Here is a 56,486-nt window from a genome sequence, read left to right as displayed (position 1 = left end):
CGATGGCGCGGGGCGGCACCACGATGGCGTTCTTGCGGGTGCCCAGATCGATGGTCATGCGCACGAACTGGCCGGGCAGCAGGACCCCGTTCTTGTTGTCGAAGATGGCGCGGGCGCGAATGGTGCCGGTGGCCGGGTCGACCCGGCTGTCGGAGAAGTTGAGCTTGCCCGCCTGGGGGTAGACGGAGCCGTCGGCCAGCCGGATGTGGGTACGCCAGTTGGTGGCGTCCTTGGCTTCAATCAACCCTTGCTTCACCGCATTATCGAAGTTGAGGCGATCCTGCTCCGAGTAGGAGAAGTTGACGTAGAGCGGGTCGAACTGGGTGATGGTGGTGAGCAGGCCGTTCTCGCCGCTGGTGGAGATGAGGCTCCCCTCGGACTGGGAGCTCTTGCTCGCCATGCCGTTGATGGGGGCGGTGACCTGGGTATAGCTGAGGTTGAGCTCCGCCTCTTTCACCTTGGCCTGGGCGGCCTGGTGACTGGCGACGGCGGCTTCGTAGTTGGCGATGGTGTCGTCATAGTCCTTGCGGCTCACCACCTGACGCTTGAACAGCGGGATGATGCGATCGCGGTCGGCGCGGGCCTTGTTGAGGCGCGCCTGCTCCTGGGCCAGGGTGCCCTTGGCCTGCTCCAGCGCCACCTTGTAGGGCTCGGGGTCGATCAGGAACAGTGCCTGACCGGCGGTGACCGGCTGCCCTTCGATGTAGGTGCGTTTGAGCAGGATGCCGCTCACCCGGGAGCGCACGTCAATTTCGCGAAAGCCGGCGGTTTCGCCCACCATCTCGGTGGTCAGCGGCACGTCGGTCAGTTTGACCTCGGCCACCACCACGGGCACCGCTGGCAGTGCCTGGGCACCGGCGGCGGGTTCATCACCACAGGCGGTCAGTGCGCTGGCCAGTGCCAGGGCGATACAGCCGCGCTTGAACATCTCTTCCCTGACGGATTGCACCTTCATCATCACACTCCTGTGGGATGGTGCACGATTGCCGCGCCCACCCTTTCTCTTCATGAACATGGTTAACTGCATGGTTACAAATTTAACTTATTGGATTACTGACAGTTTTTTAATGATAAAGCACGAATATTGAACCCAAGCTGCTCGGCAGTGAAAGTTGTTTGCATCTGGCGGCATGGGGGCGAGGGGCCAGCGACAGTCTGTGTCAGCCCGCAGGGCTCTTTCGGCGCGGTGTTGCCCGGATGCGAGGGCTCAGGGAGAAATTATAAGAAGGAAAAAACGGGGGAAGTGGGGGCTTGGTCACAGAGGGGGCGTCAAATGCCCCCTCAGTTGTCGTTATCAGGCGAAGCAGGCCCAGATGGGTGCGTGGTCGGAGGGCTTCTCGATGCCGCGCAGCTCGTAGTCGATGCCGGTCTCGGTCACCTTGTCCTTGAGGGCGTCGGAGGCCATGATGAGGTCGATGCGCAGGCCGCGGTTCTCGTCAAAGCCCTTGGAGCGGTAGTCGAACCAGGAGAAGCGCTCGCACTCGGTCGGGTTGGCGGCACGGAAGGTGTCGGTCAGGCCGAACCCTTTCAGACGCTCCATCCACTCGCGCTCGATGGGCAGGAAGGAGCACTTGCCGTCCCGCAGCCAGCGCTTGCGGTTCGCCTCGCCGATGCCGATGTCGAGATCGGTGGGGGAGATATTCATATCCCCGATCAGCACCAGCTGGTCACCCGGGGTGTGATTGGTCTCGAGGTAGTGCTGCAGATCCTCGTAGAACTTCTGCTTGGCCGGGAACTTGGTCTCGTGATCCTGGCTCTCACCCTGCGGGAAGTAGCCGTTCATCACCTTGATGAGGGAGCCGTCTTCGCGCTCGAAGGTGGCCATGATCATGCGGCGCTGGGCCTCTTCATCGTCGGTGGGGAAGCCTTTTTCCACCTTGACCGGCTTCTGCTTGCTCATGATGGCGACCCCGTAGTGGGCCTTCTGGCCGTGGAACTCGACGTGATAGCCCATGGCCTCCACATCGGCCAGCGGGAAGGCTTCGTCGTGTACCTTGATCTCCTGCAGGCCGATCACATCCGGCTGATGCTTGTCGATGATGGCTTGCAGCTGGTGCAGACGGGCGCGCAGGCCATTGATATTGAAAGAGATGATCTTCATGTCCGGGATGCTCATGTCATTTTTATAAGTGGCTATTGGACTAGGAATCGGCGGTGGATGCAAGTGAAGGCGAGCTGCCACCTCTGGGGTGGCACGCCCGTTGCGCCTGGGCTCAACGGGTCATCTTTTTGACAAACACCACCACAAACAGCGCCAGGGTAAAGCTGCCGGTGAAGGCCTCGAAGGCGGCGAAGATCCGCGACAGCCCCACCGGGGTGAAGTCCCCGTACCCTAGCGTGGTGAAGGTCACCACGCTGTAGTAGAGGCACTCCAGCAGGAAGATGGCGTTCTGCTCGAAAGGGGCGCCGGGCCGATAGACGAGGTGGTTGCCGTTGAAGCTCAGGCCAAAGAAGAAGTAGAAGAGGCTGCAGATGAAGATGAGCAGCAGGGAGAAGAGCACCACCCGCATGGGGGCCTCGCCGTAGCCGCAGAAGAGATCGACGATCCATGAGGTGAAGCGGCGGCCGGACCAGAATGGCAGCTGCAGCCGGCGCATGGTGAGCTCCTGCTGGATGTAGCGGCCGGACATGGTGAAGATGCCCTGGGCTTCCGAGGCCTTGCGCAGATCCCGGTAGGTCTCCTCGGCCTCCTTGAACCAGATCCGGGCCTGCGCCGGGTCCCGCTCGCGGCGCCCCTTTCTGTCCTGCATAAGCCGCTTGCCGGTATCCAGGTTGTCGAGGCGGGTGTTGTGCCAGCGGATGCCGAGCAGGTTGACGTCGTCGAGGGTGGCGCAGTGCAGGTTGGCATCGCTCAGATCCGCCTTCATCAGGCAGCCCCCCTTCATGCGCAAACCGTAGAGGTGAGCCCCCTGCAGATTGGCCCGGTAGAGGTTGCACTGCTCCAGCAGAAAGCCGTGCGGCGCGCCCTTCTTCACCAGATTGAGGCCGGCCAGGTTGGCGCGGGCCAGTTGCAGGCCGTGGCACAGGCCGCCCTGGTGGATGTAGTGTTCCAGCTCGCGGGCGGTGTGGGGATCCTGATGCTGGCCATGGGGATCATGCCAGCGGCACAGATCATGCTCCCCCGCCTCTTCGCTGCAGTGGCGGCCGTCCGCCACCAGATATCGACACATGGCCATCGCCCGTCTCCTCCCCTTGCCGAGTCAGTATCAGCATAGGCGAGCGGGGTCAGCTGAGCTGGGTAAACTCCTGACGCAGCTTGCGAAAACGGTCCTGCTGGGCCGGGTTGAGGGGGATGCCGTCCAGCACCTCCAGGGTCTCCTTGCACTCGGCGCCAAACTCCGGGCTCTTGCGATTCTTCTGCATCAGCTGCAGCAGCACCTGGATTTTGTTGAGGGCGGCGCCGGTGTTGGCCGGGGCCCGGCGCAGTGCCTCGCGAAAGTGGCCGAGCGCCTGTTCCAGCTCGCCACTCTGATAGGCCTTGATGCCCAGCTCGTTGAGCTGCTGGTAGCGCTGGCGGCGCTCCAGCACCGTCTTGTCGTCGCGGGTGGCCTGGATGCAGGTGGTGAGCAGCCGATCCTCGTCTTCGGCCAGCAGCGCCTGCAGGCTCTCGGCATATTCGAACTCGCCGAGCTGATAGAGGGCGAGTATGGTCTCGCCCAGCAGGCTGGGGGGCATGGTGGCCGGCTGATCGAGCCAGTTCTGGTTGGCGCGGTAGAGCATCTTCTTGCCCTTGAGCAGCTCCCCCAGGGCGATCTGTACCCGGGCCTGGCAGATCTGCTCGAACACCGGGTAGTTGAACTCCGCCATCATCAACGAATCGCGAATGCGCGACAGGGCCGAGTTGACCTGCTTTTGCAGGTTGGCGATGTGGTAGATGTCGTTGCTGTTGAGGGCGTAGAGGGTCAGCGCCTGGATATAGGCCCCCAGATAGTGGGGGGTGCGGTGGATCGAGTTGCGCGACAGATCGATGAGGGAGAGCAGCACGTCCTTGGCCTGGGCGTAGTCGTGGCGCAGCAGGCACACCTCCGCCAGCCGGCGGGAGAGCTGTACCGACTGGGGCGAGATGTCCACCGCCCGCTTGAGCTCCTGCTGGGCCTGCTCGTCATTGCCGAGCGCCAGCAGGGATTCCGCCAGCCAGAGGTGGGCTTCCACCATAAGCGGGGTATTCTTGAGGGTCGCCTGCAGGTGGCTCACCGCCTCCTCGTGCAGACCCAGGGTGTGGCACGCCTTGCCGAGGGTGAGGCGGGCCCAGCTGTTCTCCTGGCCGGCCAGCAGCTGGCGCATCAGGCTGCGGGCCTCCTTGGCCTGGCCCAGCTTGAGCTGGGTATCGGCCTGCAGACAGCGGCAGAAGTTGGCAAAGCGCGGCACCGCATCGGCCCGCTCGGCGCAGGCGGCGAGCAGGGTGGTCAGGTTCTCCTCGGCGAGGGCGCTGAACACGCTCTCCAGCGCCTGGCGACGGGCGAGGGCACGTTTGAGGCGAAACGAGAACTGCTCCTGGGAGAAGGGCTTCATCAGGTATTCGTCGGGCTCGGCCTCCAGCGCGCTCAGCACCATGGCGCGGGAGCTGTCGCCGCTCACCATGATCACCACGCTCTGGGGCGGGATGAGCTTCTGATCGCGCAGGCTCTCCAGCAGCTGGCGACCGTTCTCGCCAACCCCCAGCTCGTAATCGATGAGGTAGATGTCGAAGGACTCTTTCTGGCAGCGCCGTCTGGCCTCTTCGGCCGAGTTGACATAGGTGATGCGACTGATGCCGATGTTGATCAGCATCGCCTTCATCATCACCTGAAAGGAGCGCTGTTCGTTGACCAGCAGGATGCGCTTCGGTTTGGGTGGGGCTTTTTTCTCTGGCTCGGATTCCGGTGTCTGCATCTGTCTGGTCAGGGCGCTACGGGCGGATAACAGAAGTGTGCCACCAAAGCGCGCAGACAGGCAATTGAACATCCATGCCGCCGCCGTTTTTCCTCTGGCAAGGGGGCGCCGGGCCTGAAAAAAACCGCCGCGGCCCTTGATCATGGTCAAACGGGCGATGGATTGCACTGGCGGCGCCCACGCCGGTTTTTAGACTGAAAAGAGGCGGGCCGCGGGCCTGCCTTCGACCATCCAGTGACCACAAGGAGGAATCAAATGAGTTTGCTACCAGGCCGTACCAGTCTGTTTGATGACCTGTTTCACGACATGGCCTCCGGTTTCTACATCCGGCCCCTGCACGGGGATCCGCTGCCGAGCCAGATCAAGCTGGACCTCAAGGAGAGCGACGGCGGCTATCTGCTGCAGGCGGAGCTGCCCGGGGTGGCGAAGGAGGACATCCACGTGGATGTGCACGGCAAGCTGGTGACCCTGAAGGCGGAGATCCGCCAGCACGACAGCCAGAGCCAGGATGAGCGCACCCTGCGCAGCGAACGCTATTTCGGCAGCGTATCGCGCACCGTCGAACTGCCGGTGGAGGTGACGCCGGAGCAGGTGGTCGCCCGCTTCGACAACGGCATCCTCACCCTGCAACTGCCCAAGCAGGCGGTGACTCCGGCGCCCCACCGCATTCCCATCGAGTAGCGCCGGCTTGCACACCACGAGGCCCCGCAGTGCGGGGCCTCGCTCTTTATGGTGGTTGGGGAGCAGGCCGGGGAGAGGGCAGGGATGGCTGGCGGCGACCCCGGCTCGTTCCTGATCACAAGGCCACTCGCCGATCGGATCCGGTACAGCCCTCCGGGTGGATTTTTTCAGAAGGGGATTGTGCAAGTGGGTTTCTTTTGATACCACTGAATGATTTCCCTGCGGATCAGCCACCATTGCGCGACAAGGAGTTCCCATGCGCCTGCCACCCTTTCCCCCGCTGGTCTGGATCGTGATCCTGGGCACCTTCATGGTGCGCACCAGTTTCTTCATGGTCTGGCCCTTCCTCTCCATCCTGCTCTACCGGGAGTATGGCCTGTCAGCCTCCGGTATCGGGATGCTGCTGGGTGGCGCGGCGGTGCTCTCCTGCCTCATCGGCTTCTACGTCGGCTGGCTCTCCGACCGGCTCGGCCGGCGCACCATACTGCTGCTCGGCTGCGCCCTGTCGTGCGGTGCCTACCTGTTGCTCGGATTCGGCCACTCCCTCTGGCTCATCACCCTCGGGGTGTTTGGCTCGGGCCTCTCCTACGCCTTTATCGATACCCCGGGCAAGGCGCTGATGGGGGATCTGCTGCCCGAGAAGGCGCTGCGGGAGCTGGCTCTGCACCTGCGCTATTTCCTGCTCAACGTGGGGGCGGGGGTGGGGCCCCTCATCGGCATCATGGTGGGGCTGGGTGCGCGCCAGGAGACCTTCGTGGTGACGGCCGCCAGCTATGGCCTGCTCGGCATCGCCTTCCTGCTCGGCTTTCGTCGCGACTGCGCCAGCCGGCCGGATGCGGGTCTCTCCCTGGGGGCCATGCTCAGGGTGGTGGGGCGGGATCGCGCCTTCATGCTGTTCATCCTCGCCAACCTGCTGATGAATCTGGTCTACGCCCAGGTGGAGTCGCCGCTGATCCAGTACCTGACCCGCGCCGGCGCCCCCGAGGTGGAGACGCTGGTGGCCCTGCTGGTGGCCACCAATGCGCTCACCATCATCACCCTGCAGTTTCCGCTGCTGCACCTGACCCGGCGCTGGCGGGTGAGCCTGCGGCTGCAGTTCTCCATCCTGCTGATGGCATCGGCCCAGGTGATGTTCGCCCTGTCGAGCCCGGCCCTGCTGTGGCCCTGGCTGGTGGCGATGTTCTTGCTGAGCGTGGGGGAGGCGGTGCTGTTTCCGCTCTTCAACGTGCTGATCGACCAGATGGCGCCGGCCCACCTCAAGGGGAGCTACTTCGGCGCCAGCGCCCTGGCCGGGCTCGGTTGGGCGTTCTCGCCTATGGTGGGGGGCTGGTTCTTGCAAGTGTGGGGTGGCCCGGCCCTGTTCGCCGTGATGACCGCGATCTGCATGCTGGTGTTTGCCCTCTACGGGATGGGTCGCCGGGAGGCGCGTCCGTCGGCCGGGCCTGCCGGCTGCGAGGAGTAATACGCAAGCGCGTTGACGGCGCTCACTGGTTTGCTGTCGCCGAGGGGATGCGCCAATGCCTCACTGCATTCCCATCGAATCACGCCGGCTTGAAAACAACGAGGCCCCGCAGTGCGGGGCCTCTTTTTTATGGTGGCTGGGTTATGGCTGCCAGTTTATGGCCGTTTGGCCACCAGATAGGGGGCGAACTGGGGGGTATGGCTGGCGGCGAAGCCCTGCTCGGTCTTGACGATGAGGTAGACCGCGAGCCCATGCGCCCTGGCAAAGGCCATCGCCTGCTCCGGCCCCATCACCATGAGGGCGGTGTCGAGGGCGTCGGCCTCGAGCGCAGTCGGGGTGATGACGCTGGCGGAGACCAGCTTGTGGGTGATGGGCTGGCCGCTGGCGGGGTCGATGATGTGGGAGTAGCGCTGGCCGTCGAGCTCGTAGTAGTTGCGATAGCTGCCGGCGGTGCTGAGGGCCATGCCGTTGGGGATCACCACGTCCGAGAAGGCGCCGGGCTGATCGGACGGCTCGACGATGGCCACCCGCCAGGGCTTGCCCTTGGCGTTGTTGCCCTTGCTGCGCACGGCGCCGGCCACCTCGATGAGGTAGTTGTGCACCCCCTTTTGCTCGAGCAGGCCGGCAATCTCGTCGGAGGCCGCCCCCTCGCCCAGGGTGGAGAGATCGAGGTAGAGATCGGGAATGCCTTTGCCGAGCAGGAAGTGATCCCCCTCTGGGGTCAAGGTCAGCCGATCGATGCCCACCTTGTGGCGGGCGCTGGCGATCTGCTCGGCGCTGGGGCGCTTGATGGGACGTTTGTCCGGCCCGAATCCCCACAGGTTGACCAGCGGGCCCACGGTGACGTCGAGCTTGCCTTTGGTGAGATGGCCGGCATCGATGCCCTGCTGCACGATTTTGGCCATGGTGGCGGGAATGGCCATGGGCGGCTGGCCGCTGCCCTGATTGAAGCGGGAGATGAGGGAGTTCGGGTCGTAGGTGGAGATCTCGTGATTCATGCGTACCAGCAGGGCATCGACCTCCTGCTGCAGCGCAGGCTCCCCGCCCGGGAAGGGATCGCTCAGGGTCACCGCATAATAGGTGCCCATGGTCTTGCCCTGGATGCGGGTCTGGGTCGGGGCTGGCTGACAGGCGGTCAGCATCAGCAGCAGGGTCAACAACAGGCCGCGGGGGGCCGGGCGAGCAAGGAGTGACATGACGAATCTCTCTGGCTGAAACGGATGGCACGGGCCTTGGCCGCGTGCCGGGGTCGCCAGCTTAGCCAAGGGCGCAGCGGCGGGCGAGCGCCGGCTGGAGAAAAGGGCGGGAGATAATTAAACAAAGAGTGGTTAATGGGCGGCGCGGCCGGTTTGTCCAGTCAAATAATGGGAACAATCTGGTGACCTGACCCGCAGCTTTGCGCTAAAGGCATAGCCGAATGACGACAGTTGAGTAGAATAAGGTCGATTTTGACAGCATGTTTGCCAGCCATGGTGCGAGCCTGCAGGCAATTGTGTTGCCATCTATTGCCAATCAAAGGAGAGGATGATGAAAAAGGCGATTACCCTGCTGTTTCTGAGCACCCTGGCTGCCCCGGCTCTGGCCGATGAGTGCGCGTTGGTCATCGAAGGCAATGATGCCATGCAGTACAACCTCAAGGAGATGAGCGTACCGGCCACCTGCAAAGAGGTGACCGTGACCCTGAACCACACCGGCAAGATGCCGGTGACCGCCATGGGCCACAACTGGGCGCTGGCCAACACCGCCGACTATCAGGCCGTTGCCACCGCGGGCATGAGCGCCGGCGCCGAGAACAACTACCTGCCCAAGGATGATCCCCGCGTACTGGCCCACACCAAGCTGGTGGGCGGCGGCGAGAGCACCAGCGTCACCTTCAAGACCGACGGCCTGGCCGGCAAAGACCTCACCTTCTTCTGCTCCTTCCCCGGCCACTTCGCCATGATGAAGGGCACCTTCAAGGTCGGCTAAGCACGTTGTGCCGACTCAGAAGCCGGGCACTGCCCGGCTTTTTTGTGGCCGCTTGCCATGCCGTAGGAAACCCTGGCTCTGCGCCGGGGGTTGTGTGCCATTATATGATCCGGCGCGGGGTGAGTGGGGAGCATAGCGGGTAAGATAGGCCCCTTTCGGGCCTGATGGTCCGCGTGAGAGGAGTCGTTTGTCGTGAGAAACGCCATCAACTGGGTGGTCGGCTGTTGCCTGCTGCTGGTATGCGCCATTGCGCTGGCGGCAGAGCCGCCGGTGAAGAAGAGCCGCAACGGCATCTGCCATCCCAAGGGGGGTACCTACTACAGCCGCACCAAGCACTACACCCCCTATGACTCCATGCAGGCCTGCCTCGACAGCGGCGGCCGGGCGCCGAAACGCTGACCGGCGCCAGCCACCTACCTGGGCTGCAGGGTAAAGAAGGCGATGGCGCTCTTCTTCTGGCAGTCGAACTGGATGCTCTGCTCGCCGCTGATCAGCAGGGTCTCGTTGACCGCCATGGGCTGGCCCGCCGCCGTGAGCTGGCCGCTCAGCAGGTAGCAGAGATAGGTCTTGTCCGCCTCCAGGGTGAGGGTGAGCGGGAAGGGGAGGCTGAGCACCCGCACGTTGGCGCTGAGGCGGGCCGGATCATAGATGAGCCCCAGATCCGTCACCTCTTTTTTCAGCAGCTCGCAGTGGGTGTCGTCATCCCCGCTGAAGTGGGCCGCCTCGAAGGTGGCGTAGGGGTGGCCGTTGAGCACGAAGCCGGCCCCGCTGATGGGCAGCAGGATGCGCTGATAGCCGGGAAATTTCGAGAAGGGGCCGGCCTCCTTGATGGGCGCCGAGCTCAGCCGGTAGGCAAAATCGAGCTTGTCGAGGCTGGCGCCGGCAGGGGAGATGAGGATCTGGGCTGTGGTGCCCTGCTTGTTCTTCCAGGGCATCTTCAGCTGGTCGGACTCTTTTATCAGGGTGATCAATGGCGCCTCGGCGGGTGGTTAGCGGAGTGAATTGTGTGGCCCAGTGATACCATCCCGCCCGCCGACCCACAAGGCCGCGTCTGTTCGTCCCGCACTGCCCGCCCACTATTTCATCAGTTTCATCAGTCAGGCCAGCCATCGCCCTTGCGTTGGCTGCTTGCCCGTCGCGGCTGTATGAAACGCAACCACTTGTGCAGGGCGGCGAGAGGGCAAAACGGCAGGCTGTGATCCCGTCGCTGTTAAAGCGGCGGCGGCTCGCTACACTGGCGGTTCTGTTGCCCAAGGAGGCCCCATGACTCACAAGATCATTCTGGATACCGATCCCGGTATCGATGACGCCATGGCAATTCTGTTTGCCGAAGCCCATCCCGCCATCGAGCTGCTTGCCATCACCACGGTTTTTGGCAATGCCACCATCGAGAACGGCACTCACAACGCCCTCTGGCTCAAGCAGCAATACGGCATGAAGGCGGCTGTGGCGCAGGGGGCGGCCGCCCCGCTGCGACGCGAGCCGGTGGGCCCGACCACTGTGGTACACGGCCCGAGCGGGTTTGGCGACGTGACGGCGGGGGAGGTGACGCTCACTCCGGATCCCCGGCCGGCCTGGCAATACATAGTCGATACGGTGAAGGCCGCCCCCGGCGAGATCACCCTGGTCACCATAGGGCCGCTCACCAACCTGGCGCTGGCGCTGCAGGCGGCCCCCGAGATTGCCGGCCTGGTGAAGCAGGTGGTGGTGATGGGCGGCGCCTTCGGCGTCAACGGCCATCGCGGCAATGTGACCCCCTATGCCGAGGCCAACATCCACGACGATCCGGATGCCGCCGACCGGGTGTTCACCGCCCGCTGGCCTGTGGTGATCATCGGGCTGGACGTGACTCAGCAGAGTTTCTTCAGCAGCGCCTATCTGGACGCACTGCGCGACGAAGCGGGCGAGCCGGGCCGTTTCCTGTGGGATGTCAGCCGCTTCTACCTGCGCTTCTACTCCGAGCGGATCGGGCTCGACGGTTGCCACGTGCACGACCCGTCCGCCATCGCCTACGTGATCGATCCGACCCTGTTCACCCTGCGCGCGGGGCCGGTGCGGGTCATCAACGACGGCCCTGCCATCGGCCACACCCTGCAGAAATTTGACGGCAAGTCTCACCCCCACGACGAGTGGGCCGACCATCCTGCCCAGCAGGTCGGGGTGGCGGTGCGGGATCAGGCGCTGCTGGCGCTCTATCGGGAGACGCTGGTGGCCTGGGGTCGCAGCCGCTAGCGGGCTCGGCGAGCAGGGGGGCTTGCGGTCGGACTTGAGACGCGGCTGTGATCCGCGCCAAACAATCGGGGGCCAGTTGCGGCTTATACTGGCAGCAAACGTGTGAAGAAGGAGAAACAGGATGGCCTGGTTGTCGTTGCTGGTGGCGATCGCCCTGATCTGGTGGTTGATGAAGCTGGGGCGTGGCGCCCTGTTCGAGATCCGGCTTGCCCCCGGCAAGGTGCAGGTCAAGCGGGGCAAGGTGTCGCCCGCATTCATCGAGCATGCCAGACAGATCCTGCGTCACGAGACGGTGCGCGGGCGCATCCTGGGTCAGCGGGATGGTGATGGGGTCAAACTGGTCTTCTCCCGCTCCATTCCCGAGCCGGTGGCCCAGCGCTTTCGCAACATCTTCCCCTATGGTGATTACCGGCTGGGGGCAGTGCCGCTCTCCGGCTCCAAACCGCGCAAGGGGTGAGTCGTCACTCACATAGCAAACGGGCCTCCACTGGAGGCCCGTTTTTTTATGGCGGCGCTGGTTTATTCGTGCAGCGCGCGCTGGGCCTTGACCGTCTCCGGCTTGATGGCCACCCCTTCATTGCCCCAGGAGGCGCGCAGGGTGTTGACCAGCTCGGCGATCTGCTGGTCGTTGAGGGTCCAGCCGTAGCCCGGCATGTGGTAGCCGATGTGGCCCTGGGTGACCGGGGTCTCGGCGCCATGCAGCAGCACGTTGAGCAGGCTGGCCGGATCCTCGGCCAGCACGGTCTGGTTGCCGATCAGGGAGGGGATGACGTGGTCGTTGCCGCGCCCGTCGTTGCCGTGGCAGGTGGAGCAGTACATGGCGTAATCCGCCTTGCCGCCGGCACTGGCGTAGGCCCGGTTGCCCCTGGCGGCCGGTGCCTCGTCATCCAGCCCGGTCAGGTAGGTGGCGATGCTGGCCAGATCCGCGTCGCTGAAGTACTGGCTGCTGTGAGTGATCACTTCCGCCATGGGGCCGTTTACCGCCTGATGCTGGCTGCGGCCGGTTTTCAGCAGATCGATCAGCGCCTGCTTGTCGTAGCGGCTGCCGCGAATATCGGGGGCATACCAGCCATCCAGGGTGGCGCCGCTCAGGTAGAGGGGATCCGCCTCGGTCAGGGCCTTCTCCTGCATGCCGATCCCGCGCGGGGTGTGGCAGCTGCCGCAATGGCCCGCTCCCTGCACCAGATAGGCGCCGCGGTTCCACTCCTCGCTCTTGCCGGCGACCGGGGTGAAGCGGCCATCATCGTGATAGAGCCAGTTCCAGCCCCTGAGGGGCCAGCGCATGTTGAGCGGCCAGGGGATGTCGCTCGCCTTGTTGGCAATGGCCTGCGGCTGCACATCCTGCATCAGGTAGTGGTAGAGGGCGGTGAGATCCTCATCGCTCATCTTGGCGTATGCGGTGTAGGGCATGGCCGGGTAGAGGGGGTCGCCGCTGCGGGTGATCCCTTCGCGCATCACCTTGATGAACTCGGGCAGGCTGTAGTTGCCGATGCCGTGGGTCTTGTCAGGGGTGATGTTGGTGGCGTAGACGGTGCCGACCGGGGTTGGGAAACCCTTGCCGCCGGCGAGCGGCTTGCTCGCCTCGCTGGTGTGGCAGGCGGCGCAGTCCCCCAGCTTGGCCACGTATTCACCCGCCGACATGGCGGGGGCGGCTTGCAGGGCGAAGGTGGGCAGGGCCAGCAGCACGGTACTGGCAGTCAGGGAACGGATCATTTGGCACCTCCCTTGGTCAGGGCGACCAGCTCGTTGACGGCGCGCCACGCCTCGTCGATGGCGGCGTGGGCATAGGGGCTCCAGCCCGCGTCCGAGTTGGCGATGGTGATGTTGCCCACCGGCTGGCGGCCCTGCTCAATGAAGCGCTCCGACTGCTCCTCGTCGTCAAATAGGGAGTTGGCGATGTAGGAGTAGCCGTGGGACCAGCGGTTGACCGTGATGGCGAGGATATCCTGCTCATGGTTGAAGCCGGCCTCGCCCAGCATGGCCTGCAGCTGTTCGCGGATCATCTGCTCGTGCTGCTCGAACGGCATGCCGAGGAGCATGGCGCGCCCCTTGCGGGACTGTTCGCGGGCCGACAGGCCGCTGCCCGGCAGGGTCGGCACATAGACCATGTGCAGGCACATGGGCTGATCCGGGTTCTTGGGATGCTCGTAGCCGCCGAGGTCGACCGGGTAGTCGAGCTTGACCCGGCTGTAGGGGGCGGCCGGGGCATAGACCTCGTGCACGCCGAGTTTGACGAACGGCTGCCAGTTTCTGATCACTACCTTGGTGTAGACCAGCGGCGCCTTGACGTTCTGGCGCAGCGCCTCCTTCTGGGGCGCCGGCATCTCGGGCACCAGGTAGGGGATCATCATGTTGTAGCCGGCCATGATGCACTGTCTGCCCTGCACCCGGTGCAGCTTGCCCTCCTTGATGTAGGTGACGTCCACCCCCTGTTTGCCGTCCTTGAGCGGCACGTTTCTGGCCTGCAGCGCCGTGCTGCCGAGGCGCAACTGCACCTTGTGCTCGGGGCGGTCGAGCTGGCTGTAGTCGAACCTGGCCAGCACCACGTCCTGCATGGTGTGGCCCGGGGCCACCTGCGGGATGAGCTTGCGCACCATCAAGCGGGTGAGGCCGGCGTTGCCATCCGGGAAGTGGAAGATGTAGGGGTCGTCCAGCTCGGCCTGGGATTCTGCATCGAGCGGGGTGAGATCCATGCCGGCAAAGCCCGGCAGGGCGCACAGGCGGGCGTCGGCGCAGGAGGTGGCATCGATGCCGACCGCCTGGAAGTCGTCGGTACGCTGCTGGAAGAAGGTGATGGCCCGCTCGCTCAGCCCCACCTTGTCGCGCAGGAAGGTGGTGTAGCTGTTGCTCTCCATCCAGGCGTCTTTCTGTTCGCGGGTCATGCCGTGCAGGTAGTCGGTCTTCTCTTCGTGCAGCGCCAGCAGGGCGGCTTTGTCGGTGTCGTCGAACGGGAAGTCGCCGATGAACTCGGCCAGCGGCCGGCCGTTCAGGCGATCGCGCGGGATGTCGTCTGCCACGCTGTGGCCCGGGTCGCCGCTCACTATCTTGTTGACCCCGAAGTGCTTCTCGTCAAAGAAGACGCCGCGGCTCAGGCCCAGATCCGGGTAGAAGGTCTGCTGGAAGCCTTTGGCCAGCTCGTCGATGTTGACCTCGAGCGCCTTGAGCAGCCCCAGCGCCACCGGGCTGTAGACGGAGCGCGGCGATTGCAGGGATTCGCTGCCGCCGTAACCCAGCCGCAGACCATCCGGGGTGGTGAACTCGTTGCGCTTGGCGTGGCCGCCGAAGTCGTCGTGGTTGTCGAGCAGCAGGATCTTTTTGTCCGCCCCGAGCAGTTGCTGGTAGAAGCAGGCGGCGGAGAGGCCGCTGATGCCGGCGCCGACGATCACCAGATCGTACTCGCCCTCCAGCGGGAGGTGGGCGAAGTCATACTGCTTGCCGTCGCGGGCGATGCTGTGAGCCGGCTCGAAGGAGCCCGGGTGGTTGCCGCGCAGGCCGGTGAGAGCGGGCGGATAGACCAGCGTCTTCTCGGCCAGCGCCTTGCCGCCTTCGGCGGCCTGCAGCAGCTGGATGGGGGCGACGCCGGCCGCAATGGCAATGGCGACGCCGTTGAGAAAGTCTCTGCGTGTGATGCTCATGGCAATCCCTGTAAATGAAGAGTCGAATGAGAGATGGGATAGGGTTGAATTCGTGACTGACGAGTAACGAAGGGGCGCAACCTACCGCTATATCCCGATGGAGTCCATGGCTTTGATAATAACTTATTAAACAAAATGGGGGATCATGTGATGGCCATGGCGGTGAGATGGATGAAATATGCATGTTTGTGAGGCAAAGCCACATCAACACCAAGGAATTAATTGAAATTTAATTTGATTAATTGTGGTTAATTTCGAGTCTCACCTTTATTCGGCCATGGTCGACAAACAGGGCCTGATTATCGCCTGAATTTTCACCGCAAGGCCACCAAATGACACCCTTTATCCTTGTAAAATAAAAGGTTAAACGACGACATGGTCATTTAATCAACGCAGATTGAATGAAATTGAGCCAGCCGCTGATTAATTGAGAAGGGCCCGACATGGATAAATTCAGCGGCGTCAAGCCATTAACATGCGACACACAGAAATCGCAAACAGCACACAAGTGAAAGATTAATTTTTCATGTTGTTCACATCCCCCCCCGGTGAAATAGAATGCTGCGTTTTTCTTACCACTTTAGCCTTGCGAAGATGAGGACATTGCATGAGACCTTTTGATGTAAAGAGGGGCTTGGGCGCTTTGCTGTTGCTCGCGACTGCCGGCTTGCTGAGCGGCTGCGACATGGCGCTGATGAGCCCCAAGGGGCAAGTTGGTCTGGAGCAGAAGTCACTGATATTGACCGCACTCGGCTTGATGCTGATCGTGGTGGTGCCCGTGATCGTGATGGCAGTGGCGTTCGCTTACAAATACCGAGCGTCCAACACCAATGCCACCTATGCGCCTGACTGGGCCCACTCCAACAAGATTGAAGCGGTCGTCTGGACCGTACCCGTCATCATTATCGCCATCCTGGCGGTGATTACCTGGAAGACCTCCCACTCTCTGGATCCCTACAAACCGCTGGAATCCGAGGTGAAACCGATCCAGGTCGATGTCATCTCCCTTGACTGGAAATGGTTGTTTGTCTATCCGGAGCTGGGTATCGCCTCGGTCAACGAGCTGGCATTCCCGGTCAACACCCCGGTCAATTTCCGGGTGACCTCCGACACCGTGATGAACTCCTTCTTCATTCCCCAGCTGGGCGGCCAGATCTACGCCATGGCGGGCATGCAGACCAAGCTGCACCTGATCGCCAACGAGGCAGGCCAGTACAAGGGCATCTCGGGTGGCTACAGCGGCGCCGGTTTCTCCGGCATGAAGTTCAACGCCATCGCCACGCAGGATCAGGCCGGTTTCGACGCCTGGGTCGCCAAGGTGAAAGCCTCTTCCAAGGCGCTCAACACCATGGATGAGTTCAATGCCCTGGCCAAGAAGAGCGAGAACCACCCGGTGGAGTACTTCGCCAGCGCCGATCCCAAGCTGTTCGTCAACATCATCAACAAGTTCATGGGCGACATGAAGCACGGCGAACACGCCGCCATGCAACACGGCGAAAAGCAGGCCGCCATGCAGCATGATGCCTCCATGAGCCACGAAGGCATGGAGCATGACGCCTCCATGAGCCATGAAGGCATGGAGCACGGCGACGCCATGCACCATGAGGCCCAGGGCGAGCAGATGGACCACGCCGGTCACATGCCGGCCGACAAGACTGTGAAAGCGGGTACTAACTGATGTTTGGAAAATTAACACTCGATGCCATTCCGTACCATGAACCCATCATCATGGTCACGATCGCCGGCATCATTCTGGGTGGGCTGGGTATCGCCGGTCTCATCACCTATTTCGGCAAGTGGCAATATCTGTGGAAAGAGTGGCTGACCTCGGTCGACCACAAACGCCTCGGTATCATGTATCTCATCCTCGGCATGGTCATGCTGCTGCGCGGCTTTGCCGATGCGGTGATGATGCGTACCCAGCAGGTCATGGCCTCGGCTGGCGGCGAGGGCATACTGCCACCGCACCACTACGACCAGATCTTCACCGCCCACGGCGTCATCATGATCTTCTTCGTGGCCATGCCGCTGGTGATCGGTCTGATGAACATCGTGGTGCCGCTGCAGATCGGTGCCCGTGACGTCGCCTTCCCCTTCTTGAACAACCTGAGCTTCTGGTTCACCGCCGCCGCCGTGGTGCTGATCAACGTCTCCCTCGGGGTCGGTGAATTCGCCCAGACCGGCTGGCTGGCCTATCCGCCCTTGTCGGGGCTGGAGTTCAGTCCGGGGGTCGGGGTCGATTACTGGATCTGGAGTCTGCAGATCTCGGGTCTGGGGACCCTGCTGACCGGCGTGAACTTCTTCGCCACCATCATCAAGATGCGCGCCCCTGGCATGACCATGATGCGCCTGCCGGTGTTCACCTGGACCGCCCTGTGCGCCAACGTGCTGATCATCGCCTCCTTCCCGATCCTGACCGTCACCATCGCCCTGCTGACCGCAGACCGCTACCTGGGTACCCATTTCTTTACCAATGACATGGGTGGCAACATGATGATGTACATCAACTTGATCTGGGCCTGGGGTCACCCCGAGGTGTACATCCTGGTACTGCCGGTGTTCGGGATCTTCTCCGAAGTGGTGGCGACCTTCTGCAAGAAGAAGCTGTTCGGTTACACCTCGCTGGTGTGGGCGACCATCGCCATTACCGTGCTCTCCTTCATCGTCTGGCTGCACCACTTCTTCACCATGGGCTCGGGCGCCAACGTGAATGCCTTCTTCGGCATCACCACCATGATCATCTCCATCCCGACCGGGGTGAAGATCTTCAACTGGCTGTTCACCATGTACCGCGGTCGCATCGAGTTCACCTCGCCCATGCTGTGGACCGTAGGCTTCATCATCACCTTTACTGTGGGTGGCATGACCGGGGTACTGCTCTCCGTGCCGGCCGCCAACTTCGTGCTGCACAACAGCCTGTTCCTGATCGCCCACTTCCACAACGTCATCATCGGCGGCGTGGTGTTCGGCTGCTTCGCCGGTATCACCTACTGGTTCCCGAAAGCGTTCGGCTTCAAGCTGGATGACGTCTGGGGCAAGCGTGCCTTCTGGTGCTGGATCACCGGGTTCTTCGTGGCCTTCATGCCGCTCTACGTGCTGGGCTTCATGGGCATGACCCGTCGTGTCAGCCAGAACATCGATCCCGAGTTCCACGGCTGGCTGGTGGTGGCTGCCTGCGGTGCCGGTCTGATTGCGCTGGGCGTACTGTGCCAGGTGATCCAGATCGTGGTCAGCATCCGCGACCGCGAGAAGAACCGCGACCTGACCGGCGATCCCTGGGGTGGCCGTACCCTGGAGTGGTCCACTTCCTCGCCGCCCCCCTTCTACAACTTCGCCATCGAGCCGAAGATCAAAGGGCTGGATGCGTTCTGGGAAGCCAAGCAGGACGGTTCTGCCTATCAGCAGCCCAAGCACTATGACCCGATCCACATGCCGAAAAACTCCGGTGCCGGCGTCATCATCGCCGCCTTCAGCACCCTGTTCGGCTTTGCCATGATCTGGCACATCTGGTGGATGGCCATCGCCGGCTTCGTCGGCATGATCGCCACCTGGATCATCCACAGCTTCAATGACGACGTGGACTACTACGTGCAGGTTGACGAGATCGAGCGGATCGAGCGTCAGCATTTTGAAAATCTCAACAAGGTGGCTTAATTCCATGGCGACTGACGTTCTACATCACACTCACGGTGCCCATGAGGATGGGCACCATGATGCCGGCGCCAACAAGGTATTCGGCTTCTGGATCTACCTGATGAGTGACTGCATCCTGTTCGCGACCCTGTTCGCGACCTATGCGGTCCTGGTCAACGGCACCGCCGGCGGCCCGAGCGGCAAGGACATCTTCGAACTGCCGTTCGTGTTTGCCGAAACCATGCTGCTGCTGCTGAGCTCCATCACCTTTGGCTTTGGCATGCTGGCCATGAACAAGAACAAGGTGGCGGCGGTCAATACCTGGCTGTTCATCACCTTCCTGTTCGGTGCCGGCTTTATCGCGATGGAGATCTACGAGTTCCATCACCTGATTGCCGAGGGCTACGGTCCGGATCGCAGCGGTTTCCTCTCTGCCTTCTTCACCCTGGTGGGTACCCACGGTATCCACGTGACCAGCGGTCTTGTCTGGATCATCGTGATGATGGTGCTGGTCGCCAAGAAGGGGCTGACCGATCGCAACCGTACCCGTCTGATGTGCCTGAGCCTGTTCTGGCACTTCCTCGACGTGGTGTGGATCTGCGTCTTCACCGTGGTCTATCTGATGGGGGTCATGTAATGAGTCATTCCGTTGACAATCACGGCGCCAGCCACGGCAGCGCCAAGAGCTACCTGATCGGCTTCGTGCTGTCCCTGATCCTGACCGCAGTGCCGTTCTGGATGGTGATGGACGGTTCTGCCTCCCACACCACCGTGCTGGCCACCGTGGTCGGCATGGCGGTGGTGCAGATCTTCGTGCACCTGGTCTACTTCCTGCACATGAACACCTCGTCCGAGGAGCGCTGGAACCTGGTGGCACTGATCTTTACCGTGCTCATCATCGCCATCGTGGTCGTGGGTTCCCTGTGGATCATGTACAACCTCAACATCAACATGATGGTTCACTGAGCAGGTTGGCAATGATGATGAAGCAATACCTGCAAGTGACCAAGCCGGGCATCATCTTCGGTAACCTCATCTCGGTTATCGGAGGGTTCCTGCTGGCCTCCAAGGGGAGCCTGGATGTGCCCCTCTTCATCCTGACCATGGCTGGTGTATCACTGGTGGTCGCCTCCGGTTGCGTGTTCAACAACTACATCGACCGGGACATCGACTGCATCATGGAGCGCACCAAGAACCGTGCTCTGGTGAAGGGTCTGATCGCCCCCGGCGTATCGCTCTGGTACGCCACCGCGCTCGGCATTGCGGGCATTGCACTGCTCTACTTTGCGGCCAATCCGTTGGCCGCCTTGCTGGCGGTGCTGGGCTTCATTGTCTATGTGGGGGTCTACAGCCTCTACATGAAGCGTCACTCGGTCTACGGCACCCTGGTCGGCAGCCTCTCCGGCGCCGCGCCGCCGGTCATCGGCTACTGCGCGGTGAGCGGTCAGTTCGACTCAGGCGCGCTGATCCTGCTGGCGATCTTCAGCCTGTGGCAGATGCCGCACTCCTACGCGATCGCCATCTTCCGCTTCAAGGATTACCAGGCGGCCAACATCCCGGTGTTGCCGGTGGTGAAGGGGATATCGGTGGCCAAACACCACATCACCCTCTACATCCTGGCCTTCATGGTGCCAACCCTGATGCTATTCCTCGGTGGCTACGCCGGTTACAAGTATCTGGTGGTGGCCACCGCGGTCAGCGTCTGGTGGCTGGGGATGGCGCTGTCTGGCTACAAGGCTGCGGTGGATGACTCCCTCTGGGCGCGCAAGCTGTTCATGTTCTCCATCGTCACCATCACCTGCCTGAGCGTAATGATGTCGGTGGACTTCCAACCGGAGGCAGAGCCTGCGGTACTGGTGAGCATGCTGCCCTGAGTGGCCTTCCTGTCATGCTCAGTGTTGTGATGCGACGCGGGAAAATCAGTAGAATCCAGAGCCGGGAACCTTCCCGGCTCTGTTATTATGGGGCCGCCCCGTCGGGCACTTTTCCCCTCTGTCGGGTGTGGCATGGCATCTGTCGGCCACCCCTTGAGTCTTCCTTTTCCCTGATCTATCGAGGCCATCATGAATGATTTCACCATGACGAGGGGCGAGCGCCGTGCCACCTGGGCGCTCGGCTCCGTCTTCTCGTTGCGCATGCTCGGCATGTTTATGGTGTTGCCGGTGCTGACCACCTACGGCATGTCGCTGGCGGGTGCCTCCGAGGCGCTCATCGGCCTGGCCATCGGCATCTACGGCATGACCCAGGCGCTGTTCCAGATCCCGTTCGGCCTGCTCTCCGACAAGGTGGGCCGCAAGCCTCTCATCGTCGGCGGCCTGCTGATGTTTGCCCTCGGCAGCGTGATCGCGGCGTTGACCCACTCCATCTGGGGCGTGATCCTCGGTCGCGCCCTGCAGGGCAGCGGCGCCATCTCGGCTGCCGTGATGGCGCTCTTGTCGGATCTCACCCGCGAGCAGAACCGCACCAAGGCGATGGCCTTCATCGGGGTGAGCTTTGGCATCACCTTCGCCATCGCCATGGTGACCGGCCCCCTCATCACCCATGCGCTGGGGCTCAGTGGTCTCTTCTGGCTGATCGCCCTGCTGGCGCTGGCGGGCATCGCCGTCACCCTCTGGCTGGTGCCGACCCCGAGCGGTCATCTGCTCAATCGCGAGTCCGGCATGGTGAAGGGGGGGATGCGTACCGTGCTGACCAACCCGCGCCTGCTCAAGCTCAACTTCGGCATCCTCTGCGTGCACACCCTGCTGATGTCGAGCTTCGTGGCGCTGCCGCCGCTGCTGGAGCGCGCCGGCCTGCCCCGTGACAGCCAGTGGCAGGCTTATCTGGTCACCATGCTGATCGCCTTCGTCAGCGTGGTGCCGTTCATCATCTATGCCGAGAAGCGCAGAAAGATGAAGCGGGTGTTCCAGATTTGCGTGCTGGTGATGCTCATCGCCGAGCTGGTGCTCTGGCAAAGCGGCCTGCAGCTGTGGGGCCTGCTCGCCGGCCTGCAGATCTTCTTCATCGGTTTCAACGTGATGGAGGCGCTGCTGCCGTCCCTTATCAGCAAGGAGTCGCCCCCCGGTTACAAGGGCACCGCCATGGGGATCTACTCCACCAGCCAGTTCATCGGGGTGGCCATCGGCGGCAGCCTCGGCGGCCTGCTCTACAGCCTGGGTGGCGGCGCCCTGGTGTTTGGCGGCTGCGCCGCGCTGGCGCTGGTCTGGCTTGGGGTCAGCCTCACCATGGCCGAGCCCCCCTACGTGAGCAGCCTGCGCATCGTGCTGCCGGAAGGGGTGGAGGCTGACGCGGCGCTCGAGCAGAAGATCCGCGCCTGCGAGGGGGTGAGCGACGTACTACTGGCCGCTGCCGAGCGCTCCGTCTATGTGAAGGTGGACAGCAAGCGCCTGAGCCGGCGCGATCTGGAGTCGCTGGTCGCCGCCTGAGGGCGCCTGCCTGCATGAAAAAGCCCGCCAATCCGGCGGGCTTTTTATTGGGCTCCATTCAGCTGGATTGTGCCCAGCTGGGCTGTGCGCTCAGTCGGCCAGGCAACGCTGCTCGGCGGGCAGGCTCGCGGTATCCCCCAACAGCAGGGTGCTGAGGGCCGCCCGGGCGCAGCGGGAGCTGTTCAACTGACCATGCTGGTTGCTCTGCGTCACCTGCACCAGGCGCGCGGCGCTGCCAAAGGCGGCCTGCATCTGGCGGGCGCCGGCGAAGGGGGTATTGGGGTCGTACTCGGCGCCGAGCACCAGGGCCTTGGCATCATCCGGCAGCTTTATCTCGCCGGCGCCGTAGCTGGCGATGGGCTGGCGCGGATAAGGCCAGTCGGCGCAGGTGTTGAAGCTTTTGGCCAGCAGCAGGGCACCGGCCCCCTGGAAGGCGGCATCTTCCGGATCCAGCCCCTGCCAGCCATAGGGCTCGCTGTTGTCGGTGCAGTGGATGGCGCTGAAGAAGGGCATCTCCTGCAGTTCCTGATAGGGGTTGTCATCGTCCTGCCCGGCGAGGCGGGCCAGCAGGGGGCCGGCGTCGTCCTGCTGCCAGAAAGCGAGCTGATCGGCGCGCTGGCTGCCGCTGATGGCATCGCCCAGCACCGCCACCCAGCTGGCGCGGTCGAGCACATTGCCCTGATTGTCCACATAGCGGCCGTTGTCGCGTACCTGCCGGGTCACCGCCATGCTGCGCTGCAGCGCCTGATCCCCGAAGCGCCAGGCCAGGATGCGGTTGGCATTCTCGGCATCGCGGCGAAAGATGGCTGGGTAGCGGCTCTCGGCGGGAGACATCGGCGAGTCGACCACCAGATTGGCCACGTGGCTCGGGTAGCGGGCGGCATAGAGGGCGGCCAGACGAGTGCCGTAGGAGAAGGTGATGGGGGTGATCCGCTCGCGCCCCAGATGCTGGCGCAGGCGCTCCATGTCCTCGACCACGGCCCGCGAGCCCAGGTGCGGCGCATGCAGCCGCAACGGCTCGTCGCAGCGCTCGCGCAGGGTGGTGCCGAAGGCCTTGCCCTGATCCGCCCCGCTCTCGAGTGCCGGCAGGGCGCCCTTGTCCCGGCTGGCAAAGAGCTGGGCGAGCTGCGCCGGGGTCATGTCTGGCCGCACCCCCTGCTTGTCGGTCAGCAGGCAGCTGCGCAGCTCGTGGCCGAGGGCGCTGTAACCAGCCCCGCGGGGATCCAGGGTGACGATGTCGTAGTGCTCAAGGATGGCGGGGTTGGCGCTGCGCAGCAGGTCGAGCAGGAGGCCAAGATCCGGGGTGGCCGAGGTGGGGCCGCCCGGGTTGTAGAACAGGGTGCCGCGATAGTCGCCGCTGGCGCGATAGTGCAGATAGAAGATATCCAGGGTGTCGCCCTTGACCGTGCGGGTCTGCTGCTTGATCTGGGTGCGGCTGGGCTGGTTCGACCAGGAGGAGAAACGGCTGCTGTCGCCGGAGAAAAAGCCACTGCTGGAGCGCGAGGTGGAGCTTTTCTCCCACTTGCTCTCCTTGATCTGGACCCACTCCTTGTCGTAATCGAGCGGCACCGTCAGATAGTGGCAACTGACCTGACTGGCGGGAATGGCGATGCCGTCCTCCTGCCAGCCCCGGCGCAGCTGTTGGCAAACCTGGCCGGCGTCATAGCCGGCGCGAATATGGCGGGCCTGGAAGGGCTCATCTTTCTTTTCCAGATTGCAGCCTGCCAGCAATGCCGGTGCCAGCAGGGTCATGAGCAGCGTGTATTTCATTGTCTATTTCCATTTATCTAGCCTGAACCCAGAAATAGTACGGGGAGGGGCCGACCGGATGGCAGCCGGAAGTTGTATGGAAATATTGCAAGGTGTGTCGATTTACATATTTCTGGTGATATTTGGCGGCCTCATTGATCTATTTGAAAATAATGACCGGTAATGTGCACCGTTATTTTATGCGGGATCAATAACAGCGACGCAACCGGTCGGTGCTGGGCAGATGTTGGCGTTACGCGGGCGCGCGCCAGAACGGCTTGTCCCCCAGCACGGTGGCCCTGTGCATCACTCGCCGGGCCGGCAGATAGTCGGCGTTGGCGTAATGCTGGGTGACCCGGTTGTCCCAGATGGCGATGTCGTGCTCCCGCCAGCGCCAGCGCACCTGATACTCGGGCTTGGTGACATGGCGAAACAGGAAGGCGAGCAGCGCTTCGCTCTCTTGTGCCGGCAACTCGGGCAGGCGGGTGGTGAAGCCCTCATTGACGAACAGTGCCTGCCGGCCGCTCAAGGGGTGGGTGCGAACCACAGGGTGGCGCAGCGGCGGGTTGCGGGCCGCCGCCTCCTGCCAGCGCTGGTATTCGGCCGGGCTGGCGTTGTGACGATGGGCCGGGAACGACTTGGTGAAGTCGTGCTCGGCCTCCAGCCCTGCCAGCAACTGCTGCAGGCGGGGGGAGAGCCCCTCGAAGGCGGCGATGCCGCTGGCCCACAGGGTATCGCCCCCCACCGGCGGCAGCTGCTTGGCGGCCAGAATGGCCAGCGCCGGCGGCGTCTCGATGAAGGTGACGTCGGTGTGCCAGTTGTCGTTGTCCGGTGGGTTGTCGTCGTGGGTGTCGAGCACGATGATCTCCTCGGCCTCCGGCGCGTGGGGATAGACAGGGTGAATGTGCAGATCGCCGAAGCGGTTGGCCAGCGCCCGCTGCTGGCGGGGGTTGATGGGCTGATCCCGAAAGAACAGCACCTGATGGGTCAGCAGGGCTTGCTGCAACTGCGCGAACTGGCCCTCATCGAGCGGCCCGGCCAGGCTGATGCCGCTGATCTCGGCGCCGATGTGGGGGCCGAGGGGGGTGATATACAGGGAATTGCTCATAGTCCTTCTCCATGCCACGGCGTCAGGCGACGCTGCAGCGCACGTAAACCAAGTTCCAGAGTGAAGGCGATCAGGGCGATCACCAGAATGCCCGCCAGCACCACGTCGGTGGCGAGAAACTCGCCGGCGGCTTGCACCATGAAGCCCACACCGCGGGTGGCGGCGATGAGCTCGGCCGCCACCAGGGTGGACCAGCCGACCCCGAGCCCGATACGCAGCCCGGTGAGCATGTCCGGCAGGGCGCCGGGCACGATGACATACCAGAGCACCTGCCAGCGGTTGGCGCCGAGCGCCCGGGCGGCCCGCAGCCGCACCTGCCTGGCGCCCTGCACCCCCGCCAGGGTGGCCATGGCGACCGGCGCGAAGATGGCCAGATAGATGAGCAGTACCTTCGATGTCTCGCCGATGCCGAACCAGATCACCATCAGCGGCAGGTAGGCAAGGGGGGGCACCGGTCGGTAGAGCTCGATCAGCGGGTCGAGCATGCCGCGCAGGGTGGGGCTGAGCCCCATGGCCAGACCCACCGTCACGCCGCACAGGGTGGCTGCCGCGAGGGCGATGAGGATGCGCTGCAAACTGGCGGCGAGGTGTTGCCAGAGGGTGGCGTCCATGAAGCCCTGCGGCCCGGCGAGGGTGAGCAGCTGTTGCAGCACCTGGGCGGGTGGCGGCAGGAACAGCGGGCTTATCAGCTCGAGCCTGGCCACCAGCCACCAGAGCGCCAGCAGGGCACCCAGAGTCAGCAGACTTATCCCAAGCCGGCGTGGCAGCGGCCAGCGCAGGCGTATCCGGCGGGCAGGGTCGAGCGGGCGGGAGAGGGTTAGGCTCATACAAACACCTCCCGCTCGGCAAAGACCCGCTCCAGCACATACTCGCGCCGGGCGATGAAGGCGGGATCCGACTTGATGCTACGGCAGGGCTCGCCGGCGGCGAAGCGGCGGCCAAAATCCAGGGTGAGCCGCTCCATGACTCTCCCAGGCGCCGGGGAGAGCAGCACCAGCTCGGTGGCCATGAACACCGCCTCCTCGATATCGTGGGTGATGAGCAGCACCTGCCGGCGCTGCTCGTGCCACAGGCGCAGCAGCAGGGTCTGCATCTGCTCGCGGGTAAAGGCGTCGAGGGCGCCGAAGGGTTCGTCGAGCAGTAGCAGTTGCGGCTGGGTGGCCAGCGCCCGGGCGATGCCGACCCGCTGGCGTTGGCCGCCGGAGAGCTGCCAGACCGGCTTGGCGTGGGCTTCTTCCAGCCCCACCTTGCGCAGCATGGCCAGCGCGCTGGCCTCGCGTTCGCGGCGCGGCACGCCGGCCAGCTGCAGGCCGAAGGCGACGTTGTCCAGCACGTTGCGCCAGGGCAGCAGCCCCTCGTTCTGAAAAACCACCCCCCGCTCGGCGCCGGGGCCGCGCACCGGCCGCCCCTGCAGGCTGATGGTGCCCTGCTGGGCGCTCTGAAAACCGGCGATGAGGTTGAGCAAGGTGGTCTTGCCGCAGCCGGAGGGGCCGAGCACCACCATCAGCTCGCCCGCATCCAGGGTCAGGTTGATGTTGTCGAGGACTCTGCGCCCGGCGTAATCGGCGCAAAGGTGGGTGAGCTGCAGCATGCATGCCTCCTTGTTTTGCGGGGTTAGCGGGCGTGAGCCTTGACGAAGCGGTCGGTCACGTAGTCGCGATAATCGCTGCCGGCGCTCTGTACCTTGCCTTGCTCCTTGAGAAAGCGGCTGGTGTCCACCAGGGTCTGGTTCACCAGATCCCCCAGCTCGGCACCCTGCTGGCTGGCGCTCAGGTAGGTGTTGCCCCTGACCAGCGCGGGCACATCGCTGGCCGGTACACCGCTCAGGCTGGCCAGCTTGGCGAGGTTGTCCGGCTTGGCGAGCCAGCCGTCGGGGTTGGCCAGGTAGTCGCGCTGGGCCGCCAGGGTGCTGTCGACGAAGGCCTGCACCAGATCGGGATGGGCCTTGGCGAACGCCTTGCGCACTACCCAGACATCCAGGGTGGGGGCTCCCCACTCGCCCACCTGGGCCGAGTCGGTCAGCACCTTGCCGCCCTTGGTCAGCTCGTTGAGGGCCGGTGCCCAGGCATAGGCGCCATCGATGTCGCCCCGCTGCCAGGCGGCGATGATGGCCGGTGGCTGCAAGTTGACGATCTGCAGGCTGGCCGGATCCACTCCCCAGTGCCGCAGCGCGGCCAGCAGGCTGTAGTGGGTGGTGGAGGTAAAGGGGACGGCGATGCGCTTGCCGGCCAGGGCCGCAGGGGAGTTGAGCCCGGGCTTGACCACCAGCGCTTCCGAGTTGCCGAGCTTGGAGGCGAGCAGGAACACCTCGATGGGCACCTGCTGGTTGACGGCCACCGCCAGCGGGCTGGAGCCTATGTTGCCGATCTGCACGTCGCCGGAGGCGAGCGCCCGCACCACGCTGGCGCCGCTGTCGAACTTGAGCCACTTCACCGTGGCGCCGCTGGTGCGGGCAAAGGTGTCGTCGGCCTGAGCCACCTTGGCCGGTTCGGCAGAGGTCTGGTAGGCCACAGTAACGTCCACGGCCCTGGCTTGCAGGCTGAGCAGGGTGAGCGCCGCCAGCCAGAGGGAATGTCCTTTTCCTGTCATGATATTGCTCCATCGGGGGAATGAAGCGGCAGTTTTCCCATTTATCGGGAGATTGAGAAAAGACCGAAAATATATGGCTGATGAAATATGGTTCTTAGAAAAAGAACGGCAATTAAATCCGTTTATTCATATATCTCAATATGGCAAGTCGATATTTTGTGGCTGGCAATGAGTGCTGAAAAAATGCTGAAAATATCGGCAAGCCATATTCAGATATGGCAATGCTTGCCCATTTATTGAATATCGAACCGGCTGGCTGGGCGGATAAAATAAAACCCGCCGGTTGGGCGGGTTGGCTTGGGTCAGGTGATGCCGGTGCTGCAAGGAACGCGCTGGCAACGGGCCGGGTGAGCGTGGAGAGCCTGGGCTCAGCGCTCCAGCAGGGGGGCGGAGCGGTAGCTCCAGAGCCCGTAGGTGCGCAGGGCATCGCGGTAGATGCCGAGCAGCTCGCTGTCGCTCACTTTGGCAAGCTCGGAGAGCGGCTTGTCGGGGTAGCTGACGCTGTCTATCCGGATCCCGGCCGGCCCGCTCTGCCAGCAGGCGATCTCCAGCAATGTCTGGCCCCGGCGCACATGGCTGGCGGAGCTCACCAGGGTGGCGTACTCAATCTGGTGGCGGGCGAGGGCATAGCCGCTGTAGAGGGCGTTCTCCACCGTGCTGGTGGCATAGTTCTCCTCGATGATGCGGGAGCGGTCGATCCCCTTTTTCACCAGCCAGTCCGCCATCAGCTTGCCCTCGGTCTGACGGTTCTGGGGCACGCCGCCGGTCAGAATGATGAGGGTCGCCGGGTTGGCCTTGGCCAGCGCCCGGGTGGTTTCCAGCCGGCCCAGCAGGATGTCGTGCATGGAGCCGTCGGGATTGAGAGCATAACCCAGGGTGACGATGGCCCGGTTGCCCGGCTTGGGTGAGCGCTCACCCTGCTCCTTGAGCGGGGTGGCGATGACGCGCTCGACCGTGTCGAAGATGCGCTGCAGATCGGCGGCCCGGCCGGGATTGAGGGTCGCCAGCTTGCTCTGATACCCCTTGGCGGCGGTCTCGTTGTGCTTGAAGGTCTGCCAGGTGGCGAGGTAGGTCAGCAGGTCGATGTCATCGGGCGCCGTGCTGAGGGCCTGCTCGAACAGGCCGATGGCCTTGTCCACGTTGCCGTTGTAGATCTGGGCGTTGGCCGCCGAGATGAGCAGGTCGGTGCGATAGGGCTCGAGCTGGTAGGCCTCTAGCAGCAGCTCGGTGACCTGCTCCATGTTGCTCGGCATCTTGGCGGTGAAGCCGGCGGTGGAGATGCGGGCGGGGGATTTGAAGATCTGCCAGGCGTCCGCCAGCAGCTGATCCACCACCTGGCGCTTGCTGATGTACTGGTCGTAATTCTGCTCCTTTTGCAGGGAGCGTACCGGGGTAGCCCAGGCTTCGGAAGGGAGCACGGCAGGCAATGTCAGCAGGCCGGCCAGCGTCAGGGCAATCGCGGTTCTTTTCATCATGATGGCGTTCCACCGAAGGTTGATGGCTCCAGGCCATTCCAGGACCATGGGGCTTTTTCAATAAAAACATAAACTTGGTGATTGGTCAGTGTACCGCGTCGTGGCGTGAAAAAACGTGAACCGCTTCGGTTATCCGGGGAAGGGGGTGGTGTTTGCCCTATTCGGGGGGAGCGAGGTGTGGTTTTCCTGTGAAGTGGCTCAGTTGTGGCGCAATCCTGCCGCGTTTTCGGCGAAAGGGGCCATGACTGTGAAAAAGTTGACGGTGCCAATCGTTTTACCGCTTTTTCTGTGACGGCGATCACTGTACCATCGCCGCCCGACCTGCCACCTGGCGCGCGGCTCCCTGCGTTCTGGTTGGCGTCACCCGATACTCGCCGTCACCCGGAACGTGAATGACCCCAGGATGGGACCCGCCACTAACCTGTAGGTTTGTGGTCTGCGTGTCGCGGGGTCGGCACCTCTCCCGCCCGCTCCCTGCGATGCCTGTCTGCAGACTTGCCGTATGAAACTTCTCTCTTCATAGGTGCAAGATGACGCTGTTATTGAGTCTGGTCGGTATGCTGGCCCTGATGTTTATCGCCTGGCTGGCCAGTGAAAACCGCCGTGCCATCCGCTGGCGGACCGTGCTGGGGGCCCTCGCCCTGCAAACCGGCTTTGCCGCCCTGGTGCTCTACTTCCCCCCCGGTCAAATCATGCTCGGCGCCATGAGCAACGGCGTCTCCGCCCTGCTCGGCTTTGCCGACAGCGGCATCCGCTTCGTGTTTGGCGATCTGGCCAGCAACGGCTTCATCTTCGCCGTGCGGGTGCTGCCGCTGGTGATCTTCATCAGCGCGCTGATCGCGGTGCTCTATCACTTCGGCATCATGCAGTGGGTGATCCGGGTGTTGGGAGGCGGCATTCACCGCCTGCTCGGCACCAGCCGCGCCGAATCCCTGGTGGCCACCGGCAACATCTTCCTCTCCCAGGGGGAGTCGCCGCTGCTGATCCGCCCCTTCCTGGCCGGCATGACCCGCTCCGAGCTCTTTGCGGTGATGACCTGCGGCATGGCCTCGGTAGCCGGCTCTGTGCTCGGTGGCTACGCCGGGCTCGGTGTGGATCTGAAATACCTCATCGCTGCCTCCTTCATGGCGGCGCCGGGGGGCCTGCTGATGGCCAAACTGCTGGTGCCGGAGCAGCAGCAGGTGAACGAGCAGGCCGAGATCACCCTCGACAAGAGCGACTACAGCAATGCCATCGACGCCCTGGCGGGTGGCGCCATGAGCGGCATGAAGATCGCGGTGGCCATCGGCACCATATTGCTGGCCTTTGTCAGCGTCATCACTATGATCAACGCCGGTCTCACCACGGTGGGCGAGTGGTTCGGCTGGGCCGATCTCTCCCTGCAGCAGCTGCTGGGTTACCTGTTTGCCCCGGTGGCCTGGCTCATCGGCGTGCCGGCCAGCGAGATGATGGCGGCAGGATCCTTGATCGGTCAGAAGGTGATCATGAACGAGTTCGTCGCCTACCTGGACTTTGCCAACATCAAGCAGGATCTGAGCGCCCACACCCAGATCATCATCACCTTCGCGCTGTGTGGTTTTGCCAACCTGGGCTCCATTGCGGTGCAGCTTGGCTCCATCGGCACCATGGCGCCGGAGCGCCGCCACGACGTGGCGAGCCTCGGCTTCAAGGCGGTGCTGGCGGCAACCCTGGCCAACCTGATGAGCGCCACCCTGGCGGGGCTGTTCGCCTCCCTCGGCTAAGCGACCCTGCCCCCATGCACACCCCGTCTCGCCACTGGCGCGGCGGGGTGTCGTCCATCTGGCGCCAACCACTGACGCCTCGGCACGGCGTGGGCTCGACAGGGGCGGGCGCAGGCGGTAGCGTGATGGCGCGCGGCCAGTCCGCGCCCGTTCAGGCATTCATATAACAAGGAATCACACCATGACCCGTCTCTCTCGCGCATTGGCGCTCTCCCTGCTGCTGGTCGGCGCCACGCCGGCGTTTGCCGCCGCCACCTATACCTCGGATCTGCTGCTGTCGGCGGACTTCAAGGCCCCCTGGGCCAAGGCGACCCAGGGCATCAAGAACCTGCCCAAGTGGGTGCGCAGCGGCAACGGTACCAGCTCCCCGCTCGAAGCCGTGGCCGGCACCCCCTATCAGAGCGGTTCGGTCTGCAAGCCCCACGACTGCGCCAGCCACTACATGCAGCTGCTGGTGGATGCCAAGGCCAAGCGGGTGTGGGGTGTGCTGATCGACCTGCCAGATAGCGACGTCGCCCGCGAAACCCCGTCCAAGTTTGCCCGCTACACCTGGCTCGGCCAGCCGGACAAGGGGATGCAGGCCGCCCTGATGAAGCAGGTTGAGGCCGATCCCAACTGGCAGTAAGCATCGAAAAGCAAAAACCTCTGCCCAGGCAGAGGTTTTTTTATGGCGAAGGAGTGGTGGGGCTGGGCGCTAGCGGCTCAGGATCCGCACCGAGCGGATGCGATTGTTGAAGTCGGTCTCCTCGAAGAAACGTACCACCCAGCCAGCCGGCACGGTGAAGGAGGAGATGCGGTCGGCAAAGCCGTAGCGGCCGAGATCCGCAATGTCCCGGTCGATGCGCAGGGAGTCGCCGCTCTGGTGGGCACCGTCAAACACCAGCAGGGTGCTGGCATCGTCGCTCTCATCGAGTGTGGTGGTGATGCAGCTTGCCTTGGCCGCCTCGCAGAACAGGCTGTTGTTGCCTTGGTCCTGCTGGCAGCGGCGGCTCACCTTCTGGCGCGCCAGCCACTCGCTGCGCCCCGCATTGGCATAGACGCTGTTGAAGGGGGTCAGGGTACAGATGTGGATGAGCCCGCCACCCTGGCTCTGGCCGTTCACCACGATCTGGGGATTGATAAGGATATCGGCGCGGACCGCTGTGCTCAGGGTCAACAGCGCCAGCAGGACAAACAGCTTGTTCATGGATGAGATCTTGCCAGTTCAAGGGGCGGCAAGGATTGCCGAGACGCAGGCCCGACGCAAGAGAGAGCGGCGCCCGCTGCGACACTCCTTGCCCGCCATCGATGCAAAGATGCAGGGCCCAAAGAAGAACACCGGCACAAGGCCGGTGTTCTGAACAGCATGGCGGCGGGCCCGGCGGGGCGCGCGGTCAGGGTGGCTTAGGCGTAGAAGGCCTCGACGGTGCCCTTGACGGTGATCAGCATGGCATTGCCGTAGCGATCCTTGGCCTTGGGGGAGGGGATCTTCACCCAGCCTTCGCTGATGCAGTACTCCTCGACATTGGTGCGCTCCTTGCCGTTCACGCGAATGCCGATCTCGTGCTGGAAGCACTCCGCCACATGGTGCGGGCTGCGCGGGTTGGCCGCCAGACGGTCGGGCAGGGCAGGTTTGTTGTCGCTCATTATATTTACCTGAGTGTGATAAAAAGTGGGTCATTGTAGGCAATGCCCGTCATGGGCTCAAGGCTGGGTTGCGTCACCACTAGGTGAGCAAGGTCCGGCTATAGCTGCTGCCCGGGCAGCAGCTATAGCCGGCTCCATAAGACGGGGGGCATGTTTTTACTGGTTTTCAGGTAGTTTTGGAACCAAAGCCAATATCAAGGTTGTAACAGGACCTAAAAACAATGAAATGAAAAACCAGACTAAACCGCTACGATTCTTTCCTTAGGCGAGGACAGCATTGATTAACATCAATGTTCCCCACCCAACAACAAACTGTTTGCCTACCTCAATATGCTCTGGGTTCACAATAATTTCCTTTTCATTTGTTCTGGTAATATTTGGTTAAAGAACGGGGGAGAAACAATCGAAAAAAGCCATATGAAATATCACCCTGTTCGCTCAAATGCTCAGCGGTGCAATCAGAAATATGGGGGCCTGATCTTTTGTACCGCTAAGCTAACGTATAGTAAAATCCCAAACATTACGAGTCTATCTTGAATGCTGTGTTATGAGTGCTAGCCAATTCAGCAGACTGAATTGTTGTGGAAATCAGCTTTTCAAACAGTTCTAATTGTCCTGCTGGAATTAACTGGTTTTGTATGGTTTTTCGAGTGTTTGAGTCAAACAACCTTTCTGCTAACCAACCAACTAGGTACATTACTGAAAGACAGCCACCGGCAGTAGCGATATTACCTTCGATAACGAGAGGTAGATCCTGAACGTCCCCTCCCATGCTTTCGAGTGCAGCCTTAGCGTGCGGATTTGTCGTTAACTTCTTCCCGTTCAGCAAACCAAGTTCGTGTAAAATAAAAGACCCTGCGCATATAGAACCGATTAGTTGCTTTTTAGGGTCAAGTTTTAATGTAGACATGAAATTTTTGTCTTTCAGTGCAGCTGGGATCCCTCGGTAACCACTAGTGATCAAAACAACATCTTGCTTATTAACATCAGATATATGGCCTTGAGTCTTCACTGAAATTCCGAGTTGCGAGTTATGTCTTGCCTTCGTACCTAATATTTTTACATCCCAACAATCAGTTGTTCGACCAAGTAAGTCATACATAAGAAAGAAATCTACATCTGTAAAGTCATCAAACAAAATAATGCCTATTTTATACATACTATTTGGCCCTTTATTGCAGTGCTAAAATGATGCATCATGTATGCTCGAGGGACTGAGAATACATCACTTATTAAATACAATAGTTATAACCACCACAGCTCAGTGGAACTGGAAGCGCTAGGTGTTGGCAGTCCACAAATTGAAGCTATTCATGCCAAGTTAGCAGAGTGGTAATTCTACTACAACTGGGACAGACCACACAGTACCCATGGTGGGAAAGGTCCCATGGAGTATTTTTTAGATTTGATCCACTAAATTCCATTCGCCGATAAACTGTATAGCAGCTATGCCACAGAAAGAGAACCAATTCACGACTCCAATCACAGATTGGATTTGCAGATTAGTAAATTGCAACGATCTCTATGAATAGCATACACCCAAAATGAGACTGTAATCCGCTTTCAGAACATTAGTTATCATATATACAGTAAATGCACTCGAACCTCCCTAACACTAAATAATCTCGGTGAATAATTCAATTTATCATTTAACTCACCGTAGCGGACTTTAAACAGTACCAGATAATCTTAGGTATTTCCACCTAAAACTGTTGCAACATGAAACTCTGGGGCTTCATGCCGGCCAAAACCATACTCGTTAATGCTATCGAATTCCCATAATATAGCAATGGCTGTTCAGTAATGACCAATACCCGCCTATTGGATAACGACTTTTTGGATAATGTATCCCATTGTGCTTGAGTGACAATCTGACCTGGGATTAACTCCACATTACTGATTGCCATTTTGCCAAGGAAGTTAAACTGATCCTGTCACTCGGGTGCCAACCCGTTATATCCTACATTCTCGATGGTTTCTAATACCATGGTTTTTTATGATTGTGACAGTCCTTGTATACGAGTTTCAACTAGCCGTAATAAATGCGGGTTTTGGCTACTAATCATATAAGGCTCAACCATCTTTATACTTTCAACCCCTTGAAGCTGATAAGCGGTCTCATAGTTCTCACACATATGGGCATCAAACTTAAGTGCAGGCATAGTTTGTCCAAGGTTAAGTATCTGCTCCTCGGCGACATAATAGACATGACCTTTCAGTACTCCCGAAAGACGGTACGGCTCCAAAAAAGAAAAATAATCTTCCATCTCGAGGTAAGTAGGATTATAACTCCTTCAATTCACTACAATATGAGTTGCGAAATAAATTTAATGGGAACATAAAAGGATTGTGCTGCCTCATCTCAATGATAATTCTCTTCAGCCAAATCTTCCCGCTAATAGTTTGAAATATACTCATGCTCGAGTTCTTAGATGTATACATCAAGCATTTCCTCTCGCTAGGCCAAGGTAGCTGGATAATTCATACCCACCGGAAAATCTGGTAATCTACCTAACAGGCTGTTGCCTAACTGGGATAGCCTTCGATTGCACAGGATAGAGATCGACGCTGCTGAGAATAAATGCGGATAGGGCGTGAGCAATGTTTTGGTTTTTAAACTGCGCCGGCTTTAGTTGTTGTCGATGGATCATGGATTTTCTGCTATAGATATAGTCATGCTTACCTCACTATTTCAAATTTAATATTTGAAATAGTGAGGTGATGTTAACAATAAATAACTGACAAGTTGTCTATTATTATGTCGTATAGGCTTCAATGTCGTTCACATATTTTTGAAAAAGACACCGAGTTGAGGTCGGTGTCAGGCAGCAATTAGAATTATATAGCAGGGTTCTTGTAAGACCTACAATGAAGGATGGTTCATTTCTGAAATATCCCACTCGAAGTAATTACAGCGTTTTAGTTCGGCTATGCCATATAATCTCCCTATAATTCGAGATGGGCCTTGAATTGAATATTCGGATGTGTAGAAAAGATATATAGCCAATAGATAGTCATTGATCAGATCATCCATCGAAGAAAATTGCTGATTTACATGATAAAATAGGCTTTTCTTCAGTTCATTCCATTCTTGCATCGTTAAAAAACCGCAAGCAATGCCACTCCTCATCAGCATGGCTGCGCGCTGTAAATTAAATGCAGCTGAAATATTAACCGATTTTTGAGCGGGTAATAGTTCTATACCACAACGCTTGGCCAGTACTGACAGGTGGTCAAGTTGTGAGGTGTAGAGTGTTGAGTCTTCACGACCAAAATTTCTTGGGTCAAGGAGTTCAATCAATGTATTTTCAAGGTTTTTTTTGTTATCTATGCCATAACTGACATCCAAGGTGATCTTCTGCGAATCGATCATCTCTGGATTATGGGTGTCGCATTCTTCGATGCTGTTGATATAGTTTTTACCCGATTTGTTCCCATTGCCGACATCCGAAATTGAATATAAGCTACCCAGCTTAACTAGCAATACATCAATTTCATCTTTGCAGGGATGTACTATGTTGTGGTTGATGCCTGCTTTAATGTCGTTGTTATCTGCCTTGGTCTTTGAGATCGCACGCTGCTTTAAAATTGTTCGCCCAAGGGAAAATACACCAAGAAATATAACAAAGCCAACGAATATATTACCAACCCATGCCATGCTCATCACAGCATCATAAATATCTCTGCTTGTATTGGCCTCTAATATACTAGGCATAAAAGTCCAGATAATCATGACCACTGTGATCAGTGCAAAGGTGCGCAGAAGCATTTCAATATCTTTATAGAAAAACTTTATCATTGTCGTATCCCATGACTTTTAGTGTACTGCCTTAGCGATCAAACATTGGCTTATTGATATAAGAGTCTAACCAGAATGTTTATAATGTGTCGCCACTTAGAGTTTGGACTCTTTTGAGGTTCACGATTGAATCGTACTCGATCGAGATCAAAAATGCCAATGAGGCTTTGGAGATGCCCCAAATGGTACGAAAAAACGAGGTTCTTTGCTGCAGCCGTGAACTAGTCACACTCTGTATCGTATAGGCTGGCCTTTTGACTAACTGAAAGGGCAAATATCTGTCATTGCTGTGCGGTATGGGGAGGAAAAAGCATCCCATCAAGAACCTACACTTGGTCTGTCACGCCGAGGGAATGGTCATCATCAGGAACAAGAAAAGGGAGACCATAGGGCTCCCTCGGTACCAATACATATCACAACAAACGGCATTGGATGGCCCCAATGCCCAAATTTCAGCGATTGGTCGCGGCCTTCATCCCTTCCACAAACTCTTTCAGACGAGTGAGCATATGTTCCGGGTTCTGGTGGTGGGTCTCGATGATCTTCACCACGGCGGAGCCGGAGATGGCACCGGCGGCGCCAGCGGCGATGGCCTCACGCACCTGAGCCGGCTCGCTGATGCCAAAGCCGAGCAGGGCGGGAGGGGCGTTGAACTCGCGCAGGGTATTGATCAGCCCTTCCACCGGCATGCCGGCCTTGGTCTCGGCACCGGTCACACCGGCGCGGCTCACCAGATAGGTGTAACCATTGCCAAGCTCCGCCACCTGTTGCAGGGTCTCGGCGTCGCCATTGGGCGGGGCGATAAAGATGCTGTCGATACCGAACTTGTCGGCGGCCGCCTTGTAGGGGGCGCACATCTGCACCGGCACGTCGGCGACCAGCACCGAATCCACGCCCGCCTGCTGGCACTTCTGGTAGAAGCCGTCGATTTTGCGCACATAGACGAGATTCGCGTAGACCAGCAGTCCAATGGGCAGCTGCGGGTACTTGGCGCGGATGCGGCCGAGCAGCTCGAAACAGTCGTCCGGGGTGGTGTGGCTGGCAAACGCCCGCAGGGCGGCGCCCTGGATGGTGGGGCCGTCCGCCACCGGATCGGAGAAGGGAATGCCGAGTTCGAGGGCATCGGCGCCCCCTGCGACCAGCGCATCGACGATGGCCAAGGAGAGTTCGGGGGTGGGGTCACCCAGCATCACGAACGGCACAAAGGCGCCCTGATTGGCTTCGTCCAGACGGGAGAAGAGTTGTGCGTAACGGTTCATGACAAGGTTCCTTCTTTCTCGAAAATGTCGGCCACGGTGAAGATATCTTTGTCGCCACGGCCTGAGAGGTTGACGATGAGCACCTGCTCTTTTTCCGGTTCACTGCGGGCCATCTTGAGGGCGTGGGCCAGCGCGTGGGAGGACTCCAGCGCAGGGATGATGCCTTCGGATTTGGCCAGCTCCTGGAAGGCGTCCAGCGCCTCCTTGTCGGTCACCGAGGGGTACTCGGCGCGGCCGATGGCGGCCAGATGGGCGTGCTGTGGGCCGACGGAGGGGAAGTCCAGCCCCGCCGAGACGGAGTAGGACTCCTGAATTTGGCCCTGATTGTCCTGCATCAGGTAGGAGTGCATGCCAAAGAAGACCCCCTTGCTACCGTGACCGAGCGGCGCACCGTGCTCGCCGCTCTCGATGCCGTGACCACCCGGCTCGACGCCGATGAGGCGCACCGATGGCTCATCGATAAAGTCGGCAAACATGCCGATGGCGTTCGACCCTCCACCGACGCAGGCGATCACCGCGTCGGGCAGTCGCTCCTCCTTCTCGAAGCACTGGGCCTTGGCCTCTTCGCCGATCATCTTCTGGAACTCCCGCACGATAGTGGGGAAGGGGTGCGGGCCTGCGGCGGTGCCGAGCAGGTAGTGGGCCGACTCGTAGTTGGCAGCCCAGTCGCGCAGCGCCTCGTTGCAGGCATCTTTGAGGGTGCTGGAGCCTGAGTGCACCGGAATGACGGTGGCACCCATCAGCTTCATGCGAAAGACGTTCGGTTTCTGGCGCTCGCAATCCTTGGCGCCCATGTAGACCCGGCACTTGAGGCCGAGCAGGGCACAGGCCAGTGCGGTGGCGACGCCGTGCTGGCCAGCACCGGTCTCGGCGATGATCTCGCTCTTGCCCATCCGCTTGGCGAGCAGGGCCTGACCCAGCACCTGGTTGGTCTTGTGGGCGCCCCCGTGCAGCAGATCTTCACGCTTCAGATAGAGGCGGGTCTTGGTGCCCTTGGTCAGATTGCGGGTCAGGGTGAGCGGGGTCGGGCGACCGGCATACTCGGTCAGCAAGGACTGAAACTCGGCGATAAAGGCCGGATCATCCTTGGCATCGACAAAGGCCTTCTCCAGCTGGAGCAGGGCCGGGATGAGGATTTGGGGTACGTACATACCGCCAAATTCACCAAAAAACGGGTTGAGCAGGGTCATGGCTTCTTCCTTGTATTAGCTAAATCGAAACATCAAAAAGGGTTGCGTTACAGGTTGCGCAGTGCGCCGAAGGCGGCTGCAATCTTGTGCGCATCCTTCTGGCCCGGGGCACTCTCCACCCCGGAGTTGAAATCAAGGCCGAGGCAGCCCACTTGTGCCGCTTGCAGGGCGTTGTCGGGATTCAGGCCGCCCGCCAGCATCAACTTGGCTTTATCGAGATTTGCCAACAGGGCCCAGTCGAACGCCTGACCGGTGCCGCCGCTCTGGCTGCCTACTTTGGTATCCAGCAGCAGGCGATCCGCTGGGTAGTCGAGGGCGGGCAGCGGCTCGCCGCTTTCCTTGCCAAGAGAGACGCCTACGGCTTTCCAGATCTGGCAGCCAGTTGGTAGCAGTGGGCGCAGTTCCTCGATATAGGCAGCATCCTCATCCCCGTGCAGCTGGACAGCCGCCAAATGCAGCGCATCCACTGTCTTGGCAATGGTGGCGGGTTGGGCGTTGCGAAAAACCCCGACGTAAGAGAGCGGCGCACCCGCCATCACGGCGCGGGCGGCGGGGATGTCTACATAGCGCGGGCTTTTGGAAACAAAAATCAGGCCGCCAAACACCGCACCCGCCTGATGGGCGGCGGCGGCATCCTCGGCGCGGGTCAGGCCGCACACCTTGTTCTGGCCCAGAGTGAGCTTGCGCACTGCCGCCTCCAGATCCGGCTCGGCCATCAGGGATGAGCCCACCAGAAAGCCCTTGGCGTGGTGGCGCAGATCCGCCACCTGGGCGCGGTGATTGATGCCGGACTCGCTGATCACTACCCGATCGCTCGGGATATCTTTAGCCAGCTGTTTGGTGCGGGCAAGATCGACGCTCAAATCGCGCAGATCCCGGTTGTTGATGCCGATCACCGGTGCCCCCAGGGCGATGGCGCGGGTCAGCTCCTCCTCGTTGCTCACCTCGGTGAGCACACCCAGCCCCAGCTCCCTGGCGACCGCGAACAGGGCGCGATACCCCTCGTCGGTGAGCACCGAGAGCATCAGCAGGATGGCGTCCGCCTGATAGTGGCGGGCCAGATAGACCTGATAGGGGTCAATCATGAAATCCTTGCAGAGCACCGGCTGCGATACGCGGCTGCGCACCCGCGGCAAAAAGGCAAAATCCCCCTGAAAGAACTTCTCGTCGGTCAGCACCGAGATGGCGGTGGCGTATTTGCCATAGATGTCGGCGATGGCCTCCGGGCTGAAATCGTCGCGGATCAAGCCCTTGGAGGGGGAGGCCTTCTTGCACTCCAGAATAAAGCGGGTGGAGCCCGCCTTGAGCGCGCCGACGAAATCCCGATCGCTGGGGGTCAGCGTGCTCTGGAAGCTCTCCAGCGGCTGGGCCAGCTTGCGGGCGGCAACCCACTCCTGTTTGGCCGCCACGATTTTGCCGAGGATGGTCTGGCTGATGGAGGCCATGTTCAGAAAAGCATGGGGGGCAATAAGGTCTGACATCTCGTTATCCTTGCGAAACTGGCTCTTGCCCTGCGGGCGTTCTGAATGACTGCTGTGCGACATGGTGGCTGACATCATGCCTCCTGATGGCCCGCTTCCTGATGACTCAGGGTGGCCAGCCGAGCGGCGAGCTCCGCCGTCTTGCCGCTCGCCAGCACCGCCAGCACCTCGGCCGCCGCGCTCTTGAGATCTTTCGCCTTGCCCGCCATCAGCAGCAGCGGTGCCACATTGGCGGCGATGGCGGCGTTGTGGGCCGGGGTGCCACGCCCTTCCAGAATGGCGGCGGTGATGGCGCGGTTCTCTTCAGGCTCCCCCCCCTGAATGGCGCTGACCGGGTAGGTCTCGAGGCCAAAGTCAGCCGGGGTTAACAGAAACTCGCGGATCTCGCCGTCACGGATCTGGGCCACCTGGGTCGGGCCGTGGATGGCAATCTCGTCGAGCCCGGCGCCGTGCACCACCATACCGGTTTTCAGCCCCAGTGCCAGCAGGGTTTCGGCGATGGGGCGCACCAGCTCGGGGGCATAGACCCCCATCAGCTGATAGGTGGGGCGAGCGGGGTTGATAAGCGGCCCCAGCACGTTGAACAGGGTGCGGGTCTTGAGGGCCTGGCGAACCGGCATGGCGTGGCGCACCCCGGCGTGGTACTGGGGGGCGAACAGGAAGCAGATGCCGAGCTCGTCCAGGCAGCGGCGCGCCTGCGCCGGGCTCATATCGAGCTTGATGCCCATCTTGTCCAGCAGATCGCTCGAACCCGACTTGCTCGAGACCGAGCGGTTGCCGTGCTTGGCTACTTTCAGGCCGCAGGCAGCGGCGACCAGCGCCGAGGTGGTGGAGACGTTGATGGTGTTGAGGCCATCGCCACCGGTGCCGACGATGTCGCAGAACTCATAGTCCGGACGCGGGAAGTCGCGCGCTTCCGCCAAGAGGGCCTCGGCGGCGCCGGCGATCTCCTCCGGGGTCTCCCCCTTGATCTTGAGAGCGGTCAACAGACTGGCGAGCACGATGGGATCCACTTCGCCACGTACCACCTGGCCGAAGGCGTCGCGGGTACTTTCACGGCTCAGAGACTGACCCTGATAGAGGGTGTTGAGATGATGATGCATGTTGGTCTCCTTACCGCACACTGCTAACTGGACGGGTGATATGGGCGAGCGCCTGGGTCAACAGACGGGCCCCTTCCGAGGTCATGATGGATTCCGGGTGGAACTGGAAGCCCAGCACCCGCTCATCCTGTTGCTCGATGGCCATGGGCATGCCCTGATAGTGGGCAATCACCGTCAGCTCTTCCGGTACATAGGTGGCGACCAGCGAGTGGTAGCGGGCCACCGGCAGCGGGCTTTGCAGCCCCGCGAAGGCGCCGTGGCCGTTGTGCTCGATGAGCGAGCGCTTGCCGTGGACGATCTCGCCTGCCGCGCCGACTGTGCCGCCGTAGGCTTCGCACAGGGCCTGATGACCGAGGCAGATGCCGAGGATGGGCACCTGACCACGGGCCAGCTTGATCAGATCAATCAGACAACCCGCCTCGTGGGGGGCACCCGGCCCCGGCGAGAGCACCAGCACGGCGTCCCCTTCACAGGCGGCGATCTCGCTCATGATGCGGCTGGCCGGCAGGCTGTTGCGGTAGATCCGCACCGGATAGCCGAGGGAGCGGAACTGGTCGACGAGGTTGTAGGTAAACGAGTCGAAGTTGTCGAGCAGGAAGATATTAGTCATGGCTCACGTCCTTATGTTGCTCCTGCTGGGCGCTCAGGGCTTGCAGAGAGGTGCCATGGCTGGCGGCGATGGCAGCCAGCACGGCGGCCGCCTTGGCGCGGGTCTCGTCCGCTTCGGCTTGCGGCTTGGAGTCATAGACCACCCCGGCACCGGCCTGCACGTGGGCCACACCCTCTTTGACAAAGGCGGAACGAATGACGATGCAGGTATCCATCTCGCCGGCGCCGTTGATGTAGCCGACCGCGCCGCCGTAGCTGCCGCGGCGCTTGCCTTCCACCATGCGAATCAACTCGCTGGCGCGGATCTTGGGCGCGCCGGTGAGGGTGCCCATGTTCATGCAGGCCTGATAGGCGTGCAGGGCGTCAAGGTCGGCGCGCAAGGTGCCGACCACCTTGGAGACCAGGTGCATCACGTGGCTGTAGCGATCCACTTTCAGCAGCTCCTTGACGTAACGGGTACCGGGCTCCGAGATGCGGGCGATGTCGTTGCGACCCAGATCCACCAGCATCAGGTGTTCGGCCACCTCTTTCTCGTCCTGACGCAGTTCCAGCTCGATGCGGCCGTCGAGATCTCGGTTGATGCTGCCATCGGGGTTGAAGCCGCGGCGGCGGGTACCGGCGATGGGGTACATCTCCACGTCGCGGCTGGTGGCGCAGAATTTCACCGCGCTCTCCGGCGAGGCGCCAAACAGGGTGAAGCCCTCGTCCTGCACATAGAACATGTAGGGGCTGGGGTTGGTCTGCTTGAGGCGGCGATAGGCGGCGATGGGGCTGGGGCAGGGCAGGGAGAAGCAGCGTGACGGCACCACCTGGAAGATGTCGCCACGGCGGATAAAGCCCTTGAGCTTCTCCACCTCGGCGCAGAACTGCTTGTCGCTCTTGTCCACGCTCATGCCGCCGACGAGGGGCGGGGTGGCCGGTGCCTGCGCGGGGGCTTGCTGGCAGGCGTGTTTGAACTGGGCGAGGCGCTCGCTCAGGCGGTGGTATCTGTCTTCCACCCGGCTCTCGTCGCTGTCACCGCCAAAGATGCAGGCGAGCAGCGCAGTGGAGCGCGCGATATGGTCGATGGTGATCAGGGTCTCGGCCACGTAGAAGCAGTAGTCGGGGCAGTCGTTGCTCCCCTGTGGCACTTCGGGCAGATCTTCAAAGGAGGCGATGAGGTCGTAGGCGAAGCTGCCGGCCATAAAGAGCGCCTCTTTGCCCAGCTGGCAATCGAGCTCCCGCTGCAGGGTGCGCAGCACGTCCAGCACGCTGCTCCCCTTGAGGCGGCTGTCTTCGTCCTGCTCCCGATCAGAAGCCGGGAAGTCGAGCTGCAGCTCGCCGGCCACCAGGCTCTGGGCAACGGCGGCCGGCAGGCGCTCGGCCAGCAGGCTCTGCAGCTGGGAGCCGTTGTCGTTCAGGCTGCGCACCCGCACGGTGCGGCCCCGGCACTCGATGCGCAGGCTGGCGTCCACCAGCAGCAGACTCTGTTTGCCGGCCTTGGAGTCGATCTCCACCGATTCAAGCAGCAGGTTGTTGGGGCGACCCTGGCAGAGCTCGCTGTAGAGCGCCAGCGGGTCGGCCACGTAGGGGGCGTTGAGGGTGAGGGTATCGAATTCACCCAGAGGAAGGCGATGGCTGGCTGTCATAGTGCGTTCCCTTGCGTGTGATGTTGTTTACCGATGTTCATGACGTTGAATTCCTTGAAAATTTAATGGGTCTGGGGTGGCTGGTTCAGGGGCGCCATCGCCAGGTCAGCTTGCTTGTCTGAATTCTCGGTTTCATCACAGGTCCATTTGCCGGATAATAAAAAAGCCCGCTGGGGTCAGCGGGCTTTTTCTTTGGGTTCTTTATTTGCTGTCAGATTTACAGGTACAGCAACGACCACACGCCCGCATGTCAGGGAGTGTGCCACCACCAGATGGTCAGGATGGAAGTCGTTTGCATGATAAAGTCCTGTAAAAAGATGTTTGCAATGAAGTGCCTACAGAAAACGATAAAGCCGCGGCCAAGTCAAGTCGCTTTTTAGCCTTCTTTCACCGAATGTGTACCCATGGTGACCTGACCACGAGAGCGGAATAATCTGATGAGATTCGATCTACACTGCCATACCACGGCCTCGGATGGGGTGCTGAGCCCCGCCGAACTGGTGCGCCGCGCCGCCGAAAAACAGGTCGAGGTGTTAGCGGTTACTGACCACGATACCCTTGCCGGGCTTGATGAGGTGCGCCGCACCATCGAGAATGAGCAACTGCCGCTGCGGCTGGTGAGCGGGGTCGAGATCTCCACCGGCTGGGAGCATCACGAGATCCATATCGTGGCGCTGGGGGTGGATGAAAAAAATGTGGCGCTCACCGATTTTTTGGTTGGCCAACAGGCTCGTCGCGAAGCGCGCGCCCAGGAAATAGGGCGTCGTCTGGAGAAGTGTCTCATTCCCGGCACCTATGAAGAGGCCAAGCAGCTGGCCGGTGATGCGGCCGTGACCCGGGCCCACTTTGCCCGGGTGCTGGTGGCGCGCGGGGTGGCCGACAACATGCAGAAGGTATTCAAAAAGTACCTGAGCCGGGGCAACAAGGGCTATGTGCCGGCCGAGTGGCCCGAGATGGGCGAGGCGATCGACGCCATTCACGGCGCCGGTGGCCTGGCGGTGCTGGCCCACCCGAGCCGCTACGATCTCACCGCCAAGTGGATCAAGCGGCTGCTGGTGGCCTTCAAGGCGGCAGGCGGCGATGCCATGGAGGTCTCTCTGCCCCAGCAGAGCCCGCAGGAGCGAGCGAATCTCGGCCAGTGGGCCAAAGAGCACGACCTCTATATCTCGGTGGGGTCGGATTTTCACTTCCCCTCCAACTGGACCGAACTGGGTCGCCACCTCTGGTTGCCCAAGGAGGGGATGCCGGTATGGTTGGCGTATCCCGGTCACTTCGGGCTGAACGCCGAGCAGCACGCCACCCTGCTGGCCAGCCGTTGAAGGGCGCCAACAGGCGCCAAACAGAGTAAGGTAGTGTCGTGAAGCCCGGCTTCGCGGCCATCAAGCGGGCAGAGATTGCTGCCCCCATTGCGAGAACGAGTCATGAGTCAGCACTTTTACGTACACCCGGAAAATCCCCAGGCCCGTCTGATCAGCCAGGCGGTGCAGATCATCCAGAATGGCGGCGTCATCGTCTATCCCACCGATTCGGGTTATGCGCTGGGTTGCCAGATGGGTGACAAGGGCGCGCTGGAGCGCATCTGCCGCATCCGCCGCATCGATCCCAACCACGACTTCACCCTGGTGTGCCGCGATCTCTCCGAGATCTCCACCTACGCCAAGGTGGACAACAGTGCGTTTCGCCTGATCAAGAACAACACCCCCGGCCCCTACACCTTCATCTTCAAGGCCACCAAGGAGGTGCCGCGCCGCCTGATGAACGAGAAGAAGAAGAGCATCGGCATCCGGGTACCGGACAACAAGATTGCCCAGGCGCTGCTGGAGGCCCTCGGCGAGCCGCTGCTCTCCACCACCCTGATCCTGCCGGAATCTGACATGGCGGAGTTTGACCCGGAGGAGATCTTCGACAAGCTGGGCAAACAGCTGGATCTGGTGGTCAACGGCGGTTATCTGGGCGAGCAGCCCACTACCGTGGTGGACTTCTCCGACGACGAACCCGTGCTGCGTCGGCGCGGTGCCGGGGATCCGACCCCGTTTGAGTGATACGGTCGAACCGGTCGCCATGACGGCCGCCCAGCCGCCCGCCGGAGCTGGCGAGGGGGCACCGTCGGCGCTATCTCCCATCGCCCGGGTGCTGGGGCAGCCCTACCACGAGCTGCCCCAGGACCTGTTCATCCCGCCCGATGCGCTGGAGGTGTTTCTCGATACCTTCGAGGGGCCGCTTGATCTGTTGCTCTACCTCATCCGGCGCCAGCAGCTCGACATCCTCAACCTGCCGATCCTGCAGATCACCGCCCAGTACATGGAGTACGTGGAGCTGATGCAGGGCCTCAATCTGGAGCTGGCGGCCGAGTACCTGCTGATGGCGGCCTGGCTGGCGGAGATCAAATCCCGCATGCTGCTGCCCAAGGCGCCGGAGCTGGAGGACGAAGAGGAGGGGGAAGACCCCCGTGTCACCCTCATCCGCCGGCTGCAGGAGTACGAGCGCTACAAGGTGGGGGCGGAGCGGGTCAACGAGCTGCCGCGACTGGAGCGGGAGATCTTTGTCGCCAGCGCCATGGCGCCGGATTTTGGCGATCTCAAGCCATTGACGCCCGATGTTTCGCTGGTTGAGCTCGCCCTTTACATGCAAAGTGTGGTAAAACGCGCGACTCATTTTGAACATCACCAGATCCGCCGCGAGCAGATCCCGACCCGGGTGCGCATGGCGGAGATCCTCGCCATGCTCTCGCTGGGCCAGACCCTGCGCCTGGAGCAGGTGCTGCGCGCCGAAGAGGGGCGCATGGGGGTACTGGTGACGTTTCTGGCGCTGCTGGAGCTGTGCAAGGAGCAGCTGATCTGGATCCTGCAGGCGGAACCCCTGGGGCCCATTCACTTTGCCCTGGCCGGCCAGCATGAGGAGAGCGAGCGTGGCGCTGCCCACTGAATGGCTGCGGCCGATAATGCGAGGAGCGAACCATGGCGCTGCCGGCTGAACGACTCAAGACGCTGATCGAAGCGGCGCTGTTCGTTGCCGGGCGCCCGCTCAACGTCAGCGAGCTCAAGAGCAGCGTGCTGGCGGACTACCCGGTCACCAGCCGCTACGTGCAGCTGTTGCTGGCGGAGCTCAAACAGGATTACAGCGAGCGGGGAGTGGAGCTCAAGGAGGTCGCCTCCGGCTGGCGCTTTCAGGCCCGCCAGGAGTACGCCGAGGAGCTCTCGCGGCTCTGGAGCGAGCGGGCCCCGCGCTATTCGCGCGCCGTGATGGAGACGCTGACGTTGATCGCCTATCGTCAGCCCATCACCCGGGCCGAGATCGAAGCCATCCGTGGGGTGGCGGTCTCGAGCCAGATAGTGAATACCCTGAAAGAACGTGGCTGGGTGCGCAGCATAGGTCACAAGGAGGTGGTGGGTCGCCCGGAGCTGCTCGCCACCACCCGAGAATTTCTGGATTATTTTAATCTGCAGAGTCTGGAGCAGCTCCCCGAGCTTGATCCCGAACTGCAACCCTCGTTGTCCACTCTGACGTTGGCAGAGACGGGCAGCGATCAACAATCAGGTAACCCCGATGAGTGAAAAACTGCAAAAAGTGTTGGCCCGCGCGGGTCACGGCTCCCGTCGTGAGATGGAGGCCCTGATCACCGCAGGTCGGGTCAGTGTGGATGGCAAGGTCGCCACACTGGGGGATCGCGTCGAAGTGAACGCCGTGATCCGGGTGGATGGTCACCAGGTCAAGACCCGCGCCGCAGAGGAAGTGATCTGCCGCGTGCTGGCTTACCACAAGCCGGAAGGGGAGATGTGTACCCGTCACGATCCGGAAGGTCGCCCCACCGTGTTTGATCGTCTGCCCAAGATGGAAGGGGCCCGCTGGATCGCGGTCGGCCGCCTCGACGTCAACACCTCAGGTCTGTTGCTGTTCACCACCGACGGCGAGCTGGCCAACCGGCTGATGCACCCGAGCCATGAAGTGGAGCGGGAATACGCGGTGCGCGTGTTTGGCGAGATCACCGAAGCCATGCTGCAGCGCCTGCGCAAGGGCGTGCAGCTGGAAGACGGCATGGCCAAGTTCAACAAGATCAAGCCGGCCGGCGGTGAGGGTCTGAACCAGTGGTTCAACGTTACCCTGACCGAGGGTCGCAACCGTGAAGTGCGCCGCCTGTGGGAATCCCAGGAAGTGCAGGTGAGCCGCCTGATGCGTATTCGCTACGGCGACGTCAAGCTGGATCGCGGCATCCCGCGCGGCGGCTGGCAGGAGCTCAAACTGCCCGAGGTGAACTACCTGCGCGGCCTGGTCAACCTGCCGCCGGAGACCGAGTCCAAGGTCGATCTGCAGCAGGATGGCAAGGCCAGCCGCCACAAGCAGGCCGCCCAGATCCGTCGCGCCGTCAAGCGTCACAAGGAGATGCAGGGCAAGGAGCCGCGCGCCCGCGCCACTACCGCCCGTCGCAAGCCGCAAGCCTCGACCCGCAACTCCGGCACCGGCAGCAAGTAAGCGCCCAGTCGCACTGTAAAAGGCCCGCCTCTTCGGCGGGCCTTTTCGTTGGCGCCTGCTGCGTCCGTTATTGTTCAATGAGCAAGATTGCTGAATTAATGGGGCCAGGCAGGCGGCTGGTGGAGGCCGGGGTGGTTGCCCGGCGGGGGCGGGCTTGTTAGCCTTCCGGCACTGACACAGGAGATAATAATGAGCAAGGTACTTGATGAGCTGCTGGCGTTGCTGGCGCTCGAAAAAATCGAGGAGGGCCTGTTTCGGGGCCAGAGCCAGGATCTCGGTCTGCGGGCCGTGTTTGGTGGACAGGTAATGGGGCAGGCCTTGTCAGCCGCCAAGCAGACGGTGGCCAGCGATCGCCAGGTGCACAGCTTCCACTCCTACTTCCTGCGCCCCGGCGATGCCAACCGTCCCATCGTCTACGACGTGGAGAACATCCGCGACGGCCAGACCGTCTCCACCCGTCGGGTCAAGGCCATTCAGGGCGGCAAGCCCATCTTCTATCTCAACGCCTCCTTCCAGGTCGAGGCGAACGGCTTTGAACACCAGATCGCCATGCCGGCGGGGGTCACGCCCCCCGAGCAGCTCAAGAGCGAACTGGAGCTGGTGCGCCCCTACGAGCAGCAGATCCCGCCCGCCCTGCGCGACAAGATCATGTGCGAGAAGCCCATCGAAATTCGCCCGGTGACCCTGGTCGACCCGATCCGCCCCGACGTGCACGAGCCGGTGCGCCACGTCTGGTTCAAGGCCAATGGCCAGATGCCGGACGATCAGCGGGTGCACAAATACCTGCTGGCCTACGCCTCCGACTTCCACTTCCTGTTCACCGCCCTGCAACCCCACGGGGTGTCGTACTGGGAGCCGGACATGCAGGTGGCCACCATCGACCACTCCATGTGGTTCCACCGGGATTTCCGGCTGGACGACTGGCTGCTCTACGTGGTGGACAGCCCGAGCGCCAGCGCCGGTCGTGGCCTGGTGCGTGGCCAGTTTTTCACCCGCGATGGGGTGCTGGTGGCGAGCACAGCGCAGGAGGGGGTGATCCGCCGCCGGGGCAGTAACCCATGAGCAGGCAACATGGCCGAAGAGGAACGCCATGATAGTGTCTGACCTGCGCAGTTTTGCGCAGGTCAGACTTTGGGGCTTTACCCCGACTACCCAAACGGCAGAGGAGAAACATCATGATCATACCCATCCTGCGCAGCTTCGATGAAGGCAAGTTGCGCGCTTTCTACCTCGATTACCTGGGATTTCTCATCGACTGGGAACACAGGTTTGGCCCGGGTATGCCGCTCTACCTGCAGGTCTCACGGGGAGACTGGATCATCCACCTCTCCGAGCATCACGGGGATGCCTGCCCGGGGGCGGCCCTGCGGCTCTCGACCGACAAGCTCGATGCATTGCTGGCCGAGTGGCGGGCGAAGGGTTATGCCTATGCGAACCCCGCCATTGAGACCATGCCCTGGGGCTGCCGCGAGCTACAGGTCCGGGATCCCTTCGGTAACCGGCTGGTGTTTACCGAGCCGCTGCCGCCGGAAGAAAACGCCTAATAAAAAGACGGGAGCCGATGGCTCCCGTTTTTTTATCTGCTTGCACTATCAGGCCGCGTCTTGCTCGGCGCTGAGGGCTGGTTCGCCGCTCTGGGCGAAACGGTCGGCCCACAGGGCGATGACGCCGTCGCCGGTGACGTTGCAGGCGGTACCGAAGCTGTCCTGGGCCAGGTAGAGGGCGATCATCAGGGCGATGGAGGCCTCACCGAACCCCAGCATGGAGGTGAGCAGGCCCAGTGCGGACATGACGCCACCACCCGGGGCACCCGGGGCGGCAATCATGATGACACCCAGCATCATGATGAAGGGCAGCATGGTGCCGATGCCAGGAATGGCCAGATGCTCGGAGAGGAACATCACTGCGGTGGCACAGGTCACCAGGGTGATGGTGGAGCCACACAGGTGAATGGTGGCGCACAGCGGCACGGTGAAGTTGGCGATGCCGGCGCTCACGCCGTTGTTCTTGCTGGCCTGCAGGGCGACCGGGATGGTGGCGGCGCTGGACATGGTGCCAAGGGCGGTGAAGTAGGCCGGCAGCATGTTCTTGATGAGCTGGGCCGGGGAGCGGCCCAAGGCCAGACCGGTGCCAACGAACAGCACGGAGAGCCAGAGCCAGTGCATGATGATGGCCATCACCAGCACCACGCCAAAGGTCTTCAGGGTGGCAAACACGGTGCCTTCTACCGTCATCTCGACGAAGACGCCGGCGATGTAGAACGGCAGCAGCGGGATGATCACCTTGGCCAGCAGGCGGTCGATAATGTCGCGGCCCTGATCGGCGACCCGGTGCAGATCGGTGGCCTGGGTGGCGCTGATGCCGATGCCGAACACGAAGGCGGCGGCCAGTGCCGACATCACCCCGAACAGCGGCGGGATCTCCAGATTGATGTAGGAGGTGAGCTTGATGGCGCTCTCGGCGGTGGACTCGGCGGCGCTGGTCAGACGCGGGATCAGGTTGCTGGCCACGGTAAAGGCGAACAGGCCGGCCAGTATGGTGGAGCAGTAGGAGAGGGCGACCGTCTTGCCCAGCAGCTTGCCGGAGTTCTTCGGCAGGCTGGCGATGCCGCTCATGATGAAGAAGAGGATGATGAGCGGAATGGTGAAGGTGATCAGCTGACCTATGACTGTCTTGGCCGTAAACAGCACGCGTGCGACCCATTCGGGGGCGTAGAGACCGAGCAAGAGACCGGCGAGGATGCCGGCAACCAGTTTGAGGACAAGTTTCATAAGTAAATCCAGGTGTTAGTGTCTGATTTGTTATTTAATTTTGATTTTAATGCCGCTTTTTAACACAAAATCCGCATCATGTCTGTCTTAGGTGCGTTAATGTCGAGTTAAATATTGTTAAATGTGATCGTGGTGGTGATAGCCACTGACCAGGTGAGCGCGAAGTGCTGCGGGTGATTAATTTGGTGCGGCCCTTCAGCTGCGAAGCAGCAGGGCGTGCAGCCAGCGGCCATCCGTCTGCTCGCTCTCCCAGCACTGCTGCAGTTGCAGCGGCAGCGGGGCTATGAGCCGGCGCAGGTCCTCCTCATCGAGTCGGGAGAGGCGATCTTCGGCTAAGGGAGAGGCGGCTTCAGGCGTGCCGTCGCTGGAGGCCGGCTGGCCACTGGGGTGGGGAAAGGCGCAGTAGAGCGGCCCGGCAGGCTTGAGCAGGCCAGCCAGGTGCGCCAGCGCGTTGCTGAGCTCGCTGGCCGCGAGCAGCGGCAATGCCCCGCGCGCCCAGATGCCGTCATAGGGCACCACGCTGCGCAGCTGATCGATGCGGCAGACCCGCACCGGCTGACCGCTGCGCCGCGACGCTACTCTGGCCTGCGCCAGGCGGGCATCGAAGGCCGTCACCACCAGCCCCTGCTGGCGAAAGAAGCAGAGATCGTCGCCTTCGCCGCAGCCCGCCTCCAGCAGATGGGCACCACAATGGAGCAAGGCCAGAAACTGCTGACGCGCGACGGACAGTGGGTCGGCTGAGGGGGTGGCAAGGGACATCGGCGGGCAATGGGGAGACGAACGGGACATGGCGGGCACTTTTTCGGGGACGCTACTCTGTTTCGGGGGCGTGACTATAGCAAATTTGAGTCAATTTGGCGCCGGGGCGCCAAAGGAAGGGGAGGGAACTGGGGAGTGTCTGCGCCGGCCGATGGACCTGTGTTGAGCGGCTGTGAGTCAGGTGCGGCGGGTGGCCGGGCCGCCGGACTGGGCGATCAGGGCGAACAGGTTGTCCAGCACAAAGTCGGCCTCCTGGCGCAAGTCGATGCGATCCGGGAAGTGCAGCCAGTTGATGATGTAGCCATCCAGGGTGCAGTGCAGCAGGGTGGCGGCCCGCTGCAGATCCAGCTCCTGCGGCAGCTGGCCGAGGCGCACCGCATTGCCCAGGGTAATCTCCAGATCCCGGAAGAAGTTGTTGGACTGGCTGCGCATGTGCTCGCGCAGTGAGATGGCTTCTCCCTCCAGCGACTCCAGGTTGAACAGTATGGTGAACATCTGCTGATGGGCGGGCTCGGTGCTTATCTTGATGATCACCCCCTTGAGGAAGCTGCGCAGCTTGCCGAGGGGGTCAGGCTCCTGCTCGGAGACGCAGGCATCGAGCTGGTGGGAGAGGGGCTGACAGAGCTCCTCCCAGAGGGAGACGAACAGCTCTTCCTTGTTCTTGAAATGCCAGTAAATGGCGCCCCGGGTCAGCTCGGCGGCCCTGGCGATGTCGGTCAGGCTGGTCTTGGCCAGGCCTTGTGAGCAGAACAGATCCAGGGCCGTACTCATGATGTGGCAGCGGGTCTGCTGCGCCTCTTCTTTGGTTCTTCTGGCCATCTCTCTGCGCACCTTGTAAAAGTAAAAAAAGTCACTTACATACATTTATGAATGTATGTATATTGCCTCATCTTTCCAATTTTACCAACCGGGTCCTATAAACCCTGTGGTTTTTCATTGATAGACAGAGGCTCAGGTTTTTCATGCATAAACATATTCTCGCACGTTCAGTCGGCCTTGCGCTGCTGGCGAGCGGTCTGCTGACCGCTTGCGGCGAACAGGGCCCCGCCCAGCAAGGACCCGGTGCGATGCCGCCGGCCGCGGTGGATGTCGTCACCCTGCACACGGCGCCGTTGCAGCTCACCACCGAGCTGACTGGCCGCAGCGCCCCGCTGCGGGTCGCCGAGGTGCGCCCCCAGGTGAGCGGCATCATTCTCAAGCGCCTCTTTACCGAGGGCAGCGACGTCAAGGCCGGTCAGCTGCTCTACCAGATCGACCCCGCCGTCTATCAGGCTGCGGTGGCCAGTGCCAAGGCCAACCTGGCCAAGGCGCAGGCCAACGAGCAGAGCGCCCGCCTCAAGGCCAAGCGCTATGCCGAGCTGGTGAAGGTGAAGGCCATCAGCAGCCAGGAGTATGACGACGCCGACGCGGCTTGGAAGCAGCAGCTGGCCGAAATCGGTGCCGCCAAGGCGGCGCTGCAAACCGCCAATATCAACCTGGCCTACACCCGCATCACGGCCCCCATCAGCGGCCGCATCGGCAAGTCCGCGGTGACCGAGGGGGCGCTGGTGACGGCCCAGCAGGCCGACAGCCTCACCTCCATCCAGCAGCTCGATCCCATGTATGTGGACGTGCGCCAGTCCACCGCCGATCTGCTGCGCCTCAAGCGCCAGGTGGCGGCCGGCAAGCTGACCCAGGACGAGCAAAAAGGCGCCCGGGTGAGCTTCCAGCTGGAAGATGGCTCCACCTACGGTGAAGAGGGCTCACTGCAGTTCTCCGATGTGACCGTGGATGAGACCACCGGCATGGTGACCCTGCGGGTGATCGTCCCCAACCCTCATCAGCTGCTGCTGCCGGGTATGTTCATGCGTGCCACCCTGCAGGAGGGCGAGCGCGCCGAAGGGCTGTTGGTGCCGCAGACCGCGGTGACCCGTACCCCGAAAGGCGGTGCCACCGTGATGGTGGTGACGGCGGACAACAAGGTGGAGCTGCGTGAAGTGCAGCTGGGCCGCATCGTCGGCAGTGACTGGGTGGTGGAATCCGGTCTCAAGGCGGGTGAGCGGGTGATCGTCGCCGGCCTGCAAAAGGTAAAACCCGGGGTTGTCGTGGCGCCGGCTGAACAGGGCGCCGCTGCGCCGTCTGCCCAGGCGCCGGCCAATGCCCCGGTCAACAAGTAGGATGGAGTAGTCGCCTCATGGCACGATTTTTCATAGACAGACCCATTTTCGCCTGGGTGATCGCCCTGGTGATCATGCTGGCGGGCAGCCTGGCCATCATAGGCCTGCCGGTTGCCCAGTATCCGAGCATTGCGCCGCCCGCCGTGGGCATCTCCGCCAGCTACCCGGGGGCCTCCGCCAAGACGGTGGAAGATTCGGTGACCCAGATCATCGAGCAGAACATGACCGGGCTGGATCACCTGCTCTACATGTCCTCCCAGTCGGACTCCTCCGGCCGGGTGTCGGTCACCCTCACCTTCCAGCCGGGAACCGACCCCGACATCGCCCAGGTACAGGTGCAGAACAAGCTGCAGCAAGCCATGTCGCTGTTGCCGCAAGAGGTGCAGCAGCAGGGGATCCGGGTCCAGAAGACCTCCAGCAGCTTCCTGATGGTGGCCGCCTTCATCTCCAAAGATGGCGCCATGACCAACGATGACCTGGCTGACTATGTGGTGGCCAACATCAAGGAGCCGCTCAGCCGTCTGGACGGGGTAGGGGACATCACCTTGTTCGGCAGCCAGTACTCCATGCGGGTCTGGCTCGATCCCAACAAGCTCAACCGGGTGCAGATGACCCCGGGGGATGTGCAGACCGCCATCAAGGCGCAAAACACCCAGGTAGCCTTCGGCAAGCTGGGGGGCACCCCGGCGGTGACCGATCAGCAGTTCACCGCCACCATCATGGGGCAGACCCGGCTCTCCACCGTGGCGCAGTTCAACGACATCCTGCTGCGGGTGAACCAGGACGGTTCCAAGGTACGGCTCAAAGACGTGGCCCGGGTCGAGCTGGCCGGTGAAAGCTACGATGCCGAGGCGCTCTACAATGGGCAACCCACCGCGGCGGTGGCCATCAAGCTGGCGACCGGTGCCAACGCGCTGGATACCGCCGAGAAGGTGCGTGGCAAGCTGGGCGAGCTCTCCGCCTACTTCCCGGCCAACATGGAGATCGTCTACCCGTACGACACCACGCCGTTCGTGAAGATCTCCATCGAGGAGGTGGTGCAGACCCTGGTGGAGGCGATCTTCCTGGTGTTCTGCGTGATGTATCTGTTCCTGCAGAACTTCCGCGCCACCCTGATCCCGACCATCGCCGTGCCCGTGGTGTTGCTGGGGACCTTCGGCGTCATGGCGGCGTTCGGCTTCTCCATCAACACCCTGACCATGTTCGGTCTGGTGCTGGCCATCGGCCTGCTGGTGGATGACGCCATCGTGGTGGTGGAGAACGTGGAGCGCCTGATGAGCGAGGAGGATCTCTCTCCGCTCGAGGCGACCCGCAAGTCGATGACCCAGATCACCGGCGCCCTGGTGGGGATCGCCCTGGTGCTCTCGGCGGTGTTCGTGCCGATGGCCTTCTTCGGCGGCTCCACCGGTGCCATCTATCGCCAGTTCTCCCTCACCATCGTTTCGGCCATGGTGCTGTCGGTGCTGGTGGCGCTGATCCTGACCCCGGCCCTGTGCGCCACCCTGCTCAAGCCCATCAAGCATGGCGAGTTCGGTGCCAAGCGCGGTTTCTTCGGCTGGTTCAACCGGGCCTTCGACGCCAGCGCCAACCGCTACCAGAGCGGGGTGCGCAAGGTGGTCAAGCAAGGGGTCCGCTACGGCATCATCTATGCCGCCATGCTGGCGGTACTGGCCATCCTGTTCATGCGCATGCCCACCTCCTTCCTGCCGGAAGAGGATCAGGGGGTCATCATGTCCATGGTGCAACTGCCGGTCGGGGCGACCAAGCAGCGCACCGAGGTGGTGCTGGCCGACATGCGCGACTACTTCATGAAGAACGAGAAGGATAACGTCGACTCCGTGCTGACGGTGGCGGGCTTCAGCTTTGCCGGTAGCGGTCAGAACAGCGGCATGGCCTTCATCAAGCTGAAAGACTGGAAAGAGCGCAACACGCCGGATCGCAGCGCCAATGCCATCATCGGCCGCGCTATGGGCTACCTGTTCAGCATCAAGGAAGCCCAGGTGTTCGCCTTCAACCTGCCTCCGATCCCGGAGCTCGGGACGGCCACCGGCTTTGACTTCTATCTGCAGGATCGGGCCGGCGTGGGCCACGACAAGCTGATGGCGGCGCGCAACCAGCTGCTCGGCATGGCAGCGCAGGATCCCAACCTGGTGCGGGTGCGCCCGAACGGGATGGAAGACACCCCCCAGCTCGACATCAAGATCGACTACGAGAAGGCGCTGGCGCAGGGGCTCTCCATCAGCGACATCAACAGCACGCTCTCCAGTGCCTGGGGTTCTGCCTATGTGAACGACTTTGTCGACAGAGGCAGGGTCAAGAAGGTCTACCTGCAGGCGGATGCCCCCTTCCGGATGAACCCGGAAGATCTCAAGCTCTGGTACGTGCGCAACAGCGCCGGTCAAATGGTGCCCTTCTCCGCCTTTGCCAGCACCGACTGGAGCTTCGGCTCGCCACGGCTGGAACGTTACAACGGCGTGCCGGCGATGGAGATCGTTGGGGAGGCGGCACCGGGCAAGAGTACCGGTGACGCCATGGCCGCCATCGAGCAGATGGTGAAGCTGCTGCCGGAAGGCATCGGCATCGAGTGGACCGGTCTCTCCTATCAGGAGCGGCAGGCGGGCTCTCAGGCGCCGGCCCTCTACGCCATCTCGCTGCTGGTGGTGTTCCTCTGTCTGGCCGCCCTCTACGAGAGCTGGAGCATTCCGTTCTCGGTGATGCTGGTGGTACCGCTCGGAGTGCTGGGAGCCATTGTGGCCGCCACCCTGCGTGGGCTGGAGAACGATGTCTACTTCCAGGTGGGCCTGCTCACCACCATAGGGCTGTCGGCCAAGAACGCGATTCTGATCGTGGAATTTGCCAAAGAGCTCTATGACAGGGGCATGGGGCTGAGCGAAGCCGTGGTGGAGGCGGCGCGCCTGCGTCTGCGTCCGATCCTGATGACCTCGCTCGCCTTCATCCTCGGCGTATTGCCGCTGGTGATCAGTACCGGCGCCGGCGCCAGCAGCCGAAACGCCATCGGTACCGGCGTGATGGGGGGGATGATCAGTGCCACCGTGCTGGCCAT

General features: G+C 61.7%; 50 protein-coding genes (2 of these 50 running past the window's edge). 23 read left to right on the top strand and 27 right to left on the bottom strand.

What is annotated here, in order from left to right:
* The 4 genes from ACB033_RS05705 to ACB033_RS05690 form a co-directional block, all read right to left on the bottom strand.
* Positions 1-955 carry the 5' portion of an efflux RND transporter periplasmic adaptor subunit gene (locus ACB033_RS05705; RefSeq protein WP_017786316.1) on the bottom strand. It extends 245 nt beyond the left edge of the window, so the window shows 955 of its 1,200 coding nt (coding positions 1-955); it begins with the start codon at positions 953-955; its stop codon lies beyond the left edge, outside the window.
* A gap of 339 nt (positions 956-1,294) precedes the next feature.
* Positions 1,295-2,101 carry an exodeoxyribonuclease III gene (gene xthA / locus ACB033_RS05700; RefSeq protein ID WP_005302963.1) on the bottom strand — a complete coding sequence of 269 codons (807 nt, stop codon included), beginning with the start codon at positions 2,099-2,101 and terminating at the stop codon, positions 1,295-1,297.
* Positions 2,102-2,213: 112 nt separating this feature from the next.
* Positions 2,214-3,176, bottom strand: a complete 963-nt coding sequence (locus ACB033_RS05695; protein ID WP_139725915.1) for an ion channel — start codon at positions 3,174-3,176, stop codon at positions 2,214-2,216.
* A gap of 49 nt (positions 3,177-3,225) precedes the next feature.
* Positions 3,226-4,872 (bottom strand): tetratricopeptide repeat-containing response regulator, encoded by a 1,647-nt coding sequence (locus ACB033_RS05690; protein ID WP_010633387.1) that lies wholly within the window; start codon positions 4,870-4,872, stop codon positions 3,226-3,228.
* Positions 4,873-5,127: 255 nt separating this feature from the next.
* Between ACB033_RS05690 and ACB033_RS05685 the strand changes: the two genes are divergently transcribed.
* Both ACB033_RS05685 and ACB033_RS05680 read left to right on the top strand, forming a co-directional pair.
* Positions 5,128-5,553 carry an Hsp20/alpha crystallin family protein gene (locus ACB033_RS05685; protein WP_017780694.1) on the top strand — a complete coding sequence of 142 codons (426 nt, stop codon included), beginning with the start codon at positions 5,128-5,130 and terminating at the stop codon, positions 5,551-5,553.
* A 256-nt stretch (positions 5,554-5,809) separates the two neighbouring features.
* Positions 5,810-7,015, top strand: a complete 1,206-nt coding sequence (locus ACB033_RS05680; RefSeq protein ID WP_139725914.1) for an MFS transporter — start codon at positions 5,810-5,812, stop codon at positions 7,013-7,015.
* Between the two features lie 155 nt (positions 7,016-7,170).
* Here ACB033_RS05680 and ACB033_RS05675 read toward each other — a convergent pair whose 3' ends face one another.
* Complete coding sequence (locus ACB033_RS05675) at positions 7,171-8,211, bottom strand: FAD:protein FMN transferase (RefSeq protein ID WP_139725913.1); 1,041 nt, start codon at positions 8,209-8,211, stop codon at positions 7,171-7,173.
* 331 nt (positions 8,212-8,542) lie between these two features.
* On the opposite strand from ACB033_RS05675, the gene azu reads away from it, so the two are divergent.
* Both azu and ACB033_RS05665 read left to right on the top strand, forming a co-directional pair.
* Entirely contained in the window at positions 8,543-8,983 is a 441-nt protein-coding gene (gene azu / locus ACB033_RS05670) for an azurin (protein ID WP_005302949.1), read from the top strand.
* A 192-nt stretch (positions 8,984-9,175) separates the two neighbouring features.
* Positions 9,176-9,382: a hypothetical protein gene (locus ACB033_RS05665; RefSeq protein ID WP_005302947.1), complete on the top strand. Its 207-nt coding sequence runs from the start codon at positions 9,176-9,178 to the stop codon at positions 9,380-9,382.
* A gap of 14 nt (positions 9,383-9,396) precedes the next feature.
* Here ACB033_RS05665 and ACB033_RS05660 read toward each other — a convergent pair whose 3' ends face one another.
* Positions 9,397-9,954: a HutD family protein gene (locus ACB033_RS05660; RefSeq protein ID WP_139725911.1), complete on the bottom strand. Its 558-nt coding sequence runs from the start codon at positions 9,952-9,954 to the stop codon at positions 9,397-9,399.
* Positions 9,955-10,246: 292 nt separating this feature from the next.
* On the opposite strand from ACB033_RS05660, the gene ACB033_RS05655 reads away from it, so the two are divergent.
* Positions 10,247-11,215 carry a nucleoside hydrolase gene (locus tag ACB033_RS05655; RefSeq protein WP_139725910.1) on the top strand — a complete coding sequence of 323 codons (969 nt, stop codon included), beginning with the start codon at positions 10,247-10,249 and terminating at the stop codon, positions 11,213-11,215.
* Positions 11,216-11,336: 121 nt separating this feature from the next.
* Positions 11,337-11,672, top strand: a complete 336-nt coding sequence (locus ACB033_RS05650) for a DUF3634 family protein (protein WP_017780689.1) — start codon at positions 11,337-11,339, stop codon at positions 11,670-11,672.
* 62 nt (positions 11,673-11,734) lie between these two features.
* Here ACB033_RS05650 and ACB033_RS05645 read toward each other — a convergent pair whose 3' ends face one another.
* Together ACB033_RS05645 and ACB033_RS05640 are read right to left on the bottom strand one after the other, a co-directional pair.
* Positions 11,735-12,928, bottom strand: coding sequence for a cytochrome c (locus tag ACB033_RS05645; RefSeq protein ID WP_139725909.1), 1,194 nt, complete (start codon positions 12,926-12,928; stop codon positions 11,735-11,737).
* A complete protein-coding gene (locus ACB033_RS05640) occupies positions 12,925-14,850 on the bottom strand; it encodes an FAD/NAD(P)-binding protein (protein WP_139725908.1) in 1,926 nt (641 codons plus the stop codon). The genes ACB033_RS05645 and ACB033_RS05640 overlap by 4 nt, the downstream gene beginning before the upstream one ends.
* 607 nt (positions 14,851-15,457) lie before the next feature.
* On the opposite strand from ACB033_RS05640, the gene cyoA reads away from it, so the two are divergent.
* The 6 genes from cyoA (at position 15,458) to ACB033_RS05610 (ending at position 21,908) form a co-directional block, all read left to right on the top strand.
* Positions 15,458-16,528 carry a cytochrome o ubiquinol oxidase subunit II gene (cyoA, locus tag ACB033_RS05635; RefSeq protein ID WP_139725907.1) on the top strand — a complete coding sequence of 357 codons (1,071 nt, stop codon included), beginning with the start codon at positions 15,458-15,460 and terminating at the stop codon, positions 16,526-16,528.
* Complete coding sequence (gene cyoB / locus ACB033_RS05630; RefSeq protein WP_005302935.1) at positions 16,528-18,504, top strand: cytochrome o ubiquinol oxidase subunit I; 1,977 nt, start codon at positions 16,528-16,530, stop codon at positions 18,502-18,504. The genes cyoA and cyoB overlap by 1 nt, the downstream gene beginning before the upstream one ends.
* 4 nt (positions 18,505-18,508) lie before the next feature.
* Positions 18,509-19,120, top strand: coding sequence for a cytochrome o ubiquinol oxidase subunit III (locus ACB033_RS05625; protein WP_005302934.1), 612 nt, complete (start codon positions 18,509-18,511; stop codon positions 19,118-19,120).
* A complete protein-coding gene (locus tag ACB033_RS05620; RefSeq protein WP_005302933.1) occupies positions 19,120-19,449 on the top strand; it encodes a cytochrome o ubiquinol oxidase subunit IV in 330 nt (109 codons plus the stop codon). Before ACB033_RS05625 ends, ACB033_RS05620 begins: the two co-directional genes overlap by 1 nt.
* Before the next feature lie 11 nt (positions 19,450-19,460).
* Positions 19,461-20,357, top strand: a complete 897-nt coding sequence (cyoE, locus tag ACB033_RS05615; protein ID WP_017765677.1) for a heme o synthase — start codon at positions 19,461-19,463, stop codon at positions 20,355-20,357.
* 189 nt (positions 20,358-20,546) lie between these two features.
* The gene (locus ACB033_RS05610; protein WP_017765676.1) at positions 20,547-21,908 is read left to right on the top strand and encodes an MFS transporter; all 1,362 of its coding nucleotides are present in this window, start codon (positions 20,547-20,549) and stop codon (positions 21,906-21,908) included.
* 90 nt (positions 21,909-21,998) lie between these two features.
* On the opposite strand, the gene ACB033_RS05605 is transcribed toward ACB033_RS05610, so the two are convergent.
* From ACB033_RS05605 to ACB033_RS05580, 6 genes are all read right to left on the bottom strand, one after another.
* Positions 21,999-23,678, bottom strand: a complete 1,680-nt coding sequence (locus ACB033_RS05605; RefSeq protein WP_162519927.1) for an alpha/beta hydrolase — start codon at positions 23,676-23,678, stop codon at positions 21,999-22,001.
* Positions 23,679-23,910: 232 nt separating this feature from the next.
* Positions 23,911-24,765: a taurine dioxygenase gene (gene tauD, locus ACB033_RS05600; protein WP_139725906.1), complete on the bottom strand. Its 855-nt coding sequence runs from the start codon at positions 24,763-24,765 to the stop codon at positions 23,911-23,913.
* Positions 24,762-25,592: a taurine ABC transporter permease TauC gene (gene tauC / locus ACB033_RS05595; RefSeq protein ID WP_017765674.1), complete on the bottom strand. Its 831-nt coding sequence runs from the start codon at positions 25,590-25,592 to the stop codon at positions 24,762-24,764. Before tauC ends, tauD begins: the two co-directional genes overlap by 4 nt.
* Complete coding sequence (gene tauB, locus ACB033_RS05590) at positions 25,589-26,356, bottom strand: taurine ABC transporter ATP-binding subunit (RefSeq protein ID WP_139725905.1); 768 nt, start codon at positions 26,354-26,356, stop codon at positions 25,589-25,591. Before tauB ends, tauC begins: the two co-directional genes overlap by 4 nt.
* 23 nt (positions 26,357-26,379) lie before the next feature.
* Complete coding sequence (gene tauA, locus ACB033_RS05585) at positions 26,380-27,354, bottom strand: taurine ABC transporter substrate-binding protein (RefSeq protein ID WP_139725904.1); 975 nt, start codon at positions 27,352-27,354, stop codon at positions 26,380-26,382.
* A gap of 368 nt (positions 27,355-27,722) precedes the next feature.
* On the bottom strand, positions 27,723-28,877 hold the full coding sequence (locus ACB033_RS05580) for a YdcF family protein (protein ID WP_193557975.1): 1,155 nt from the start codon (positions 28,875-28,877) through the stop codon (positions 27,723-27,725).
* Positions 28,878-29,359: 482 nt separating this feature from the next.
* On the opposite strand from ACB033_RS05580, the gene ACB033_RS05575 reads away from it, so the two are divergent.
* Together ACB033_RS05575 and ACB033_RS05570 are read left to right on the top strand one after the other, a co-directional pair.
* Positions 29,360-30,571 (top strand): NupC/NupG family nucleoside CNT transporter, encoded by a 1,212-nt coding sequence (locus ACB033_RS05575; RefSeq protein WP_010633406.1) that lies wholly within the window; start codon positions 29,360-29,362, stop codon positions 30,569-30,571.
* A 181-nt stretch (positions 30,572-30,752) separates the two neighbouring features.
* Entirely contained in the window at positions 30,753-31,196 is a 444-nt protein-coding gene (locus ACB033_RS05570; RefSeq protein ID WP_139725903.1) for an inhibitor of vertebrate lysozyme family protein, read from the top strand.
* Positions 31,197-31,265: 69 nt separating this feature from the next.
* Here ACB033_RS05570 and ACB033_RS05565 read toward each other — a convergent pair whose 3' ends face one another.
* From ACB033_RS05565 to ACB033_RS05520, 10 genes are all read right to left on the bottom strand, one after another.
* Positions 31,266-31,757, bottom strand: a complete 492-nt coding sequence (locus tag ACB033_RS05565; protein WP_371140395.1) for a hypothetical protein — start codon at positions 31,755-31,757, stop codon at positions 31,266-31,268.
* 197 nt (positions 31,758-31,954) lie between these two features.
* The gene (locus ACB033_RS05560; RefSeq protein WP_005332143.1) at positions 31,955-32,197 is read right to left on the bottom strand and encodes a DUF3297 family protein; all 243 of its coding nucleotides are present in this window, start codon (positions 32,195-32,197) and stop codon (positions 31,955-31,957) included.
* Positions 32,198-32,717: 520 nt separating this feature from the next.
* Entirely contained in the window at positions 32,718-33,356 is a 639-nt protein-coding gene (locus tag ACB033_RS05555; protein ID WP_106552999.1) for a DJ-1/PfpI family protein, read from the bottom strand.
* A gap of 1,704 nt (positions 33,357-35,060) precedes the next feature.
* Entirely contained in the window at positions 35,061-35,996 is a 936-nt protein-coding gene (locus tag ACB033_RS05550; protein WP_139725901.1) for a DUF1266 domain-containing protein, read from the bottom strand.
* Between the two features lie 452 nt (positions 35,997-36,448).
* Positions 36,449-37,255 (bottom strand): tryptophan synthase subunit alpha, encoded by an 807-nt coding sequence (trpA, locus tag ACB033_RS05545; RefSeq protein WP_139725900.1) that lies wholly within the window; start codon positions 37,253-37,255, stop codon positions 36,449-36,451.
* Positions 37,252-38,445 carry a tryptophan synthase subunit beta gene (gene trpB / locus ACB033_RS05540; RefSeq protein ID WP_005347359.1) on the bottom strand — a complete coding sequence of 398 codons (1,194 nt, stop codon included), beginning with the start codon at positions 38,443-38,445 and terminating at the stop codon, positions 37,252-37,254. The genes trpA and trpB overlap by 4 nt, the downstream gene beginning before the upstream one ends.
* Positions 38,446-38,492: 47 nt before the next feature.
* Positions 38,493-40,001, bottom strand: a complete 1,509-nt coding sequence (trpCF, locus tag ACB033_RS05535) for a bifunctional indole-3-glycerol-phosphate synthase TrpC/phosphoribosylanthranilate isomerase TrpF (RefSeq protein WP_162519926.1) — start codon at positions 39,999-40,001, stop codon at positions 38,493-38,495.
* Positions 40,001-41,029 carry an anthranilate phosphoribosyltransferase gene (gene trpD, locus ACB033_RS05530; RefSeq protein ID WP_010633416.1) on the bottom strand — a complete coding sequence of 343 codons (1,029 nt, stop codon included), beginning with the start codon at positions 41,027-41,029 and terminating at the stop codon, positions 40,001-40,003. The genes trpCF and trpD overlap by 1 nt, the downstream gene beginning before the upstream one ends.
* Positions 41,030-41,039: 10 nt before the next feature.
* On the bottom strand, positions 41,040-41,639 hold the full coding sequence (locus ACB033_RS05525) for an aminodeoxychorismate/anthranilate synthase component II (protein WP_099359685.1): 600 nt from the start codon (positions 41,637-41,639) through the stop codon (positions 41,040-41,042).
* Complete coding sequence (locus tag ACB033_RS05520; protein WP_139725899.1) at positions 41,632-43,266, bottom strand: anthranilate synthase component 1; 1,635 nt, start codon at positions 43,264-43,266, stop codon at positions 41,632-41,634. The genes ACB033_RS05525 and ACB033_RS05520 overlap by 8 nt, the downstream gene beginning before the upstream one ends.
* 437 nt (positions 43,267-43,703) lie before the next feature.
* Between ACB033_RS05520 and ACB033_RS05515 the strand changes: the two genes are divergently transcribed.
* From ACB033_RS05515 to ACB033_RS05485, 7 genes are all read left to right on the top strand, one after another.
* Positions 43,704-44,585, top strand: a complete 882-nt coding sequence (locus tag ACB033_RS05515) for a PHP domain-containing protein (RefSeq protein ID WP_139725898.1) — start codon at positions 43,704-43,706, stop codon at positions 44,583-44,585.
* A gap of 102 nt (positions 44,586-44,687) precedes the next feature.
* Positions 44,688-45,308: an L-threonylcarbamoyladenylate synthase gene (locus ACB033_RS05510; RefSeq protein WP_005302891.1), complete on the top strand. Its 621-nt coding sequence runs from the start codon at positions 44,688-44,690 to the stop codon at positions 45,306-45,308.
* On the top strand, positions 45,301-46,191 hold the full coding sequence (locus ACB033_RS05505; RefSeq protein ID WP_371140394.1) for a ScpA family protein: 891 nt from the start codon (positions 45,301-45,303) through the stop codon (positions 46,189-46,191). The genes ACB033_RS05510 and ACB033_RS05505 overlap by 8 nt, the downstream gene beginning before the upstream one ends.
* A gap of 32 nt (positions 46,192-46,223) precedes the next feature.
* On the top strand, positions 46,224-46,820 hold the full coding sequence (scpB, locus tag ACB033_RS05500; protein ID WP_017780785.1) for an SMC-Scp complex subunit ScpB: 597 nt from the start codon (positions 46,224-46,226) through the stop codon (positions 46,818-46,820).
* Positions 46,813-47,736, top strand: a complete 924-nt coding sequence (gene rluB / locus ACB033_RS05495) for a 23S rRNA pseudouridine(2605) synthase RluB (protein WP_005302885.1) — start codon at positions 46,813-46,815, stop codon at positions 47,734-47,736. Before scpB ends, rluB begins: the two co-directional genes overlap by 8 nt.
* A 189-nt stretch (positions 47,737-47,925) precedes the next feature.
* Entirely contained in the window at positions 47,926-48,798 is an 873-nt protein-coding gene (gene tesB / locus ACB033_RS05490) for an acyl-CoA thioesterase II (protein ID WP_139725897.1), read from the top strand.
* 113 nt (positions 48,799-48,911) lie between these two features.
* Positions 48,912-49,280 (top strand): glyoxalase superfamily protein, encoded by a 369-nt coding sequence (locus tag ACB033_RS05485; RefSeq protein ID WP_043169768.1) that lies wholly within the window; start codon positions 48,912-48,914, stop codon positions 49,278-49,280.
* Between the two features lie 48 nt (positions 49,281-49,328).
* Here the strand turns inward: ACB033_RS05485 and ACB033_RS05480 are convergent, their stop codons facing one another.
* From ACB033_RS05480 to ACB033_RS05470, 3 genes are all read right to left on the bottom strand, one after another.
* Positions 49,329-50,507 carry a dicarboxylate/amino acid:cation symporter gene (locus ACB033_RS05480; RefSeq protein WP_139725896.1) on the bottom strand — a complete coding sequence of 393 codons (1,179 nt, stop codon included), beginning with the start codon at positions 50,505-50,507 and terminating at the stop codon, positions 49,329-49,331.
* Between the two features lie 195 nt (positions 50,508-50,702).
* A complete protein-coding gene (locus ACB033_RS05475; RefSeq protein WP_193557976.1) occupies positions 50,703-51,206 on the bottom strand; it encodes a class I SAM-dependent methyltransferase in 504 nt (167 codons plus the stop codon).
* A gap of 237 nt (positions 51,207-51,443) precedes the next feature.
* Entirely contained in the window at positions 51,444-52,085 is a 642-nt protein-coding gene (locus ACB033_RS05470; protein ID WP_029305789.1) for a TetR family transcriptional regulator, read from the bottom strand.
* Between the two features lie 143 nt (positions 52,086-52,228).
* Here ACB033_RS05470 and ACB033_RS05465 point away from each other — a divergent pair, with 143 nt between their 5' ends.
* On the top strand, positions 52,229-53,422 hold the full coding sequence (locus tag ACB033_RS05465; protein WP_139432862.1) for an efflux RND transporter periplasmic adaptor subunit: 1,194 nt from the start codon (positions 52,229-52,231) through the stop codon (positions 53,420-53,422).
* A gap of 17 nt (positions 53,423-53,439) precedes the next feature.
* Positions 53,440-56,486, top strand: partial view of an efflux RND transporter permease subunit gene (locus ACB033_RS05460; RefSeq protein WP_139725895.1) — the 5' portion only. It continues 103 nt past the right edge of the window; only the first 3,047 of its 3,150 coding nucleotides appear in the window; it begins with the start codon at positions 53,440-53,442; its stop codon lies off the right edge, out of view.

The sequence above is a fragment of the Aeromonas sp. S15(2024) genome, from assembly GCF_041402265.1.
In the GTDB taxonomy this organism is placed as follows: domain Bacteria; phylum Pseudomonadota; class Gammaproteobacteria; order Enterobacterales; family Aeromonadaceae; genus Aeromonas; species Aeromonas dhakensis.
The sequence above is the reverse complement of the archived record's forward strand: the minus strand, read 5'-3'. Positions and strand labels throughout refer to the sequence as shown.

Excerpts from the sequence above, each read along its gene's own strand:
- xthA (WP_005302963.1), bottom strand. The coding sequence starts at position 2,101 with ATGAAGATCATCTCTTTCAATATCAATGGCCTGCGCGCCCGTCTGCAC.
- ACB033_RS05695 (WP_139725915.1), bottom strand. The coding sequence starts at position 3,176 with ATGGCCATGTGTCGATATCTGGTGGCGGACGGCCGCCACTGCAGCGAA.
- ACB033_RS05690 (WP_010633387.1), bottom strand. The coding sequence starts at position 4,872 with ATGCAGACACCGGAATCCGAGCCAGAGAAAAAAGCCCCACCCAAACCG.
- ACB033_RS05685 (WP_017780694.1), top strand. The coding sequence starts at position 5,128 with ATGAGTTTGCTACCAGGCCGTACCAGTCTGTTTGATGACCTGTTTCAC.
- ACB033_RS05680 (WP_139725914.1), top strand. The coding sequence starts at position 5,810 with ATGCGCCTGCCACCCTTTCCCCCGCTGGTCTGGATCGTGATCCTGGGC.
- ACB033_RS05675 (WP_139725913.1), bottom strand. The coding sequence starts at position 8,211 with ATGTCACTCCTTGCTCGCCCGGCCCCCCGCGGCCTGTTGTTGACCCTG.
- azu (WP_005302949.1), top strand. The coding sequence starts at position 8,543 with ATGAAAAAGGCGATTACCCTGCTGTTTCTGAGCACCCTGGCTGCCCCG.
- ACB033_RS05655 (WP_139725910.1), top strand. The coding sequence starts at position 10,247 with ATGACTCACAAGATCATTCTGGATACCGATCCCGGTATCGATGACGCC.
- ACB033_RS05650 (WP_017780689.1), top strand. The coding sequence starts at position 11,337 with ATGGCCTGGTTGTCGTTGCTGGTGGCGATCGCCCTGATCTGGTGGTTG.
- ACB033_RS05645 (WP_139725909.1), bottom strand. The coding sequence starts at position 12,928 with ATGATCCGTTCCCTGACTGCCAGTACCGTGCTGCTGGCCCTGCCCACC.
- ACB033_RS05640 (WP_139725908.1), bottom strand. The coding sequence starts at position 14,850 with ATGAGCATCACACGCAGAGACTTTCTCAACGGCGTCGCCATTGCCATT.
- cyoA (WP_139725907.1), top strand. The coding sequence starts at position 15,458 with ATGAGACCTTTTGATGTAAAGAGGGGCTTGGGCGCTTTGCTGTTGCTC.
- cyoB (WP_005302935.1), top strand. The coding sequence starts at position 16,528 with ATGTTTGGAAAATTAACACTCGATGCCATTCCGTACCATGAACCCATC.
- ACB033_RS05625 (WP_005302934.1), top strand. The coding sequence starts at position 18,509 with ATGGCGACTGACGTTCTACATCACACTCACGGTGCCCATGAGGATGGG.
- ACB033_RS05620 (WP_005302933.1), top strand. The coding sequence starts at position 19,120 with ATGAGTCATTCCGTTGACAATCACGGCGCCAGCCACGGCAGCGCCAAG.
- cyoE (WP_017765677.1), top strand. The coding sequence starts at position 19,461 with ATGATGATGAAGCAATACCTGCAAGTGACCAAGCCGGGCATCATCTTC.
- ACB033_RS05610 (WP_017765676.1), top strand. The coding sequence starts at position 20,547 with ATGAATGATTTCACCATGACGAGGGGCGAGCGCCGTGCCACCTGGGCG.
- ACB033_RS05605 (WP_162519927.1), bottom strand. The coding sequence starts at position 23,678 with ATGAAATACACGCTGCTCATGACCCTGCTGGCACCGGCATTGCTGGCA.
- tauD (WP_139725906.1), bottom strand. The coding sequence starts at position 24,765 with ATGAGCAATTCCCTGTATATCACCCCCCTCGGCCCCCACATCGGCGCC.
- tauC (WP_017765674.1), bottom strand. The coding sequence starts at position 25,592 with ATGAGCCTAACCCTCTCCCGCCCGCTCGACCCTGCCCGCCGGATACGC.
- tauB (WP_139725905.1), bottom strand. The coding sequence starts at position 26,356 with ATGCTGCAGCTCACCCACCTTTGCGCCGATTACGCCGGGCGCAGAGTC.
- tauA (WP_139725904.1), bottom strand. The coding sequence starts at position 27,354 with ATGACAGGAAAAGGACATTCCCTCTGGCTGGCGGCGCTCACCCTGCTC.
- ACB033_RS05580 (WP_193557975.1), bottom strand. The coding sequence starts at position 28,877 with ATGGTCCTGGAATGGCCTGGAGCCATCAACCTTCGGTGGAACGCCATC.
- ACB033_RS05575 (WP_010633406.1), top strand. The coding sequence starts at position 29,360 with ATGACGCTGTTATTGAGTCTGGTCGGTATGCTGGCCCTGATGTTTATC.
- ACB033_RS05570 (WP_139725903.1), top strand. The coding sequence starts at position 30,753 with ATGACCCGTCTCTCTCGCGCATTGGCGCTCTCCCTGCTGCTGGTCGGC.
- ACB033_RS05565 (WP_371140395.1), bottom strand. The coding sequence starts at position 31,757 with ATGAACAAGCTGTTTGTCCTGCTGGCGCTGTTGACCCTGAGCACAGCG.
- ACB033_RS05560 (WP_005332143.1), bottom strand. The coding sequence starts at position 32,197 with ATGAGCGACAACAAACCTGCCCTGCCCGACCGTCTGGCGGCCAACCCG.
- ACB033_RS05555 (WP_106552999.1), bottom strand. The coding sequence starts at position 33,356 with ATGTATAAAATAGGCATTATTTTGTTTGATGACTTTACAGATGTAGAT.
- ACB033_RS05550 (WP_139725901.1), bottom strand. The coding sequence starts at position 35,996 with ATGATAAAGTTTTTCTATAAAGATATTGAAATGCTTCTGCGCACCTTT.
- trpA (WP_139725900.1), bottom strand. The coding sequence starts at position 37,255 with ATGAACCGTTACGCACAACTCTTCTCCCGTCTGGACGAAGCCAATCAG.
- trpB (WP_005347359.1), bottom strand. The coding sequence starts at position 38,445 with ATGACCCTGCTCAACCCGTTTTTTGGTGAATTTGGCGGTATGTACGTA.
- trpCF (WP_162519926.1), bottom strand. The coding sequence starts at position 40,001 with ATGTCAGCCACCATGTCGCACAGCAGTCATTCAGAACGCCCGCAGGGC.
- trpD (WP_010633416.1), bottom strand. The coding sequence starts at position 41,029 with ATGCATCATCATCTCAACACCCTCTATCAGGGTCAGTCTCTGAGCCGT.
- ACB033_RS05525 (WP_099359685.1), bottom strand. The coding sequence starts at position 41,639 with ATGACTAATATCTTCCTGCTCGACAACTTCGACTCGTTTACCTACAAC.
- ACB033_RS05520 (WP_139725899.1), bottom strand. The coding sequence starts at position 43,266 with ATGACAGCCAGCCATCGCCTTCCTCTGGGTGAATTCGATACCCTCACC.
- ACB033_RS05515 (WP_139725898.1), top strand. The coding sequence starts at position 43,704 with ATGAGATTCGATCTACACTGCCATACCACGGCCTCGGATGGGGTGCTG.
- ACB033_RS05510 (WP_005302891.1), top strand. The coding sequence starts at position 44,688 with ATGAGTCAGCACTTTTACGTACACCCGGAAAATCCCCAGGCCCGTCTG.
- scpB (WP_017780785.1), top strand. The coding sequence starts at position 46,224 with ATGGCGCTGCCGGCTGAACGACTCAAGACGCTGATCGAAGCGGCGCTG.
- rluB (WP_005302885.1), top strand. The coding sequence starts at position 46,813 with ATGAGTGAAAAACTGCAAAAAGTGTTGGCCCGCGCGGGTCACGGCTCC.
- tesB (WP_139725897.1), top strand. The coding sequence starts at position 47,926 with ATGAGCAAGGTACTTGATGAGCTGCTGGCGTTGCTGGCGCTCGAAAAA.
- ACB033_RS05485 (WP_043169768.1), top strand. The coding sequence starts at position 48,912 with ATGATCATACCCATCCTGCGCAGCTTCGATGAAGGCAAGTTGCGCGCT.
- ACB033_RS05480 (WP_139725896.1), bottom strand. The coding sequence starts at position 50,507 with ATGAAACTTGTCCTCAAACTGGTTGCCGGCATCCTCGCCGGTCTCTTG.
- ACB033_RS05470 (WP_029305789.1), bottom strand. The coding sequence starts at position 52,085 with ATGGCCAGAAGAACCAAAGAAGAGGCGCAGCAGACCCGCTGCCACATC.
- ACB033_RS05465 (WP_139432862.1), top strand. The coding sequence starts at position 52,229 with ATGCATAAACATATTCTCGCACGTTCAGTCGGCCTTGCGCTGCTGGCG.